Origin of the sequence: Microbacterium album, assembly GCF_014643695.1 — a bacterium.
Taxonomy (GTDB): Bacteria; Actinomycetota; Actinomycetes; order Actinomycetales; family Microbacteriaceae; genus Microbacterium; species Microbacterium album.
Genome location: NZ_BMJY01000019.1, coordinates 6,820 through 49,546 on the forward strand (window position 1 = coordinate 6,820; position 42,727 = coordinate 49,546).

Here is a 42,727-nt window from a genome sequence, read left to right on the forward strand (position 1 = left end):
CCAGCGCGTCAGCCAGCAGTGCGCGTTCTTCCTGGCCGCGCAGGGCACCCCGGGTGCGATCGTGGAGCACGGCGACACGGAGGCGATGTTCTCCGAGCCCCAGGACCAGCGCACGTACGACTACGTCAACGGCCGCTTCGGGTAACCGCGTGGGCACGCCCGTCGACCACACCGCGCGACGCGACGCCGGGGCCCGGCCTCGCGTCGCGCGGGTCGTCGCGGGCGCCCTCGCGCTGTCGTCCCTGCTCGGCGCCGCCGCGGCGACCACCGCGCCGACCGCGGTCGCCCACGTCACGCCCGTGCCGCCGGCGTACGTCGAATCCCTCGTGCCGCCGGAGTGGCTCGACTACGCGAGCACCCCCAGCGAGTGGACGCGCGTCATCGACACCGCGACCCGCGCCATCCCGAACTGGTACGAGGGCGTCGCCGTGCTGAACCCCGGGCAGACGATCGAGGTGCGCGCCAAGCTCGTCTTCCGCGATATGCCCCCGCTCGGGTCGACCCTGCGCACCACGCTCGTGCGCGTGGCCGACCTCGAGGGCGGCACGGGGCCGTGGGCGCCCGTCGATCTCGCCGCCCCCGAGTACAGCGAGCACGTCCGCGAGATGTGGACCGAGTACCGCGTGCCCGACGGCACCGGCGGGGGCTTCGTCCTGGCCCTCACCGCCGACCCGCTGGACGGCGGCCCGGGGTACTTCATCGCGATGGTGCCGCTGGTCGTGCTGCCGCCCCACACCGACCCCGCCGACGTGCCCGCCGAGATCGTGCCCGGCCCCGCGCTGACCGCGCTGCCCGCGCCGCCGCCCGCCGACCCGGGGCCGGGCGAGCCCGCGCCGGAGCCGCCGGCCCCGCCCCAGGCGCCGCCCGTCGACGACGCGCCCCCGCCGCCCGCCGACGCGTCGGCACCGCCCGCCCCGGCCGCTTCCGAGCCCGAGCGCAGCGGCGCCGGCGCCCCTGCCCCCGCGGCTGCCGGGGTGCGCGACGCGGCGGCGGAGCACCCCGCCTGGCTGCTGCCGGCGGCCGGTGTCGCCGTGGCCCTCGCGATCGCCGCCGCCGTGGCGCGGCGCACGGTCGCCGCGCTGCAGCGCCGCGCCAGCATCCGACGGCTCGCGGAGCGACCATGAAGCGGACATCGCCATGAGCGAGCACGCGGGGGAGCTGCTCGGCGGCCGGTTCTGGATCGGCGAACTGCTGGGCGTGGGTGGTTCGGCGTCGGTGTACGCGGCGGAGGACCTGGCCGAGCGGGGCGAGGGCGGGGCGCCGGTGCGGGTGGCGGTGAAGGTGCTGCACCCGCACCTGTGCTCGGACGACCGCGCGCGGGAGGCGTTCCTGCGGGAGGCGCGGGAGGCCGAGCGGTTGCGGCATCCGAACATCGCTGCGGTGCGGGGGTCGGGGCTGCACGATGCCGGCGGGGTGACGATGGCGTGGATCGCGCTGGACCTCGTGGATGGCGGCAGTGTCGCTGACCGCGTCGCGCGGACGGGGCCGCTGCCGCCGGCGGAGGCGGCCGCGGTGGTGTCGGGGCTGCTGGCGGGTCTGGCCGCTGCTCACGAGGTGGGGCTCGTGCACCGTGACGTGTCGCCGGCGAATGTGATGCTGCATGGGGCGGCCGAGGGGCGGCCGGTCGCCGAGGATCAGGTGCGGCTGGTGGACTTCGGGCTGGCGGATGCGACGGGGCGGGATGCGTTGGGGCGGGACATTCTGCGTGCCGAGCGTGGTGACGGTGGGCTGGTGCTGGGCAATGCGCATTACATGTCGCCGGAGCAGGCGCAGGGCCTGCCGGTGCGGGCCGCGGGGGATCTGTATCAGGCGGGGGCGTTGCTGTATTTCCTGTTGACGGGGCAGCCGCCGTTCCCGCGCGCGACGGTCGCGCATGTGCTGGAGGCGCACGTGTCGGCGCCGCCGCCAGTGCCGTCCGCCCTCGCGCCCGGGGCGCGGCCTCTGGACCGGGTCGTGACCCGGGCGATGACGAAGACGCCCGCGCGGCGGTTCCGTGACGCGGGCGAGTTCCGCTTCGCCCTGGCCGAGGCCGTGGCGGCGCTGATTCCCGCGGGTCCGGGCATCGCCCCGTCCGGGTCCGCGGGCCCCGGCGATCTCACCGAGGCGCTGCTCACGGCGCCGGGAGCGCCGGATCCGGCGACGAAGGTGCTGCCGCTCGGTGCGTCCGACGACCTGGGGTATCTGCATGCGGAGGCGGAGGTGCCTGAGCCGGCGTCGTCCCCGCGCGGTGGGGGTGTGCTCGCGGGCGCGATCGTCGCGGTCGTCGTGGTCGCGGTGGCCATCGGCGGTGCCCTCGGCGTCTCTGCGCTCGACGGGCCTCAGGCCGGTGGTCCGTCCCCGTCGGCCTCGGCGGCGCCGGAGCCGACGGAGTCGCCGTCCGAGTCCCCGAGCCCGCCGCCCACGACCCCGCCCCCGAGCGTCCCGGCGTCCGATCCGCCGTCCGAGCCTGACGAGCCGATCGAGCCGGAGGTCGTGACCGTGCCGGTGTTGCACGGCACCCTCGCGGACGCGCAGGCGGCGCTGGCGGCCCGCGGGCTGCGCCTGGGGCAGGTCACGCGCGCCGACTCCGCCGAGCCCGCCGACCGGGTGCTCGGCCAGGCGCCCGCGGGTGGCGCGAGCGTCGAGCCGGACACCGCGGTCGATGTGACCGTCGCCAGCGGACGCCACCAGGTGCCCGACGTCGCCGGGCTCACGCTCGCCGCGGCGCGCGCCCTGGTCGAGTCGGCCGGCTTCGCGGCCGAGGCCTCCCGCCCCGACGCGCGCCCCGACGAGGTGGTCCTCTCGGTCGAGCCGGGCGTGGGCACCGTGCTGCGCGTGGGCGTCACCGTCACACTCACCGTCCCCGACCCGCCGCCGGTGCCCGGCCCGACCCCCACGGAACCCACCCCCACGCCCGAGGCCCTGCCCGCCGCCTCCCGCGCCTCGACCGCAGCCCGGCGGAAGTCCGCCCCTCGCTCGTTGAGCGGAGCGAAGCGGAGTCGAAACGGGTTGAGCGAGCGGAGCGAGTCGAAACCGGGTTCTACCTCGGACCCGTTCGGCCCGGCGTCGGTTTCGACTCCGGCCGCTGACGCGGCCTCCGCTCAACCCGTTTCGACTCCGCGGCTGCGCCGCTCCGCTCAACGACCGGTGCCTTCCGGCTCCTCGAGCGGCGCGCCGGTGGAGTCCACCCCCGGCTCCTCGAGCGGCGCCCCGGTGGAGTCCACCCCTCGCTCGTCGACCGGCGCCCCGGTGGAGTCCACCCCCGGCTCGTCGACCGGCGCCCCGGTGGAGTCCACCCGTCGCTCGTTGAGCGGCGCGCCGGGGGAGTCTGCCTCTCGCTCGTTGAGCGGAGCGGAGCGGAGTCGAAACGGGTTGAGCGAGCGGAGCGAGTCGAAACCGGGTCTTACCCCGGACCCGTTCGCCCCGGTGTCGGTTTCGACTTCGGCCGCTGACGCGGCCTCCGCTCAACCCGTTTCGACTCCGCGGCTGCGCCGCTCCGCTCAACGACCGGTGTCTTCCGACTCCTCGAGCGGCGCCCGGGTGGAGTCCGCCCCTTGCTCGTTGAGCGGAGCGGAGCGGAGTCGAAACGGGTTGAGCGAGCGGAGCGAGTCGAAACCGAGTGCTACCCCGGACTCGTTCGGGCCGGCCTCCGGGCAGCGTTCGGGGCGTTTCGGTTTGTTCGCGGTGATCGCGGTGCTTGTGGTCGGTGCGGGGGTGCTGGTGCAGCACACGGGTCTGGATGTGCCCGAGCGTGCCGTGGCGGCGGTCGCGCCGGGCGCGCGGCTGCTGGACGGCGCGGTGCCCGGCGGCGTGGAGGTATCGCACGTGACCGGCACGACCACCGGCACCGGATCCGACCCTGCAGCCGGCGCTCCGGCGGCGGCGGGTTCGTCGGCGGTGTCGCGTATCGATCCGGAGTGGGCGGCGGGTGTGGCGGCGGCGACCGGGATCCCGGAGCGGGCGCTGGTGGCGTACGCGGCAGCCCACCTGACCGTGTCCGCCGAGGACCCCTCGTGCGGGATCGGGTGGAACACACTCGCGGGGATCGGGCGGATCGAGTCCGGTCACGGGTCTCACGGTGGTGCCGTGGTCGGGGAGGACGGGTGGGTGCTGCCCCGGATCCTCGGCGTCCCGTTGGACGGCAACGGGGTCATGGCGATCCGCGACACCGACGGCGGCGCATGGGACGGCGACACCGTGTGGGACCGCGCCGTGGGCCCGATGCAGTTCATCCCGGAGACGTGGTCGCGGTGGGGCGCGGACGGAGACGGCGACGGGATCGCGGACCCGAACCAGATCGATGATGCGGCGCTGGCGGCGGCGCGGTACCTCTGCGCGTCCGGTCCGATGACCTCGGTCGAGGGATGGCGGGCCGCGGTGTTCAGTTACAACCACCTGGAGGAGTACGTCGACGCGGTCGCCGCGGCGGCGAATGAGTATGCCGCGTGGGCTGAGGGATGGCGGTGATGGCCCGGGCAGGGGTGTCGGGCGGGACCGATCCGTTCGGCCCGTACCACCGGGCGCGGGCGGCGGCGGCCGCGGGGCGGGCGGTGGTGTTGTCCGTGCTCGCGGCGGGCCTGGTGGGGGCGATGATGGCGCCCGCGGTCGCGTCGGGCGGGGTGCCGGCCGTGGCGGCCGCGCCCGAGCGCGTCGCCGGGGCCGAGGCCAGCCCGGGGGACGCGGAAGCTGAGGCGCCGCCGTCCGGTGATCCCGGTGCGGGGGAGCCCGGTGCGGGCGAGTCTGCGGCTGGTAACGGGGCGGGCGATACGCTGCCCGCACCTGATCCAGCGGACGGGCTCGCGCAGCATCCCGCGCCCCCCGAGACCACCGCACCGCCCGAGAACGGCACCCCGCCCGCGGACGGCACCCCGCGCACGTCCCCGTCGGTGACCGATGGCACCGTCGAGCCGCGGCGCATCCGGATCGATATCGACGCGCTGGGTTATCAGGCCGAGATCGATCAGTGCCTGTGGGTGCGGATGGATTTCCAGGCGGTGAATGTGCCGATCGTCGGCGCGCACAACTACTGCGGCGGGGATGTGCTGCTCGATCTGCAGCCGGGCGACATCGTCGTCCTGACCGCGCACGGTCTGGACGGGGAGTACGTCGTCACCGGTGACCGTGAGGTGCGCACGGGCGAGTACGTATCGGTCGCGACCGCCGGCCTGACCGGCGATGTGATTCTGCAGACCTGTTATTGGGACACCGGCACGACACGGCTCGTGACGGCACAACTGAGGAAGGGAGGGGGACGATGAGCACCGAACCCGACGGGCTGTCCAGCCCCGAACTCGAACCGATCCGGCGTGAGCCGTTGCCCCCGGGGCCGAGCTCGGCGGTCCGTCTGCTGTTCAGCAGTGCTGCTGAGCATGCCGACAGGATGGCGGTGCGCGAGCGCGTGCTGCGCATGACCCCGGTCGAGGAGGACCATCGCGCGGTGGAGTTCCGTGCGCCGGGGGTCGCGCGCCGCGGCAGATCGCTCACGTGGAAGCTGGTGGGCCGCGACGGTGTGTGCCTGGCCGCGCGCGTGCGGGACTTCCGTCGCGGGGAACGCGCGGTCGCCGACGCGCAGACGCTCGTGGCCTCCGACCGGCTCGCCGCGGTGGTCGTGCGCGAGGCGGACACCGGGCGCCACTCGTTCTGGATCGTGCGGGGCAACGACATCGTCCTCACGGGCGCGAGCCTGGTCGGCCCCGCGGCCCGCGCGGCGGTGCTCGCCCGCAACGCGCTCCGCGCGCTCGCGGCGCGTCCGAACCTCCCAGCCGAGACCGGCGACCTGCTCGGCACCGCCTCCCCGCCCACCTTCCGCCTCCACCGCGAAGCCCGCGCCCCCCGCCGCGACCGCCGCGGCGCCCTCATCCCCGCCCCCGGCGCCTGACGGCGCCCCCGGCGGTATAGAGGTCGGTTTCGACTCGCTCCGCTCGCTCAACCCGTTTCGACTCCGCTTCGCTCCGCTCAACGACCGCGGGTCACGCCACGGATTCGGAGAAATGCACGGATGCGGATCGGAATCGTGGATCCGATCCGCATCCGTGCATTTCTCCGTCGCGGGTGCTGGCCGGGGTCAGAAGCGGTCGGGGGAGGGGGCGCCGGCGCCGTAGCGGACCGAGACGTCCGCGTGGCGGTCGAAGCGGTAGCCGACGCCGCGCACCGTGCGCACGATGTCCTGGAACGCGCCGAGCTTCGAGCGCAGGCGGCGCACGTGCACGTCGATCGTGCGCTCGCCCGGGGCGTCCTCGTCGGAGGCGTCCCACAGCGATGCCACCAGCTCCGCGCGCTCGATCGTGCGGCCCTCGCGCAGCACGAGGTACTGCAGCAGCTCGAACTCCTTGAACGTCAGGGCGGCCGACTCGCCGTCGATCACGACGCGCTTGCGCGAGATGTCGACGACCACGCCCTTGGCGGCCTCGGCCTGCTCCTCCGCCGCGGCCTTCGTGCGGGCCACCGCACCGGGCTCGTGCAGCGCGAGGCGCACGACGTCCACGTCGCGGCCGCCGGTCTGCTGCGGCGCGAGCGCCACGGCGGCGTACGTCTCGGCGCTCGGTGCGAGCTCCGCGAGCGTGCGGCGCAGGGCGTCGACCAGTACCGGCAGGCTCACGCCGTCGGCCGCGGCCTTCAGCTCGTCCAGGCCCACGTACAGGGCGAAGCCGCGCGGCGCCACGTTCGGCTTGGAGGACGAGGCCGCATCCGCCGGCTCGGCGACCGCGTCGGACCGCGGATCGACCAGCTGGGGCAGCGGACGGAGGTGACGCACCGGGCGGCCACCGGCATCCGCGGCCGACGGAGCGGTGGACGGACGGGCGGCGGGGCGGGCGGACGGACGGGCGGCGGGGCGGTCGAGGAGGGCGGAGGTGTTCGACATGGGGATGATCCTTCGGGGCGGCACCGCGGATCCGGATCCGGGTGCGTCTGTGCGTCGGGGGCGGCGTTCGCGCTCAGATGGCGAAGGCCTGTGCCGGGTGCCGGGGGCACCGTTCGGCGGGGCGAAGCGCGGGGATTCCGTCGCTTCGGGCTCCATCACCGCGGCATCCAGCGGCGGTGAGAGCCGGGTCCGTGAGGACGCGCAGCGAGTCTCTGCTCAGCGACACATTCGACAGCACATGCCAGCGCGACCGGGCATCATCATCCCGGCAGTCCCGTTCGCCTCCCGGGCGGACAGAAGCGTGGCGTGAGCAGGCATGGGCCCCATTGTGACCGGGCGTGTCGTCATATGTCAACCTGGCGGCCCGCTGTCGTGCCGCTGTGACGAAAGATGACAGGGTGCCGACATGAGGCTGTGGTCGCTGCACCCGGGCCTGCTGGACCGGCAGGGGCTGACCGCGTGCTGGCGCGAGGCGCTGCTGGCCCAGGCGGTACTGGGCGGCGGCACGCGCGGCTACACGGCACACCCGCAGCTGGTCCGGTTCCGGGAGCACGCGGATCCGCTCGCCGCGGTCGGCGCGTACCTCGCGGGCGTCCGCGAGGAGGCCCTGCGGCGCGGCTACCGCTTCGACGCGACCCGCATCGTGCGGATGCCCGGCACGCCGGTCGCGCGGATCCCGCTGCCGTCGGGGCAGCTCGAGTTCGAGTGGCGGCACCTCCAGGACAAGCTCGCGGCGCGGGCGCCCGAGGTCCACGCGCGCAACCGGCGGCACGGTGCGCCCCGCGCGCACCCGCTGTTCGTCGTCGTCCCCGGCCCGGTCGCGGCGTGGGAGCGCGCCGCCCCGCCGGCCGAACCGGCCCGTCCCGAACCGCCCCGTCCCGAGTCGCCCCGTCCCGAGTCACCCCGTCCGGAGCCACCCGCTCGCCCCGAGTCGCCCCCAGCCCGAGGAGCCGCATGAGCATCCCCCGCACCCGCCGCGAGGCGCGATCCGAGGCGCCGCCGGCGGCGCCGCCCGCCTGGCTGCGCGTGCTGCTGCCGTCCGTGCTGATCGTCGTGTGGTTCGCGGCCGCGGCGATCGGCGGTCCGTACTTCGGGCGGGTGGACGAGGTGTCGTCCAACGACCGCACGGCGTACCTGCCCGCGACGGCCGAGGCGACCGAGGTGCAGGAGCGGCTGTCGGGCTTCGCGGACGGCGACGCGATCCCCGCCGTGGTGGTCTTCGCCGCCGACGACGAGCTGACGCCGCAGGACCTCGAGGCCATCGCGACCGCGCTCGCCGACGCCGCCGACACGGCCGCCGTCGCGGGCGAGGTATCGCCGCCGATCCCGTCCGAGGACGGCCTCGCCGCGCAGGCGTTCGTGCCGCTGGACGGGGCGGCCGGCGTCGGCGAGGCGACCGCCGAGCTGCGCGAGACGCTGGCCGCGGGCGCGCCCGCCGGCGTGGCGGTGTTCGTGACCGGGCCGGCGGGCTTCACGAGCGACCTCACCTCGGCGTTCGCCGGCATCGACGGCCTGCTGCTGGGCGTCGCGCTCGCCGCGGTGCTGGTCATCCTCGTGCTCGTGTACCGGTCGCTGCTGCTGCCTGTCGCGGTGCTCGCCACGAGCATGTTCGCGCTGTGCGTCGCGCTGCTGACCGTCTGGTGGCTCGCCCACGCCGACGTCCTGCTGCTGAGCGGGCAGACCCAGGGCATCCTGTTCATCCTGGTGATCGGCGCCGCGACCGACTACGCGCTGCTGTACGTCGCCCGGTACCGGGACGAGCTCGTGCGCACCCCGCGCCCGTGGACGGCGACGCTGCGGGCACTGCGCGGATCGATCGAGCCGATCGCGGCATCGGGCGGCACCGTGATCGCCGGGCTGCTGTGCCTGCTGCTGAGCGACCTGCGCTCCAACAGCTCGCTCGGCCCGGTCGCCTCGATCGGCATCGTTTTCGCGATGCTGTCGGCGCTGACGCTGCTGCCGTCGATCCTGCTGCTGTGCGGGCGCGCGGCGTTCTGGCCGCGCCGGCCCGCCTACGACCCGCACGCCCCGGAGGCGGGCGGCACGGGCGTGTGGGCGCGCCTGGCCGCGTGGATCGCGCGGCGCCCCCGGCCGATCTGGATCGCCACGGCGGCCGTCCTGGCCCTCGGGTGCGTCGGCGTGACGCAGCTGCAGGCCTCCGGCGTGCCGCAGTCGGAGCTCGTGCTGGGTGCGTCCGAGGCGCGCGAGGGCCAGCGCGTGCTGGGCGAGCACTTCCCGGACGGATCCGGCAGCCCCGCGTCGGTGCTCGTGCCCGAGGACCGCATGGACGAGGCCGTGGCCGTGCTGCTCGCGGACGACGGGATCGCGGACGTCGCGGTCGCGGTGGACCGCAGCGGCCGGACCGCCCCCGTCACCGAGGACGGGATCGGCGCGTTCGGGCCGCCGGGCACGCCGGCGCCCGAGCCCGTCGTGTCGGACGGCGCGGTGCTGCTGCAGGCGACGCTGACCGACGCCGCGGACTCGGCCGCCGCGGAGGACACCGTCCGCGCGCTGCGCGCCGCGTTCGACGACACCGTGCCGGACGCCCTCGTCGGCGGCGTGACGGCGACGGACGTCGACACGAACGACGCGTCCATCCGCGACCGCACGCTGATCGTGCCGCTCGTGCTCGTGGTCATCCTGGCGATCCTGATGCTGCTGCTGCGGTCGGTGCTCGCGCCCGTGCTGCTCGTGGCGACCACGGTGCTGTCGTTCGGCACGGCGATGGGCGTCGCGGGCGTCGTGTTCACGCACGTGCTCGGGTTCCCCGGCGCCGACCCCGCCGTGCCGCTGTACGGCTTCGTGTTCCTCGTGGCGCTCGGGATCGACTACAACATCTTCCTGATGTCGCGCGTGCGGGAGGAGGCCCTCGCGCACGGCACGCGCGAGGGCGTGCTGCGCGGGCTGCGGCTCACCGGCGGCATCATCACGTCGGCGGGCCTCGTGCTCGCGGCGACGTTCACGGCGCTCGCGGTGATCCCCGTGCTGTTCCTGGTGCAGATCGCGTTCATCGTGGCGTTCGGGGTGCTGCTCGACACGTTCGTGGTGCGCTCGCTGCTCGTGCCCGCGCTCGCGACCGACATCGGCCGCGCGATCTGGTGGCCCTCGCGCCTCGCCCGCGCCCGCTGACCGATTGCGCCGGATCCGTCGTGGGGCGGATCCGCGCAGCGCCGGGAGGACGTACCCTGGCGTCGTGACTGAACTGACGTTCACCAACGACAAGGACGCCTCGCGCTACGAGCTGCGGCGGGGTGACGACCTCGTCAGCGTGCTCGACTACCGCGACAACGGACGCACGGTCGCGCTCACGCGGGCGTACACGATCCCGGCGTTCCGCGGGCACGGCTACGCGGGCGAGATCACCGAGCGGGCCGTCGCCGACCTCGAGGCGGCCGGCAACCGCACGGTGCTGCCGGTGTGCTGGTACGTCTCGGACTGGTTCGCCGAGCACCCCGAGCGCGCCGGCATCCTCGAGCAGCGCGCGGGCTGACCCCCGGGCGGCGGGCCCGCGTGCGCGGCGGGCTGCGGGCCCGTGTGCGCGACCCGCGCGGCGGGCGCCGGGCCCGTGTGCGCGACCCGCGCGGCGCCTGACGGGCAATGTCGGAGGCCGTCCTTACCGTGGGTGGTATGCGGATCCTGCACACCTCGGACTGGCACATCGGGCGGTCGTTCCACGGCCATCAGACCCTCGATGCGCTGCGCGGCGTGCTCGCCACGCTGACCGAGCAGGTGCGCGAGAACGCGGTGGACGTCGTCGTGATCGCGGGCGACGTGTTCGACTCCGCGACGCCCGCCGCGAGCTGCTACACCCTGCTGACGGACGTGCTGCGCGACCTGGGCGCCACGGGCGCGCAGATCGTGCTCACGAGCGGCAACCACGACAACGCCGCGCGGCTGGGCTTCCTGGCGCCGCTGCTGCGGGACGGGATCCACGTGATCACGGATCCCGCGACGGTCGGCACGCCCGTGACGCTCCACGACGAGCACGGGCCCGTGCACTTCTACGGCATCCCGTATCTGGAGCCGATCGTCGTGCGCTCGGTGTGGCAGACCGGCGGGCTGCGCACGCAGGAGCAGGCGCTCACGCACGCCATGGGCCTCGTCGCGGCCGACCGCGCGGCGCGCGGCGGACGGTCGGTCGTCGCGGCGCACTGCTTCGCGGCGGGCGTGGAGGCCAGCCCCGGGGTCGAGCGGGAGATCCGGCAGGACCTGCGGCAGGGATCGCTGGACGTCGTGCCGCTGTCGGCGTTCGAGGGTCCCGACTACGTGGCGCTCGGGCACATCCACGGGCGCTCGCGCCTGGCCGAGCACGTCCGCTACAGCGGCGCGCCGCTGCACTACAGCTTCAGCGAGGCCGGCAAGCCCCGCGGGTCCTGGCTCGTCGACCTGGACGCCGACGGGCTCGCGAGCGTCGAGTGGCTCGACCTGCCCGTGCCGCGCCCGCTCGTGACGCTCCGCGGCACGCTCGACGAGCTGCTGGCCGCCCCCGCGCACGAGGCGCACGTCGACGCGTGGGTGTGCGCCGTCCTGACCGACGCCACGCCCCAGCCCGAGCCGATGCGCCGCCTGCAGCAGCGGTTCCCCCACTGCGCGACCATCCAGCCGGATCCGCAGAACCGTCCCGAGGACGACGGGCTCAGCTACCGCGCGCGCGTCGCCGCATCCCGCTCCGACAACGAGCTCATCGAGACGTTCCTGGCGCACGTGCGCGAGGGCGAGGGCGCGACGGAGAGCGAGACCGCGGTCATCGCCGACGTGGTCTCGCGGCGCGCGGCGGAGGAGCGCGCCGACAGCCCGGCGGTGGTGGGCGCATGAGGATCCAGCGCATCGAGATCGAGGGGTTCGGGCCGTTCCGCGCCCGGCAGGAGATCGACCTCGACGCGTATGCCGGCGACGGCATCTTCCTCATCTCCGGGCGCACGGGCGCGGGCAAGTCGAGCATCCTCGACGCCGTCTGCTTCGCGCTCTACGGATCGGCGCCGCGATACGAGGAGGGTGAGAAGCGCCTCCGCAGCGACCACGCCGAGCCCGACGACCGCACGGAGGTCGCGCTCGAGTTCACCACCGGCGGGCGGACGTGGCGCATCGAGCGCAGCCCCGACTACCTGCGCCCCAAGAAGCGCGGCGACGGGATGACCCCCCAGGCCGCCACCGCCCGGATGTTCGAGCGCGTCGACGGCGCGTGGGAGGGGCGCGCCGCGCGCCCCGTGGACGTCGCCCACCTCGTCGACGAGGTCATCGGGCTCAGCCAGCAGCAGTTCCTCCAGGTGATCCTGCTCGCGCAGGGCCGCTTCGCGCGGTTCCTCCTCGCGCGCAACGACGAGCGCCAGGCGCTGCTGCGCACGCTGTTCGGCACGCAGCGCTTCGAGGACTACACGGCCGCGCTCGAGCAGCGCCGCAAGGACGCCGTCGCGCACGTCGAGCGGGGGAGCCAGGCGCTGATCGCCCGGATCGAGCAGGCCGAGCACACCGCGGCGGGCATCCTCGACGCGGGGATCGACGCGGGTATCGCGACGGGCGAAACCGAGGGTGGAGACGGCGCACGGGCGGAGGCGGCGGCCGCCGGGAGCGAGCCCGGGCTGGCCGAGCGCATCGCCCGGCTGGAGCGCGCCGCGCTGCGCGCGCGGCACGTCGCCGAGGAGGCGGACGCCGCCGAGCAGGAGACGGCCAAGGCCCATGCGGCCGCCGAGGCCGAGCACGGCGCCCGCACGGCGCGGCGGGACAAGCAGCGCCGGCGCGACACGGCGCGCGCGACCCTCGCCGGGCTCGACGCCGAGGCCACCGCGATCGACGCGCTCCGCGCCGAGCTCGATGCCGCCCAGCGCGCCGAGCCCGTGCGCGCCGCCCGCGACGGCGCGCTACGGGCGCTCGCCGCGCTGGAGGCCGCGAACGATGCCCTCGACGCTGCGCGCGCCGCGTGGGAGATGCGCGGCGAGGTCGAGGATGACGCGCCCTCGCCGGCCGACCCGGAGGCGCTGGACGCGTACGTCTCGGCCGCCCAGCAGCGCATCGGCGCCTGGCAGCCCGTGCGCGACGTGGAGGCCGGGCTCGACGACGCGGCCGCCGCGCTCGCCGACCTGCGGGAGCGCGCCGCGGACGCGGCCGCGCGGGCCGCGCGCATCGAGGAGCGCGCCGCCGCGCTGCCGGCCGAGCGGGAGCGGATCGAAGAGGCGCTCGACCGCGCCACGGCCACGGCCGCGACCGCCGAATCGCATCGGCAGGCCCTGGCGCTGCGGGAGGCGCAGCTCGACGCCGCACGCGCCGTCGCCGACCTCGCCGCGGCCTACGCCGCCGCCGTCGCGGCCGCGCAGGAGGCGAAGGCGCGCAAGGACGCCGCGGAGGCGCGGCTGGACGAGCTCCACCGCCGCCGCATCGCCGACATCGCCGGGGAGCTCGCCGAGCAGCTCGCCGACGGCGAGCCGTGCGCGGTGTGCGGGGCCACCGAGCACCCGTCGCCCGCGCCACGCCGCCACGACCCCGTCACGTCCGACGCGATCGACGCGGCCGAGCGGGACCGCGCCGACGCCGTGCAGGCCGAGGACGCCGCCGCCGGGGCGCGCCGCGCCGCCGAGCTCGCCCTGCGCGAGGCCGAGGGCCGCGCCGGCGGGCGCGCCGCCGCGGACCTCGAGGCCGAGATCGCAGCGGCGCGGGCCGGACTGACCGCCGCGGAGGACGCCGCCGCCGAGCGCGAGCGCCTCGCGGCCGAGCGCACGCGGCTGGAGACCGAGCGGCAGCAGCAGGACGACCGGCGCGCCGCGCTGATCGCCGAGCGCAGCGACCTGGACGCGCGGATCGCCGCCGGCGCCGAGGCGCTCGAGCGCGATCGCTCGGCGGTGGCCGCCGCGCGCGGCGCCTTCGCGTCGGTCGCCGCGCGCATCGACGTCGAGCACCGCCTCGTCGCGCTCGCCACGGCGTACGCCGAGGCACAGCGCGCGGCCGTGCGGGCCGAGGCGACCGCCGTGGACGCGCGCGACCGGCTGCAGGAGGCGGTCGAGGCGGCCGGCTTCGACAGCGCGGACGCCGCGCTCGCCGCGTTGCGCGATGCGGCCGAGCGCGCCGCGCTCGACGCGCGCATCCGCGAGCACGACGCCGCCCTCGCGGCCACCAAGGCCACGCTCATGGACCTCGAGCTGGAGATCCTGCCCGAGGAGCCCATCGACACGGTCGAGAGCGAGCTCGCCCTCGCGGCGGCCAAGGCCGCATGGGGCGACGCCGTCAAGGCGCACACCGAGGCCGCCCAACGCGCCCGCGCGCTCGAGGACGGCGTCGAGCGCATCCGCTCCGAGCACGAGAAGATCGCCGCCCTCGAGGAGGAGGCCGCCGCGATCCGCCGCCTCGCCGACACGGTCGCCGGGCGCGCCCCCAACGCCAAGCGCATGAAGCTCGAGACCTTCGTGCTCGCCGCCGAGCTCGAGGAGATCGTCGCTGCCGCGAACCTCCGCCTCGCCGAGATGTCCGGCGACCGCTACCTGCTGCAGCACACCGACGCGCTCGCCGCCCGCGGCGCCGCGTCCGGCCTCGGCCTCGAGGTCATGGACCGCTTCACCGGACGGGCGCGGCCCCCGCACTCCCTGTCCGGCGGCGAGACGTTCCTGGCCTCCCTCGCCCTCGCGCTGGGCCTGGCCGAGGTCGTCACCAGCCGCGCCGGCGGCATCCGCCTCGACACGCTCTTCATCGACGAGGGGTTCGGGTCGCTCGACGCCGAGACGCTCGACACCGCGATGCGCACGCTCGACGAGCTGCGCCAGGGCGGCCGCACCGTGGGCGTCATCAGCCACGTCGAGGCGATGAAGGAGCAGATCCCCGCGCAGCTGCGCGTCGAGCAGACGCCGCAGGGCTGGAGCGTCGTGACCCAGGACGCCGCGCTGACCGTCTGAACCGCGGGCGGCCATTCCGGCCCCGCCGACGCTCTACGCTGGAGGCATGAAGAACAGCTCGATCTGGACCGTCCTGGGCGTGATCGCCGCCGTGATGATCGCCTGGTTCGTGATCGAGGCGCTGTTCCGCCTCATGTTCTGGGTCGCCAAGCTCGGCGCGGTCGCGGTCGTCGCCGTCATCGTGTTCTTCGCCCTGCGGGCCCTGTTCAAGCGATCCGACCGCACCAGCTGACCCGCGCGACCCGGATCCCGGATCCGGGCTGAGCGATCGCGGCAAGGGGCTTCCCCTGTCGGCCGGCATCGGTCATACAGTGGGGCATGGCGAACACGACAGGAACCCCAGGAACCATCGTCAGCGTCGTCGGACCCGCCTCCGACCCCTCGGCGGCCGAGCGCGTGCTCGCGAACCTCGAAGGGCTCGAGGGCGTCGAGACGCTCTCGCTGCGAGACACGGAACCGGCGATCGCCGCGCACCGCATCGCGGCCGCCACGCGCCCGTGGATCGTCCACGACGCCGACCCCCTCCAGCACGTCGCCGCCGCCTGGGTCGAGCTCTTCGAGGAGCGATCCACGCTCGGCGTGCTCGAGGTCGAGATCGAGCAGGCGCTCGCGCACTTCGCGGGCGGCACCGCCCTCATGCCCGACTACTACATCGTGCTCGAGCCGGAGGACGCGCCCGACACGTGGCGGCACTGGTGGTGCGGCGCCCTCGGCCACCGCGCGCCGCGCCGCATCCTCCCCGCGCGCACACCCGACTCGCCCCTCGACGCCGCCGTGCGCGGGCTGCTCAAGGCGCTGCCCGCATCCCGCCCCTGGCCGGAGCCCGCGACGTGGCTGCCGGGCCTCGCCTTCGAGGTCCCGGACCGCATCGGCCTCCGCGACCGCGCCGAGCCCGGCGGCGACGCGGACGCCCCGTTGGGGTAGGGGTGGGGGTCGGTTTCGACTCGCTTCGCTCGCTCAACCCGTTTCGACTCCGCTTCGCTCCGCTCAACGAGCGGGGTAGGGGTGTGTTTCTTTTTTCTCCCACGCGTCGGGCCCCAAGGGGCCGCTCCGCGAGGGAGGCGCTTCGCTTTGCTTCGCGCGCCGGCGCTTCGCGCCTGGTTGGCGGGCGCACTCGCGCCCGCACGCTCGCTTCGCTCGCACCGGGTTCAGGTGGGTGGGTAAGGGTAGGGGGGTGGGGGTCGGTTTCGACTCGCTTCGCTCGCTCAACCCGTTTCGACTCCGCTTCGCTCCGCTCAACGAGCGGGTGCGCGCTCTCCCGCTCGTTGAGCGGAGCGGCGCAGCCGCGAAGTCGAAACGGGTTGAGCGGAGCCGCGCAGCGGCGGAGTCGAAACCGAGCCCGACACCGCGCGGCGCGCATAGCCTGAGCGCATGGACGGGTTCGCGGCTGTCGACTTCTGGGTCGCGCGCGAGGTGCTGCAGCGGGGCATCGCGGCGCTGTTCCTCATCGCGTTCGTCTCGACCCTGAACCAGTTCCGGCCGCTGCTGGGCGAGCGGGGGCTGCTGCCCGCGCCCGAGCTGCTGGCGTGGGCGCGGTCGTCCGACCGGGCGAAGCGCATGCTGCGGCCCACCCTGTTCCGGTACATCCGGTACACCGATCGCCGGCTGGTGGCGCTGTGCGCGGGCGGGATCGTCCTGGCCGGGCTGCTCGTGGCCGGCCTGCCGCAGCTCGGCCCGCCGTGGCTGCCCATGCTGTGCTTCCTCGCCCTCTGGCTGGGGTACATGTCGGTGGCGTCCATCGGGCAGACGTTCTACGGCTTCGGCTGGGAGATGCTGCTGCTCGAGGCGGGGTTCCTCGCCGCTTTCCTCGGGTCGCAGGACCAGCCCCCGCCGACGCACGTCATCGTGCTGTTCTGGTGGCTGCTGTTCCGGCTGGAGTTCGGCGCCGGGATGATCAAGATGCGCGGCGGTCGCGAGTGGCGCGACCTCACGGCGCTCACGTACCACCACGAGACCCAGCCGATGCCGGGCCCGTTCAGCCGTCAGGCGCACCTGCTGCCCCGCTGGGTGCACAAGGGCGAGGTGCTGGGCAACCACGTCGCGCAGCTGATCGTGCCCTGGTTCCTCTTCGCCCCGCTGCTGGGCCTGTGGCTGCCGGATGCCGTGCCGCAGCTGATCGGCACCGTCGCGGGGGCCATCGTGATCGCCTCGCAGCTGTGGCTCGTCGTGACCGGCAACTTCGCGTGGCTGAACTGGGCCACCATCGTGCTGGGCGCCTCCGCGATCGCCGTGCCGGCCGTGCCGGCGCCCACCGCCGACATCCCGCTGTGGTGGCTGATCGTCACGCTCGCCGTCACCGCGCTGTACGCGGTGCTGAGCTGGCGCCCGGCGCGCAACCTGTTCGCGCGTGATCAGCTCATGAACGCGAGCTTCAACCGCTGGAACCTCGCCAACGCCTACGGCGCGTTCGGCACGGTGACCAAGGAGCGGATCGAATGGATCGTCGAGGGCACGCCCGACGCGGATCCCGACACCGCGGACTGGCGCGAGTACGGCTTCAAGGGCAAGCCGGGCGACGAGCGCCGGCGCCCGCGGCAGTTCGCGCCGTATCACCTGCGGCTCGACTGGATGATGTGGTTCCTGCCGCTCGGGCGCTCGCTCGAGGACTGGTTCCGTGCGCTGCTCGTCCGGCTGCTGGAGGCCGACCGCCCCACGCTGCGGCTGCTCGCGCACGACCCGTTCGACGGGCGGCGGCCGCGATCCGTGCGCGTGGTGTCGTACCGCTACCGGTTCGCGACACGTGCCGAGCGGCGCGAGCACGGCGTGCACTGGATCCGCGACCGGCGCCGGGTGATCGTGCCTCCGGTCGGCCTGCCGGACGACTGAGCCCCGTCGCCCGGGTCGCGTCAGTCGACGAGGTCGGGCAGCGCGGCCTTCAGCTCCGCGAGCCACGCGCGGGCGTTGCCGTCGGAGGGGGCGCGCCAGTCGCCGCGCGGCGACAGCGAGCCCGACGGGGCGACCTTGGGCCCGTTGGGGATCGCCGAGCGCTTGAACTGCGCGAACCCGAAGAACCGCTTCAGGAACACCTGCTCCCACTTCACGATCGTCGCGAGGTCGTAGCCGTAGCGATCCTCGTCCGGGAACCCGGGCGGCCACGTGCCGGCCTCCGGATCCGACCAGGCGTGCATCGCGAGGAAGGCGATCTTCGACGGGCGGTACCCGAAGCGCAGGATGTGGTGCAGCGAGAAGTCGTGCAGCGCGTACGGGCCGATCGTGCTCTCGGTCGACTGGACCTCGCCGTCCTGGCCCGCGGGCACGAGCTCGGGGCTGATCTCGGTGTCGAGCACCGAGCGCAGCACCGTGGCCTGCTCGGGGGAGACGCCGTGCTCGGATCCGTGCGCGATGACCCAGCGGATGAGGTGCTGGATGAGCGTCTTCGGCACGCCCGAGTTGACGGCGTAATGGCTCATGTGGTCGCCCACGCCGTACGTGGCCCATCCGAGCGACAGCTCGGAGAGGTCGGACGTGCCGATCACGATGCCGCCGTGGTGATTGGCGAGGCGGAACAGGTAGTCGGTGCGCAGGCCGGCCTGCACGTTTTCGAACGTGACGTCGTACACGGCCTCGCCCGATCCGGCCGGGTGGCCCATCTGCCGCAGCATCTCGGTCGCGGCCGCGCGGATGTCGATCGTCTCGATCGAGGCGCCCACGGTCTCGGCGAGGCGGATCGCGTTCGACCTGGTGTGATCGCTGGTCGCGAAGCCGGGCATCGTGTACGCGAGGATGTCGCTGCGCGGGCGCCCCATGCGGTCCATCGCGCGCGCCACGACGAGCAGCGCGTGCGTGGAGTCGAGGCCACCGCTCAGCCCGATCACGGGCTTCGGGTCGCCGATCGCGCGCATCCGCTGCATGAGGCCCGACACCTGGATGTTGAACGCCTCGTAGCAGTCCTGCGCGAGGCGGGCGGGGTCGTCCGGCACGAACGGGAAGCGGTCGAGGTGGCGGCGCAGGCCCACGTCGCCCCGCGGCGGGTCGAGCCGGAACGGGATCGTGCGGAACCGCGGGCTCTCGTCCGCCCCGCCCAGGACCGTGCGGCGGTTGTCGTCGAACGTGCCCTGGCGGATCCGGTCCTGGCGCAGCCGGTCGAGATCGACGTCGGCGACCGAGCGGCGCGGCCCGTCCGGGAAGCGCTCGGTCTCGGCGAGCAGGTTGCCGCCCTCGTAGACCATGGTCTGGCCGTCCCATGACAGGTCGTTGGTCGACTCGCCCATGCCCGCGGCGGCATACACGTAGGCGGCGAGGCAGCGCAGCGACTGGGACTTGCACAGGTCTTTGCGGTCCTCGGCGCGCGCGACCGTGATCGGGCTGCTGGACAGGTTGGCCAGCACCGTGGCGCCCGCGAGCGCGGCGGCCGACGACGGCGGCACCGGCACCCAGACGTCCTCGCACACCTCGACGTGGAGCGTCAGGCCCTGCACGTCGACCGCGTCGAACAGCAGGTCGGGCCCGAACGGCACCTCGAACCCCGCGACCGAGATCGTGCCGCGCTCGTCGTCGCCCGCGGCGTACCAGCGGCGCTCGTAGAACTCGCGGTACGTGGGCAGGTAGGACTTCGGCGCGACGCCGAGCACGGCGCCCCGGTGGATGACGACGGCGCAGTTGTAGAGGCGGTTGCGGTGCGCGAGCGGCGCGCCGACGACGAGCACGGGCATGAGGCCGGCCGACGCGGCGGCGATGCGGGCGATCGCGTCCTGCACCGCGTCGAGCAGCGGATCCTGCATCACCAGGTCGTCGATCGCGTAGCCCGACAGGCACAGCTCGGGGAACACGGCCACGGCCACGGCCTCGTCGTGGCACGCGCGGGCGGATTCGAGCACGGCCTGCGCGTTGGCGGCCGGATCGGCGATGGCCAGCGGGACGGTGCACGCGGCGACGCGCGCGAATCCGTGCCGGTAGGCGCTGACGAAGTCGAGGTCGCTCACCCGTCCAGTCTGGCACGCACCCCCGCCGATCATCCGGGGCTTGCGCTAGGCGCGTGCGCCAGTCAGAGCAGGCGGCGGGCCGACGCCCACGCCGTGAGCTCGTGGCGCGAGGAGAGCTGGAGCTTGCGCAGCACGGCCGACACGTGGGACTCGACGGTCTTGACCGAGATGAACAGGTCGGCCGCGACCTCCTTGTACGCGTAGCCGCGGGCGATCAGGCGCATGACCTCCTGCTCGCGCGCGGACAGGCGATCCAGCTCGTCGTCCGAGGCCGCGGTCTCACCCGCCGCCGCGCCGAACGCGTCGATGACGAACCCGGCCAGGCGCGGGGAGAACACCGCGTCGCCGTCCGCGACCGCGTGCACGGCCTGCGACACCTCGCCGCCGGAGGCGCCCTTCGTGATGTAGCCGCGCGCCCCGGCGCGGATCACCCGCACGACGTCCTCGGCGGCGTCCGACACGCTCAGCGCCAGGAAGCGCGTGCCCGGCGACAGCGGCGCCGCCCGCCGCAGCACCTCCTCACCGCCCGTCGCCTCCCCGTCCGCGCGGACGTCGCGCGAGAACGGCAGGTGCACGTCGAGCAGCACCACGTCGGGCCGGCGCTCCGAGATCACCGCGACCGCCTCCAGCACGTCGGCGGCCTCGCCCACGACCTCGATCCGGCGGTCGAGGTCGTGCCGCAGCCCGGAGCGGAAGATGGAGTGGTCGTCGACGATCACGACCGACAGCGGCTCAGCCACGTGCGCCTCCCTGCGCCGGGGCCGCGGGGTAGCGGATGTGCACCTGCGTGCCCACCCCGCCCGGGCCGACGCCCACCGTCGCGGCCCCGCCGATCCGGCGCATCCGCCCCACGATCGACTCCCGCACCCCCAGACGGTCGGGCGGCACCGCCTGCGGGTCGAAGCCCGGGCCGCGGTCGCGCACGTAGACGTCGACGGCGCCGCCCGCCGCGTGCGCGGCGTGCGACCCCTCGATGTAGACCGAGACGTCCCCGCCCGCGTGGCGGGCAGCGTTGAGCATCGCCTCGCGGGCCGCCGCGGCCACCTCGCCGCTGGCGCGCTCGGTCGACGTGCCGGCGGAGACCACCGTGAACACGCACTCGTAGTCCAGCTCCAGCGCCGAGCCGTAGTCGCGCAGGTCGGTCGCGAGGTCGCTGTCGGCGGGCGTGTCGCCGTCGTACAGCCACGCCCGCAGCTCGCGCTCCTGCGCGCGGGCCAGCCGGCCGGCCTCGCTCGACGCGCCCGCGCGGTTCTGGATGAGGGCGAGCGTCTGCAGCACCGAGTCGTGCAGGTGCGCGGCCATCTCGGCGCGGTGCTCGTCGCGGATGCTCTTGACGCGCGCCGCCTGCAGCTCCCGCAGACGCGCGACCAGGACCGACGACCAGACGACCGCGACGCCGAGGACGGCCAGCAGCACGGTGGCGAGCAGCACGAGCGTGAGCTCGCCGGAGCTGCCCGCGGCGGCATCGAGCAGCATCGGGACCGTCGCGAGCAGCACGACCGTCGCGGCCGAGCGCGCGATCACGTCCTGGCGCGGCCCGCGCTCGGGATCGGCCCGATCCGCCAGGGCCGACCACAGGCCCGCAGCCACGGCCAGCGCGATCGCGAGGTACACCGGCAGGAGCGACGCCGGCGGCAGGCCGCCCACGGTCGTGTTGCCGTGATCGCGGCCGACGGCGGCCAGGTACGACACGGCCGCGGCGGCCAGGAGCCCCCACGCCACCGGCACGCGGCGCGTCACCCGCGCGGCGCCGCGCTCGAGCGGCGTGAACGCCCAGAGCCACACGTACAGCAGCGCGCCGGCGCCGAACACCGCCGAGCTCGCGACGAACAGCGCACGAGCGGCGTCCGGCCGCCAGCCCAGATGATCGGCCACGCCGCGCGCGACGCCGGAGACGACCATCGCGCGGGGTCGCACGAGGGGAGCGGCGGGGGCCGGGAACGCGGTCATGTCAGCATCCAACCACCCGCCACCGACACCGGGAGGGGGTTTCAGGGACGGATCAGGGAGGTCCCTCATGGCCGCGGCGCGATCCCCGGCCCAAGATCGAAGAGTGACCGATCAGACGATGCCGCTCCCCTCCGACGCCGCGGCGGCGGACGCCCGCCCGGGCGAGACCCCGCCCCGCGCCGAGGACGGCGCGCCCGCCGGTCCGGCCGCCGGCGCGCCCGCCGGCCCCGGCGCGTCCGCCCGCCGCGAGGGATCCTTCTTCCTGTGGGTGCGCTCGCTCGGAGTCGTGCGACATCACGGCTGGCTGGGCGGGGTGTGCGCCGGGATCGCCGACCGCGCGGGCGTGGACCCGCTGATCATCCGCGGCGTGTTCGTCGTCGCGGCGGTGCTCGGCTTTCCGGCGCTGTGGCTCTACGCGCTGGGCTGGGCGCTTCTGCCCGACGAGCGCGGCCGGATCCCCGTGCGCCTGCGCTCGGGCGCGGACCCGGCGTGGGTGGGCATCCTCGCGACCCTGGCGGTCGCGCTGCTCGTCACCGTCGCGGGACACTCCGTCCTCGGGACGTTCGCGTGGGCCGCGGCGCCCGGCAGGTTCCTGTCGAACCTGTTCGAGGCGCTGTTCTGGCTCGCCGTGGTGGGCGGGATCGCCACGGTCGTCATCTGGCTCGTGCGGGAGCGCCGCGCGGGCATCCAGCTCCCCCCTCGGGGGGATGACGGCGGGGTGTCGGGCACCGCCGTCGTCGGCGGGGCGGCGCTCGCCGTCGGGGCACAGAGCGCCTCCCCGCCCCCTTCCTCCGCGCCGGCTGGCCCCCTCGACGCCACGACGCCGCACGCCACGACGCCGCTGGCCCCGCCGCCGGGCGCGTTCGGCGAGCCGCCGCCGCAGCCGCCCGCGCCGCTCACGGAGACGGGCGACCTCGCCGCGTGGAAGGAGCAGCACGCCGCCTGGCGCGCGCAGCACGACGAGTGGCGGCGCCGCCAGGCCGACGCCGAGCGGCTCGCGCGCGAGGAGGAACGCGCCCGCCGCCACGCCGAGCGGGCCGCGTTCGCCCAGGAGGCCGCGCGCGTGCGGGCCGAGCGACGCGCCGAGCGCCCGCGGATCTCGGTCGCGTACGGCGCCATGGCGGTCGGCGCCGCGCTGATCGCGGCGGGCGCCACGGTCGCCGTGGGATGGCAGGCCGGGGGCCGCGGCGAGATCGTGATCGCCGCCCTGTGCGCCGCCGCCGCCGTGCTGTCGCTGGCGATGGTCGGCGCCGGCCTCGCGCGGCGGCGCAGCGGATTCCTCGCCGCGCTGATCGGCGTTCTGCTGATCGCGGCGGTGTCCGTGACGGGCGCGGCGGTCAGATCCGACGTGAGCTGGGGGTCGTACGGCACGGTGCCGGGCCCCGGCAGTCAGCGCCTGACGCACATCGCCGGCGACCTCGAGGTGGCGCTCTTCGCCGACGGCGGCGGCCGGGGCATTCTCCACCTCCGCAAGGGCGGAGGGACCACGTACATCACGGTCGGCGAGGACGTCGCCGCCGACGTGCGCGTCGAGACCACCGACGCGGACGTGAGCGTCGTCCGATACGACGCCTTCGGCAACGAGACGTGGGAGGGCGTCCGTCGTGGGGCCGACGGCGCGTACCACTGGCGGCAGAGCGGCGGCGCCGAGCCCGCCGCTGAGCGGACGGTGCGGCTCGAGCAGCGCGCGGGCGCCGTGGTGATCCAGAGGATCGAGGGGATGCGATGAACGACGCGACGCGCGAGGCCGGCCGGGATCCGCAGACGGAGGACGGCGGCGCGGCGCCGCCCCTGGAACCGACCGCCGCGCCCACGGAGACGCCGCGGGGCGGAGCATCCGACGGCCCGCGCGTCCGGTGGGGAGCCGTGGCCGGGGGCGCCGCGGTGCTCGTCCTCTCGCTGGCCGGATGGTGGTGGACGATCGATCCGGACCGGTTTGCGGCCGGGATCGCGGCGATCACGGAGGCACTGCTCGCCGCCGACGAGGTCACCGTGGGCGTGGGCGCGCTCGTCCTGCTCGGGGCGGTCCTCGTCGTCGTCGGACTCGTCGGGCTCACGGGCCGCGCCCGGCCGAGATCATACGATGTCGGGGGTCGCGGCTAGCCTCAAGGCGTGCGATACATCGAGTCCGAGCAGCGCGTCGTCTGGAGCGCGAGCGACCTCAAGGTTGCCGCCGAGTGCGAGTTCGCGTGGCTGCGGGCGCTCGACGCCAAGCTCGGGCGGATCGCGGCGGTGGAGGAGCCCGAGGACGAGATGCTCGAGCGCGCCGCGCGGCTGGGCGACGCACACGAGCTGCGCGTGCTCGCCGCGTACCGCGCCGAGTTCGGCCCCGGTCTCGTGGAGATCGCCGCGACGCGCTCGGGCGACGCGGCCGGGATGACCGCGGCGGTGGACGCGACGCTCGCCGCGCTGACGGATCCGGGGGCGCGCGCGGTGTTCCAGGCGGCGTTCGCGACGGACGAGTTCGTGGGCTTCGCGGACTTCCTGGTGCGCGATCCCGACGGGCGCTGGCGCGTGCAGGACTCCAAGCTCGCGCGCCGGGCCAAGGTGACCGCGCTCATGCAGCTCGCCGCCTACGCCGATCAGCTCGACCGGTTGGGCGTGCCGCGGTCGGACGAGGTGGACCTGCTGCTGGGCGACGGCACGACGAGCACCCACGCCGTGTCCGACCTGCTGCCGCTGTTCCGGGTGCGACGGGCGCGCCTGCGGGCGCTCGTCGCGGACCGCCGTCTCGAGCTGGGCGCGGCGGGCGAGCCGATCGCATGGAGCGATCCGCGCGGCGAGCTCGGCGTCGTGGCGTGCGGCCGGTGCGCGACGTGCGAGCAGGAGGCGGTCGCCGCGCGCGACGTGCTGCTCGTGGCCGGCATCCGGCCCGTGCAGCGCGAGCGGCTGCGCGCGGCCGGCATCCGCACGATCGACGAGCTCGCCGCCGCCGCGGCGCCGCCGCCCGCGATGAACCCCGACACGTTCGAGGGGCTGCGCACGCAGGCGCGGCTGCAGGTCGCCAGTCCGGCGGGCGTGCCCGACCCCGCGCGCGAGCCCGACCCGCGCGACGCCCCGCTGTACGAGGTCGTGCAGCCGGAGGCGCTCGCCACCCTGCCGCGCCCCGACCTCGGCGACATCTTCTTCGACTTCGAGGGCGACCCGCTCTACAGCGAGCCCGGCGCGACCGGCGCGCGGGACCGCTGGGGCATCGACTACCTGTTCGGCTGGGTGGACCTGAAGGAGCAGTACACCGCGCTGTGGGCGCACACGTTCGCCGAGGAGCGCGCGGCGCTGGAGCGCTTCTGCGACTTCGTCGCCGCGCGCCGCGCCGCGCACCCCGGCATGCACATCTACCACTACGCGCCGTACGAGCCCACGCACCTGGCGGCGATGGCCGCGCGCCACGGGGTGCGCGAGGCCGACGTCGACCGCATGCTGCGCGACGAGCTGTTCGTCGACCTGTACCCGGTCGTGCGCCGTGCCCTGCGCGTGGGCTCGCGCTCCTACTCGATCAAGAAGCTCGAGCCGCTCTACATGGGGGAGGAGGTGCGCACGCAGGACGTGCAGCAGGGCGGCGACTCGATCCTGCGCTACGTCGAGGCGCGTGAGCTGCTCGATGCCGGGGACGAGGCCGCCGCGCGCCTCATCCTCGACGACCTCGCCGACTACAACCGGTACGACTGCGTCTCCACCCGGCGCCTGCGGGACTGGCTCGTCGACCGCGCGCGCGAGGCCCGCGTGCTGCCCGCACCGCCCGACGACCAGGAGGGCCTGGCGTACGAGCCGTCCCCGCTCGCGGTCGCGCTGTCGGCGCGCGCGTCCGCGGCGGGTCCCGCCGATGCCGAGACACTCGATCCGGCCGATCCCGACCGGGCCGCGCTGCGCCTCGCCGCCGCCGCGATCGACTACTACCCCCGCGAGGCAAAGAGCTTCTGGCACGCGCACTTCCAGCGGCTGCGCGAACCACTGTCCCTGTGGAGCGACACGCGCGACGTGATCGCGGTGGACGCCTCGCGCAGCCGGGTGCTGAGCGGATGGCACGTGCCCGAGGGCAGCCGGGCCGTCCGGCGCATCGTCGAGCTGCGCGGCGACCTCGCGCCCGGTACCCGGCTCAAGGAGGGCGCGGACCCCTTCGTGCTGTACGCCCGCCCCGCCCCGTTCGACAGCGAGACGTCGTCGCGGTGGATCCACGTGCCCCGCAGCGTGCGGGTCGTCGCCGAGCTCGAGGACGGGGTCGTCGTCGAGGAGACCTCCGTCGGCGGGCAGGAGTGGGACGCGCTGCCCCTCGCCGTCACGCCCTCCGCGCCGCCGCGCGCGGGCAACCAGCAGCGCGCCATCGACGCGTGGGCCGAGGCGGTGCTGGACGCCGCACCGGGCTTCCCGCTCGACCCCGCCAGCGACATCCTGCGCCGCCGCGCGCCCCGCACGCTCTCGGGAGCGCTGCCCCCGTCCGTCGGCGACGACGTCGGCGCGATCGTCGCCGCCGTGCGCGACCTCGACCGCAGCTACCTGGCCGTGCAGGGGCCGCCCGGCACCGGCAAGACGTACGTCGGGTCGCACGTCGTCGCACGGCTGGTGCGCGAGCACGGCTTCACGATCGGCGTGGTCGCCCAGTCCCACGCCGTGGTCGAGCACATGCTCGAGCGGATCGTCGCGGCCGGCGTCGAGCCGCGCCGCGTCGGCAAGGCGCTCAAGTCGGGCGCGAGCGGTGCCGAGCCGGCCTTCACGGTCATCCCCAAGAACGGCGTCGCCGCCTTCCGGGCGGAGCACCCCGACGGGCACGTCATCGGGGGCACCGCGTGGGACTTCTCACACGAGGCGCGCGTGCCCCGCGGTAGCCTCGACCTGCTCGTCATCGACGAGGCCGGCCAGTTCTCGCTCGCCTCGACCATCGCCGTCTCGCTCGCGGCGCCGCGCCTGCTCCTGCTCGGCGACCCGCAGCAGCTGCCGCAGGTCAGCCAGGGCACGCACCCCGAGCCGGTCGACACGTCGGCCCTCGGGTGGGTCATGGACGGCGAGCAGGTCATCCCCGCCACGCACGGCTACTTCCTCGCCCGCTCGCGCCGCATGCACCCGCGCGTCGCCCGCGCCGTGTCCGACCTGTCGTACGCGGGGCGGCTCGCCGCGTACGAGCCCGCCGGCCACCGCGCCATCGCGGGGATCGATCCGGGCGTCCACGTCGTGCCGGTGCGCCACCACGGCAACGCGACCGACTCGCCCGAGGAGGCCGCCGAGGTCGTGCGGATCGTGCGGGACGTCCTCGGGCGCGCCTTCACCGACATCGTGATGCACGAGGACGGCACGGCGACGCGCTGCCCGGACCGCCCGCTCACGCAGGCCGACGTGATCGTCGTGACGCCGTACAACGCCCAGCAGCAGCGCGTCGAGCAGGCGCTCGGCGCGGCCGGCTGCCCCGACGTGCGCGTCGGCACGGTCGACCGGTTCCAGGGCCAGGAGGCCGCCGTGTCGATCGTGACGCTCGCCGCCTCCAGCGGAAGGGACGCCCCGCGCGGCAGCGACTTCCTGCTGCTGGAGAACCGCCTCAACGTCGCGGTCTCCCGCGCGATGGTCGCCGCCTACCTCGTCCACTCCCCGGCGCTGCTCGACGACCTGCCGCGCACGCCCGAGGGCGTGGCGCGCATGAGCGCGTTCGCGCGGCTCGTGGGGGCGGGGGAGGCCGTGCTTCAGACGGTGCCGTAGAGGCGGTCGCCGGCGTCGCCCAGGCCGGGCACGATGTAGCCCTTCTCGTTCAGGCGCTCGTCCAGGGCGCCGAGCACGAGCGTGACATCCCGGCCGTCGACCTGCCGCTCGATGGCCGCGACGCCCTCCGGCGCCCCGAGCAGGCACACCGCCGTGACGTCCTGCGCCCCGCGCGAGAACAGGAAGTCGATCGCCGCGCCGAGCGAACCGCCCGTGGCGAGCATCGGATCCAGCACGAAGCACTGCCGGTCGCTCAGGTCGTCCGGGAGACGCTCGGCGTAGGTGGCCGGCTCGAGCGTCTCCTCGTTGCGGACCATGCCGAGAAACCCGACCTCCGCGGTCGGCACCAGCTTCACCATGCCCTCGAGCATGCCCAGGCCCGCGCGCAGGATGGGCACGACGAGCGGGCGCGGGTCGCTGATCTTCACGCCCGTCGTGCGGGTCACGGGCGTGTCGATCTCGCACGGCGCCACCCGCACGTTGCGCGTGGCCTCGTAGGCCAGCAGCGTCACGAGCTCCTCCGTCAGCTGCCGGAACACGGGCGAGGAGGTGCGCTTGTCGCGGAGCACCGTGAGCTTGTGGGTGATGAGCGGGTGGTCGGCGACGTGCAAGCGCATGACGACAGGGTAGCCGCTGGCGCCCGCAGGGCCGCTGAGCGCGGCGCGGCCCCGCGTGCGCGGACGCGTCGGGCGCGGCCCGTAGGCTCGGAGCCGTGACCCCGGATCAGCGCGACGTCGACGCCATGCGGCGCGCGCTCGCGCTCGCGGCGGAGGCGGCGCGCGCGGGCGAGGTGCCGGTCGGCGCCGTCGTGCTCGACGGCGCGGGCGCCGCCGTGGGGGAGGGCCGCAACCGTCGCGAGACCGACGCGGACCCGTCCGCGCACGCGGAGATCGTCGCGATGCGCGCCGCTGCGCGGGCGCGCGGGCGCTGGAACCTCGAGGACTGCACGCTCGTCGTCACGCTCGAGCCGTGCCTGATGTGCGCCGGCGCGCTCCTGCAGGCGCGCATCGGGCGGCTCGTCTTCGGAGCGTGGGACGACAAGGCGGGCGCCGCCGGATCGCTGTACGACGTCGTGCGCGACCGTCGGCTGCCGTACCGCGCCGAGGTCGTCGGCGGCGTCGCGGAGGACGAGTCGCGGGCGCTGCTGCGCTCCTTCTTCGAGGAGCGCCGATGACCCGCGGCGCGCCGATCGCGGTGGTCGCGGGCGCCAGCGGGTTCGTGGGCACCGCGGTGCGGGCCGAGCTCGCGGCGGACGGATACCGGATCCGCACGATCGGGCGCGCCGCCGAGAACGACGCCACGTGGGGCGACGCCGCCGCGATCGCCTCGGCGGTCGACGGCGCCGAAGTGCTGATCAACCTGGCCGGCAAGTCCGTCGACTGCCGCTACACCGACGCCAACCGGAACGAGATCCTGCGCTCGCGCGTCGAGACCACCCGGGCGCTGCGCGAGGCCATCGCGGCCGCCGCCGCGCCGCCGCGCGTGTGGCTCAACGCCAGCACCGCGACGATCTACCGGCACGCCATGGACCGCCCCCAGACCGAGAGCGCGGGCGAGCTCGGCACGGGCTTCTCGGTCGACGTCGCGCGCACCTGGGAGCGCGAGCTGTTCGCCGGCGACCTGCCGGGCACGCGGCGCGTGGCGCTGCGGATGGCGATCGTGCTGGGCGACGGCCCGGCGACGAGCATGCTGTTCCGGCTCGCGCGTCTCGGGCTCGGCGGGCCGCACATCGACGGCCCCTGGTTCCCGCACCGCCGCCACCGCGGCATCGGCCCCGATCCCTCGGGTGACGGCCGCGCGCCCCGCCACAGGACGCGCGGCAGGCAACGGTTCAGCTGGATCCACCTCGACGACGCGCTCGGGGCGATCCGCTTCCTCATCGACCGCGACGACATCGCCGGGCCGGTCAACCTCGCCGCTCCCCACCCGGAGGACAACCGGCGGCTGATGGCGGCGCTGCGCAGGACGGTCGGCATGCCCTTCGGGCTTCCCGCGTGGCGCTTCATGCTGGAGCCGGCGATGTGGGTGCTGCGCACGGAGCCGGAGCTCGTGCTCAAGAGCCGCTGGGTGGTGCCCGAGCGCCTCACGGCAGCCGGCTACCGCTTCCGCTGGCCCGACCTGGCTCCCGCCCTCCGCGACGTCGCCCGCCGCTCCCGCTGAGACGCCGCGCCGGCGCGGTCAGTCGTCGCTCGCGGCGAGGCCGCGGCGGGTTGACAGCAGCGTGATCTCGGGGCGCTCGGCGACGAGGCGCTCGGCGCGGTCGAGCACGTCGCGCACGTGCGCCGCGTCGGCGCCCACGGTCGAGACGCCCAGCGACGCGCGGCGGTGCAGATCGTGCGCGCCGACCTCCGCGGCGGCGGCCTCGGTCCGGCGGCTCAGGTCCGCGAGGATCGGGCGGATCACCGAGCGCTTCTCCTTGAGGGAGTGCACGTCGCCCAGCAGCAGGTCGAACTCGATCCAGCCGATCCACATGGCATCGTTCCGCCCGGCCGTCACCGCAGCTGCGGGAGGACCTCCTCGCCGAGGTAGGCGAGCTGATCCAGGTCCGTCATGTCCATGAGCTGGAAGTACACCCGCTCGGCACCCAGCTCGGCCAGGCGTCCGACCTTGTCGACGATCTCCGTGGCCGAGCCGCAGATGTTGGTGTCGCCCCGGAAGGTCGCCAGGTCCTGGCCGATCGCGGCCGCGCGACGCGCGAGCTCGGCGTCCGTCGGGCCGGCGAGCGTCGGCAGCGCCACCGAGAGCTTGAGCGTGGCGGGGTCGCGCTCGATGCGCTCCGCCGCCGCGAGCACGCCCGCGAACCGGTCGGCGATCACCTCTTCGGGCTGGAAGCCGATGTTGAACTCGGTCGCGTACTGCGCCGCCAGCGCGGGGGTGCGGCGCGGGCCGCGACCGCCGACGATCAGCGGGATGCGCTCCTGCGTCGGCTTGGGCAGGGCGGGCGAGTCGGTCAGGTCGTAGTGCCGGCCGTGGAAGGAGAACGTCTGCCCGAGCGGCGTCGACCACAGGCCGGTCACGATCGCGAGCTGCTCCTCCAGCAGGTCGAAGCGGCGCTCGGGGAACGGGATCCCGTACGCACGGTGCTCGGCCTCGTACCAGCCCGTGCCGAGGCCGAGCTCGATGCGTCCGCCCGACATCTCGTCCACCTGGGCGACCTGGATCGCGAGCAGCCCGGGCAGCCGGTACGTGGCGGAGGAGACGAGCGTGCCGAGCCGCAGCCGCTCGGTCTCGCGGGCCAGACCCGCGAGGGTCGTCCACGCGTCGGTCGGCCCGGGCAGGCCGTCGCGCCCGCCCATGACGAGGTAGTGGTCCGAGCGGAAGAACCCGTCGAATCCGAGGCGCTCGGCGCTCTGCGCGAACACCCGCTGAGTGTCGTAGGTGGCTCCCTGCTGGGGCTCGGTGAAGACGCAGTACTCCATGCGCCCAGTCTGTCAGCCGGAGGCGCCGTTCAGTCGGCCGATTTCAGGATGATCGCATCCGTCTCCGGCTGCGCGCGATGCGCGGGGCGGTAGACATCCGGTTCCAGGTAGATGATCCGCGCGGCGGGCACGGCCGCCCGGATGCGCGCCTCGACGCTGTTGATGTCGGAGGAGGCGTCCGCGACGAGCTTGTCCTGGGGAAGTCCGATCTTCGCGGCCACGAGCAGCTCCTCCGGGCCGACGTAGAGGGTCTTGATGTGGATGAGCTTCTCGACCTCCGGGCCCTTCTCGATCGCCGCGACGATCTTGTCGAAGTCGCTCTCGGACGCGCCCTCGCCCACGAGCAGGCTCTTCGTCTCGATGCCCAGTACGATCGCGACGAGGATCAGCAGCGTGCCGATCATGAGGGTGCCGAGCGCGTCGAAGAACGAGTTGCCCGTGATGGCGGTGAGCGAGACGCCGAACAGCGCGAACACGAGGCCTGTGAGGGCGGCGATGTCCTCGAGCAGCACGACCGGCAGCTCGGGTGCCTTCGCGTGCCGCACGAACGACGTCCACGACTGGCCCTTCGTCCGCACGAGGTTGCTCTCGCGCACGGCGGTGCGCAGCGAGAACAGCTCCAGCACGATCGCGACCACCAGGATCACGATCGGCAGCCAGACGTTCTCGAGCTCGTGCGGATGGCGGATCTTGTCGACGCCCTCGTAGATCGAGAACACGCCGCCGACCGAGAACAGGATGATCGCCACGACGAACGCGTACACGTAGCGCTCGCGCCCGTGCCCGAACGGGTGCTCGCGGTCCGCGGCGCGACGGGCCTTGCGGCCGCCCAGCATCAGGAGCACCTGGTTGCCGGCGTCCGCGACCGAGTGGACCGCCTCGGCGAGCATCGATGCCGAGCCCGAGATGAGCCAGCCGATGAACTTCGCGATCGCGATGCCGAGGTTGGCGAGGAATGCCGCCAGGATCGCCTTGCCGCCGCCGTGTGCGCTCATGGCACGAGTTTAGGCCCAGCCTCCGACGCGTCGAAGGCAGGTGCGGGACGGTGCCGGGGACCCGGATCCTAGGATGGGCGTATGCCTGAATCCCTTCCCTCGCTCGCGTTCCTGGGTGCCGGTTCGATGGGCGGCGCCATCCTGCGCGGCGTGGTCGCGGCCGGGATCCCCGTCGACGGCGGCATCGTCGCGACGAACCGCACGGCCGCCCGCGCGGCCGAGCTCGACGGGCTGGACGGCGTGCGTAGCGTGGCGCTCGAGCGCGAGCCGGACGGCAACGCGCGCGCGGCTGCCGAGGCGCGCGTGCTGCTCGTGGGCGTCAAGCCCGGCATGGTGCCCGCGCTGCTGCGCGAGATCGCGCCGCACGTGCGCGAGGACGCGATCGTGATCAGCCTCGCCGCGGGTGTGACGATCGACACGTTCTCGTCGATCCTGGGCGACCGCGTCGCGGTGCTGCGCTCGATGCCCAACACGCCCTCGCACGTGGGCAAGGGCGTCACGGGGCTCGCGGCGGGCCCCGCCGCCGGACCGGAGGAGCTCGGCATCGCGCGCCGCCTGTTCGAGACGGTCGGCACCGTGATCGAGGTGCCGGAGGAGAGGATCGACGCCCTCTCGACGATCTCCGGATCGGGCCCGGCGTATGTCTACCTGCTGATCGAGGAGCTCACCCGGGCCGCCATGGACCAGGGCTTCGACGAGGCCGACGCGCGCCGGATGACCGAGGGCACGTTCATCGGCGCCGCCGCCCTGCTGGAGGCCATGGGGGAAGACCCGGCGGAGCTGCGCCGCCGCGTCACCAGCCCCAAGGGCACGACCGAGCGCGCCATCGCGGTGCTGCAGGCGGCCGGCCTCCAGGGGATCTTCCGCGACGCGACCTCCGCGGCCCTCGCCCGCGCGCGCGAGCTCGCCGCCGAGAGCGCAGCCTCCCCCGACCCCGCCTGACCCGCACGTCCGCCCGGGGGCGTCCGCCCGGGCAACCGCCGGATGTCCCACTTCCCGCCGCTTTGGTGCTCCGCATGTCCCACTTCCTGCCGCAATAGGAGGCGGATTCCGGCATCAAGTGGGACATCAAACCGGGGACCGGGTGCCGGGCCCGGTTTGGCTCCGGCGTCGCTTGCTGCCCCGATGTCCCACTTCCCGCCGCTTTGGTGCTCCGGATGTCCCACTTCCTGCCGCAATAGGAGGCGGATTCCGGCGTCAAGTGGGACATCCAACCGGGCGGGCGGGGTGCGTGGCTGCGGGCGGCGTGCGTCCGGACGGGGTCAGGCTGCGGTGGGGCCAGCTGCCCCGATGTCCCACTTCCTGTCGCTCTGCTGCTCCGCATGTCCCACTTCCTGCCGCAATAGGGGTCGGATTCCGGCGCCAAGTGGGACATCCCAACTCGGTGGTGGCTCGCCGGGGTCGGCTCCGGCGTCGCTCTGCTGCTCCGGATGTCCCACTTCCTGTCGCTTTGGTGCTCCGCATGTCCCACTTCCCGCCGCTTTGCTGCTCCGCATGTCCCACTTCTCGCCGGAATAGGGGTCGGATTCCGGCACGAAGTGGGACATCCGAACCTGGGTCGGAGGTCAGGCTGCGGACGGTCCGGACGGCGCGGGAGCGGCGTCGCTCTGTTGCTCCGGGTGTCCCACTTCCCGCCGCTTTGCTGCTCCGGATGTCCCAGTTCGTGCCGCAATAGGGGTCGCTTTCCGGCAGGAAGTGGGACATCCCGCCCCGGGGGACGTCCAACCCGGAGGGGACGTCGGACCCGGGGCCGCGCGCGGGGTCAGCGGTCGAGGGCGGCGAAGCGCTCGACGTCCTGGTTGGAGCCCGAGACGATGATGAGGTCGTGGTTGGTGACGACCGTGTTGGCCTCCGCGTAACGGAACGGCTTGCCGGGGCTTTTCACGCCCACCACGGTGACGTTGTACTTGGTGCGCACGCCCGACTCGTTCAGGCCCACGCCGCGCACGAAGCGCGGCGGGTACATCTTCGCGAGCACGAAGTCGTCGTCGAAGCGGATGAAGTCGAGCATGCGTCCGCTCACCAGATGCGCGACGCGCTCGCCGGCCTCGCGCTCCGGGTAGATCACGTGGTTGGCGCCCACGCGGGCGAGGATCTTGCCGTGCGACTGCGAGACGGCCTTCGCCCAGATCTGCGGCACCTTGAGATCCACGAGGTTCGCGGTGATGAGCACGGACGCCTCGATGCTGGAGCCCACGGCGACGACCGCGACCTGGAAGTCCTGCGCGCCGATCTGCTTGAGCGCCTCCATGTTGCGCGCGTCGGCCTGCACCGTGTGGGTGACGCGCTCGGACCACTTCTGCACGAGCCCGAGGTCCTCGTCGATCGCGAGCACGTCCCGGTCGAGGCGGTCGAGCTCGCCGGCACAGGCGGCTCCGAAGCGTCCCAGCCCGATGACGAGCACCGGTGCGTCGCTGCGGATCTGCTCAACCAACGATCGGCCTTTCGACGGGCAGCGAGTAGTGCTGCGAGCGGGACGTCGCCGCGACCGCGGCGGCGAGTGTCACTGTACCAACCCGGCCCATGACGATCGTGACCGCGAGCACGTACACGGCCGGGTCGGGCAGCCGCTCCGTGAGCCCCGTCGACAGGCCCACGGTGCCGAAGCCCGAGATCACGTCGAACAGCACCTCGGCGATCGGCGCCTTCGTGATCTGCGCGATCGTGATGGTCGCCAGCGCGCAGATCGTCGCGCCCCAGGCGAGAACCGCGACCGCGACGCGCTGGACGTCGCTCGGGATGCGGCGGCCGAACGCCTCCACGCTCGTGCGGCCCTTCGCCTCCGACCAGACGGCGAGGGCGAGCACCGCGAGCGTCGTGACCTTGATCCCGCCCGCTGTGGACGCCGATCCGCCGCCCACGAACATCAGCATCGAGCCGACGACCATGGACGATCCGTTCAGCTCGCCGATGTCGATCACCGAGAAGCCGCCCGAGCGGGTCATGGCCGACAGGAAGAAGGCCTGGAACGTCGTGTCCCACGCGTCGCGGGTGCCGAACGTGCCGGGGTTCTCGTACTCGAGCGCCAGGAACGCGCCGGCGCCGACCACGAACAGGATCACCGTGGTGACGAGCGTGAGCTTGACGTGCAGCGCCCAGCGGCGGGGTACGAGCAGCTGCTTCGAGAGCGCGTAGATGACGGGGAAGCCGATGCTGCCGAGGAAGACGCTCGCCATGATGACCGTCATGAAGAAGTAGTCGTACTGGAACGGCTCGAGCCCGCCCTCGTTGAGCGTGAAGCCCGTGTTCGTGAACGACATGGCGGCGTACTCGGGCGCGATCCACAGCGCGTCCAGCCAGCTGTACCCGGCGCGCATGATGGGCACGTACAGCAGCACCGCGACCGCGGCCTCGATGATGATCGTGGACAGCGCGACGGTGCGCAGCAGCTGGCCGACCTCGCCCAGCCGCACGGTCTGGCTCTCGCTCACGGGGCCGCCGTGCGAGCGCAGGGGGTTGGTGTCGCCGGCCGCGAGGAGCTTGGCGCGCAGCCCCAGCCGCTTCGAGACGATCAGGCCCAGCATGGACGCGAGCGTCAGCGCCCCCATCCCGCCGATGTTGACGCCGACGAAGATGACGGCCTTGCCGAACGCCGACCAGTGCGTCGCCATGTCGACCGTGACGAGCCCCGTCACGCACACGGTCGAGACCGCCGTGAACAGCGCGTCGGCGAGGCGCGTGCCGCGCCCGTCCGCCGACGCGATCGGCAGCGACAGCAGCGCCGTGAAGATCAGGATGAGGCTGACGAACACCAGGATCGCGAAGCGCGCCGGCGACGAGATGGCGAAGTCGCGGAAGAATCCGCCGATCGCCCGCCACGTGCGATTCCATGCCGCGCGCGGCACGGAGCCTGCGGACGGCGCCATCGATTCCCCTTTCGTGCTCGGCAGCGTACCGCCGAGGTCATGCGACGCGCCCGCCGAGGATGGATCCGCGCCCGCCCGGTCAGAGACCCGGGCCGGTGACATGGTACTCCGGCGGGGTCGCGGCTAGCCTATGCACCATGGCGGACATCTTCGACGTGATCGCGGACGGCACGAGGCGCGAGATCCTGCAGCTGCTGCTGAGGCGTTCGTCGGAGACCGACACCGGCACGAGTGTCTCGCAGATCGTCGCCGCGCTCGGAGTGAGCCAGCCGACGGTCTCGAAGCACCTCAAGGTGCTGCGCGAGGCGGAGCTCGTCTCGGTGCGCGAGGAAGGGCAGCACCGGTTCTACAGCCTGTCGCCCGAGCCGCTCGAGCAGGTGGACGACTGGCTCGTGCCCTTCTTCGTGGAGGAGGGCGACTTCGAGGACGTCGCCGCGCAGCTCGAGCCGGTGCAGCTTCCGGAGCCCGCCGCGCGCGCCGCGGAGGCGGTCGGCCGCGCGGCCGCGTCGGCCAAGAACGTCGTGCAGTCGGCGCTCAAGCGGCTCGGCGCCTAGGCCACCTCTCCGCCGCGTTCGCCTCGGCGCCCCGGCTCGCCACCGCCCGGGCGCGATGCGAGGCGTCCCCGCGGCGTCGTCACAGGGGTTGACAAGGGTCACTCAGGTTTACATCGGACCCGGAATGGCCCTAAGGTGAACGACAGTAGAAGAGGGGGAGGCCCGTGGCCGAGATGCCGGATGTGCGGTTTCTGACCGTGGCGGAAGTCGCAGACATCATGCGGGTGTCGAAGATGACCGTGTACCGGCTCGTGCACTCGGGCGACCTCCCTGCCGTGCGGTTCGGGCGCAGCTACCGCGTCCCGGAGTCCGCCGTCACCGCCGTGCTGCAGCGCCCGGTGTCGGAGGAGCCGCCCGTCGCCGACGCCGGCTGACGAACGCCGGAGTCGTCCCGCGCCGGATGCGCCGGGTCGCATACGGTAGAATGTCCCGAAGGCCGGCTTTCCGCTGTGCCCGTTCCCGGATTCCCGTGCCGCGTCGCGCGAGGTCTCCAGCCCCTGACATTGTGAGGTTTCCGTGGGTTCTGTCATCAAGAAGCGCCGCAAGCGCATGGCGAAGAAGAAGCACCGCAAGCTGCTTCGCAAGACTCGCCACCAGCGCCGCAACAAGAAGTAAGCGGCTGCCCCACGAACGCCGGTCCCGCACGGGTCCGGCGTTTCTGGTTCCCGCGCCCGCGCGGGCGCGCGGCCGGGACCCATCCCCGCGGCGCTCCCGGATGCCCGTGGGGGATGCCTCGCGGGGGATACTGAGAGCATGAACGAGATCAGCGTGCAGGAGCTGCGGGCGCGAGACGGCGTGCCCCTCGTCGACGTGCGCGAGCCGCACGAGTTCGAGGCCGGGCACGTGCCGGGCGCGGTCAACATCCCGTTGTCGGAGATCGGCGAGCGGATCGGCGACCTGCCGGACGAGCCGTTCGACGTGATCTGCGAGGTCGGCGGACGATCCGGGCGCGTGGTCGAGGCCCTCAGCCAGCGCGGCTACGAGGTCACGAACGTCGCCGGCGGCACGAGCGCCTGGCGCGAGGCCGGCTACGAGATCGAGCGGTGACCGCTCTCACGCTCATCGGCAAGCCCGACTGCCACCTCTGCGACGTCGCGCGCGAGGTCGTCGACCGGGTCGTCGCCGAGCTGCCGGATGCCGTCGCCGACCGGATCGAGGTGCGCGAGGTCTCCATCCAGGACGATCCCGCCCTGCACGAGCAGTGGTGGGAGAAGATCCCCGTCGTGCTGATCGACGACCGGTTGCACGGCCACTGGCGCGTCTCGCCCGACCGCCTGCGCGCCGCCCTCCTCGACGCCGTCGCCCCCACGGCCTGACCGCCGCCCGCCCGAACGACCGGAGACCCGCATGATCCGCCACATCGTGATGTTCCAGCTCGCCTCGAGCGATCCCGCCGAGAAGGACGCGCAGGTCGCGCGCGCCAAGACCGAGCTCGAGGCCCTCGTCGGGGTCGTGCCGGGCCTGCGGTCGATGGAGGTGACCCGCAACGGCGCCTACGAGGGCGCGAACATGGACTTCATGCTCGTCGCCGACTTCGACGACCTCGCGGCTCTCGAGGCCTATCAGGTGCACCCGGAGCACGAGAAGGTCGCGGCATACATCGGGACGATCCGCAGCGGCCGCGCGGCCATCGACTTCGAGGTCTGACGCCGCTCACCCGCGCCGGGGCGCGTCGTCGCCGCGGTCGACGATCGGCGTCGACTGCGTGAACAGGCTCGCGCGCTCCTCGGCCTCCTCGCTGCCGCTGAACCATCCCGCGCCGGTCGGCGCGACATGCTCGCCCGGCGCGGCGGGAGAGGGCTCGCCCTCGGCGGGCTCCGTCAGCATCACGCGCTGCACGGGCAGCGCCGCCGGGTTCTGCTCCTGCACCCACGCGACCATCGCCTCCCGCACGACGCAGCGCAGGTCGAACAGCGTGGGCGCGTCCCGGGCCGTGACCAGGATCCGCACGCGCACGAGCCCTCCCGTCGCCTCCGTGACCTGCAGCACCGATGCGCGGCCGTCCCACAGCGGCGTGTCGGCCAGGACCGCGTCCAGGTGCTCGCGCATCCGCTGCGTCGAGACCCGCCAGTCGACGTCGAGCTCCACGGATCCCAGCAGCTCGGATCCGCGCCGCGTCCAGTTCTGGAACGGGTTGGTCGTGAAGTACGTGCACGGCAGCACGAGGCGGCGGTCGTCCCACAGGTCCAGCACGACGTAGCTCAGGGTGATCTCGCCCACGCGGCCCCACTCGCCTTCGACCACGATTACGTCGTCGACGCGGAGCGCGTCGCTGAAGACGAGCTGGATCCCGGCGAACATGTTCGCGAGCACCGACTGCGCGGCCAGGCCCGCGATCACCGACAGGATGCCGGCCGAGGCCAGCAGGCTGGTGCCGACCACGCGCACGGCCGGGAACGTCAGCAGCACGGCGCCGATCGCGATGACGACCACGACGGCGATCCCGAGCCGTCTCAGGATGAGGGTCTGGGTGCGGATCCGCCGGGCGATCCGGTTGTCCGGCACATCGATCGGGTAGTACCCGAGCGCGAGATCCGTCGCGAACATCACGAGCGCGGCGAGCAGCCACGCCGACAGGAGGATCACGGCGATCGTCATGATCTGGTTCACGAGCCCCGCCGCCTCCGCCGCGGGGAACTCGAGGACGAACGCGATCCACACCGCGATGAGGATCAGCAGCAGGCGGAAGGGCACGCGCGCCCGGCGCATGAGCAGGTGAGGCCACTCCCTGCGCCGCGCCGCGAGCCGGATCGCCAGGGCGATGAGCGCCGTCACCAGGACGGCGCCGAGGATCCACGCGGCGAAGACGAGCGCGAACTCGAGCCACGGATCGAGCATGGGCCTCCCTCTGCGGTGGGACAGCCACGGTACCGACGCGGCGGGGGTGCGCCGCAAGCACCTTGCGACGCGCCCCCGCGGCGCGGTATCCGGCGCTCGCCGGTGCGGGTCAGCCGCCCTCTGGAAGGGTCACGCCGCGGCGCAGGTCAGGCGCGCTCGGCGTCCTCCGGGACGAAGTCCACGCCGGCCTCAGCGCGCTGCTCGGGCGTGATGGGCGCGGGCGCCGACGTCAGCGGATCGAAGCCGTTGCCGGTCTTCGGGAACGCGATGACCTCGCGGATGGAGGGGGCGCCCGCCAGCAGCGACACCACGCGGTCCCAGCCGAACGCGATGCCGCCGTGCGGCGGGGCGCCGAACGCGAACGCGTCGAGCAGGAAGCCGAACTTCTCCTGCGCCTCCTCCGGTCCGATCCCCATGACGTCGAAGACGCGCTCCTGCACGTCGCGACGGTGGATGCGGATCGAGCCGCCGCCGATCTCGTTGCCGTTGCACACGATGTCGTAGGCGTAGGCGAGGGCGTTGCCGGGGTCTTCCTCGAACCGGTCGACCCACTCGGGCTTGGGCGAGGTGAACGCGTGGTGCACGGCCGTCCAGGCGGAGTTGCCGAGGTCGACGTCGTCGTCCTCGCCCGTGGGCTTGAACAGCGGGGCGTCGACGACCCACACGAACGACCATGCGTTCTCGTCGATCTGGCCCGTGCGCTTGGCGATCTCCACGCGCGCCGCGCCGAGCAGCGCGCGCGCCTCGCTCGTCTTGCCGGCCGCGAAGAACACGGCGTCGCCCGGCTTCGCGCCGGTGACCTCGGCGAGACCGTCGCGCTCCGCGTCGGTGAGGTTCTTGGCGACGGGGCCGCCGAGCGTCCCGTCCTCGCCGAACGTGACGTACGCGAGGCCCTTGGCGCCGCGCGACTTGGCCCAGTCCTGCCACGCGTCGAACTGGCGGCGGGGGAGCGAGGCGCCGCCCGGCATGACGACCGAGCCGACGTACTCCTGCTGGAAGACGCGGAACGTCGTGTTCGCGAAGTACTCGCCCAGCTCGACGATCGCGTTGCCGAAGCGCAGGTCGGGCTTGTCCGACCCGTACAGGCGCATGGCGTCGGCGAACGTGATCCGCTCGATCGGGGTCGGGACCTCGACATCGATGAGGCGCCAGAGGGCCTTGACGATCTCCTCGCCGAGGGCGATGACGTCCTCCTGGTCGACGAAGCTCATCTCGATGTCGAGCTGCGTGAACTCCGGCTGGCGGTCGGCGCGGAAGTCCTCGTCGCGGTAGCTGCGGGCGAGCTGGTAGTAGCGCTCCATGCCCGCGACCATGAGCAGCTGCTTGAACAGCTGCGGCGACTGGGGGAGCGCGTACCAGGTGCCCGGGTTCAGGCGGGCCGGCACGAGGAAGTCGCGCGCGCCCTCGGGCGTCGAGCGCGTGAGCGTCGGGGTCTCGATCTCGACGAAGTCGTGACCGGCGAGGACCTCGCGGGCCGCGGCGTTCGCCTTCGAGCGCAGCCGCAGCGCGGCGGCCGGACCCGGGCGGCGCAGGTCGAGATAGCGGTACGTGAAGCGCACGTCCTCGCCCACCGTCTCCGTGTCGGCGATGGCCGTGGAGACCTGGAACGGCAGCGCGGTGGACTCGTTGAGCACCTCGACCTCGGCGGCGATGACCTCGATCTCGCCCGTGGGGAGGTTCGGGTTCTCGTTGCCGTCGGGGCGGCGCGACACCTCGCCCGTCACCTTCAGCACGAACTCGTTGCGCAGCGGATGCGCGATCTCCTCGTCCCGGATCACGACCTGGGCGATCCCGGAGGCGTCGCGGAGGTCGATGAACGCCACGCCGCCGTGGTCGCGACGGCGGTCGACCCAGCCCGTGAGGGTGACGGTCTGGCCGATGTGCTCGGCGCGCAGCGAGCCGGCGGTGTGGGTGCGAAGCACTTGTGGACCCTCCTGGAGGGGAGACGGGGAGGCCCCGGTCGGGGGCAGGGAACCCGTACAGTCTACGGGCGGCGGATCGTCCGCCACGGGCGTGCTCCCAGGCGCGGGCGGCGGTGCGTGGGTAACGTCTTCTGCATGACGACCGGCCTCGTGGAGTCCCCTCACCGCTTCCGCCCCGTGCGGGTGGCGCTCAACGCCGTCCGCGGCGCGCTCATCGGCCTCGCCGAGCTGATCCCGGGCGTCTCGGGCGGCACGGTCGCGCTCATCACGGGCGTGTACGAGCAGCTCATCGAGGCCGCGTCCCACGTGGTGTCGGCGTTCAAGCGGCTGATCTTCGGCCCCGATCGCATCGCGGGCTTCCGCACGGAGATCCGGCGCACCGACTGGTGGCTCGTCGGTCCCGTCGTGCTCGGCATGGCCGCGGCCGTGCTGACGATCGCGGGGCTGGTCGAGGGCCTCGTCGCGGCGAACCCGGAGAACGCCCGCGGCCTGTTCTTCGGTCTCGTCGCCGTCAGCATCATCGTGCCCCTGCAGCTGCTGCCGCGGCTGTCCTCGCGCGCGCCCGCGCGCGTCGTCGGGGAGGTCGTGCTGTTCCTGGCCGCGGCCGCGGTCGCGTTCCTGCTGATCGGGTTCGCGGACGGCGGCCTGGTCGCCGATCCGCCGCTGTGGGCGGTGTTCCTGGCGGCGATGGTCGCCATCTGCGCGCTGGTCGTGCCCGGCGTCTCCGGTTCCTTCTTCCTCCTGGCGATCGGCCTCTACTCGCCGACGCTGCAGGCAGTCCACGCGCGCGACCTCGGCTACATCGCCGTGTTCGCGCTCGGCGCGGCGGTCGGGCTCGTGTCGATCGTGAAGGTCGTGCGCTGGCTGCTGACCCGCCACCGGCGCATCACACTGATCGCCATGGCCGGGCTCATGCTGGGATCGCTGCGCGCCCTGTGGCCGTGGCAGACGTCGAGCTCGGGCGAGACCGACGGCGTGGGCGTGCTGCTGCCGCCTGGCGACCCGCTCGCGGGCCCGGTCCTGCTCGCGCTCCTGGGCGCCGCGATCGTCGCCGTGCTGCTGGTCGTGGAGTCGCGGCTCCAGCGCTCAACGGCGCGCCCGCCGGTCTCCGCCTCGGCGGAGTCATGAGCACCGCGGCCGCGTCGGGCGGCGGGTGGCTGTCCTCCCTCGTCGACGCGGTCGTCGCGCTCATGGACGTGATCGGCCCCTACGGCGCCGGCATCGCCATCGCCGCGGAGAACGTCTTCCCGCCGCTGCCGAGCGAGGCGATCCTGCCGATGGCCGGCCTGGCGGCCCAGCGCGGCTCGTTCGCGCTGTGGGAGGCGATCCTCTGGACCACCGTGGGGTCGCTGACCGGCGCTCTGCTCCTGTACGGGATCGGCGCGTGGTTCGGGCTCGAGCGGCTGCGTCGCATCGCCGACCGGATGCCGCTGGTGAAGGTGCAGGACGTGGATCGCACGGTCGCGTGGTTCGACCGGCACGGCGGCAAGGCGGTGTTCTTCGGACGCTTCATCCCGATCTTCCGCAGCCTCATCTCGATCCCCGCCGGCGTCGTCCGGATGCCGCTGTGGCGCTTCGCGCTGCTGACGACGCTCGGCAGCCTCATCTGGAACACCGCCTTCGTGCTCGTCGGCTGGTACCTCGGCGAGTCCTGGCACATCGTCGCGCCGTACATGGACACGTTCCAGAACGTCGTCCTCGTGGCGGTCGCGGCCGCCGTCGCGGTGTTCCTCTTCATCCGGATCCGCGCCCACCTCCGCACCCGGCGTAACGGCTCCGTTGACTAGCTGTGATGTCCAGGGACGTTGTTTCCCGACACGGGGCTGAGCTTGTGCTGGGGTGAGGGCCTCCGGTTGTG

Annotated in this window: 37 protein-coding genes and 1 pseudogene; 26 read left to right on the plus strand and 12 right to left on the minus strand. The window is 73.9% G+C overall.

Annotation, left to right across the window (positions count from 1 at the left end; translation table 11 throughout):
* Positions 1-149: 149 nt before the first annotated feature.
* The 4 genes from IEX37_RS14270 to IEX37_RS14285 are packed head-to-tail and all read left to right on the plus strand — an operon-like array spanning position 150 to position 5,857.
* Positions 150-1,124, plus strand: coding sequence for a hypothetical protein (locus IEX37_RS14270; protein WP_188756998.1), 975 nt, complete (start codon positions 150-152; stop codon positions 1,122-1,124).
* Positions 1,125-1,137: 13 nt separating this feature from the next.
* The gene (locus IEX37_RS14275; RefSeq protein WP_188756999.1) at positions 1,138-4,446 is read left to right on the plus strand and encodes a protein kinase domain-containing protein; all 3,309 of its coding nucleotides are present in this window, start codon (positions 1,138-1,140) and stop codon (positions 4,444-4,446) included.
* Complete coding sequence (locus IEX37_RS16080) at positions 4,437-5,237, plus strand: sortase family protein (RefSeq protein ID WP_188757001.1); 801 nt, start codon at positions 4,437-4,439, stop codon at positions 5,235-5,237. Before IEX37_RS14275 ends, IEX37_RS16080 begins: the two co-directional genes overlap by 10 nt.
* The gene (locus IEX37_RS14285) at positions 5,234-5,857 is read left to right on the plus strand and encodes a hypothetical protein (protein ID WP_188757002.1); all 624 of its coding nucleotides are present in this window, start codon (positions 5,234-5,236) and stop codon (positions 5,855-5,857) included. Before IEX37_RS16080 ends, IEX37_RS14285 begins: the two co-directional genes overlap by 4 nt.
* A 186-nt stretch (positions 5,858-6,043) precedes the next feature.
* Here IEX37_RS14285 and IEX37_RS14290 read toward each other — a convergent pair whose 3' ends face one another.
* Positions 6,044-6,841, minus strand: coding sequence for a winged helix-turn-helix domain-containing protein (locus tag IEX37_RS14290; RefSeq protein WP_188757005.1), 798 nt, complete (start codon positions 6,839-6,841; stop codon positions 6,044-6,046).
* 406 nt (positions 6,842-7,247) lie between these two features.
* On the opposite strand from IEX37_RS14290, the pseudogene IEX37_RS14295 reads away from it, so the two are divergent.
* From IEX37_RS14295 to IEX37_RS14330, 8 genes and pseudogenes are all read left to right on the plus strand, one after another.
* Positions 7,248-7,679, plus strand: a pseudogene (locus tag IEX37_RS14295) (pyrimidine dimer DNA glycosylase/endonuclease V); the annotation flags it as partial.
* A 116-nt stretch (positions 7,680-7,795) separates the two neighbouring features.
* Positions 7,796-9,970, plus strand: coding sequence for an MMPL family transporter (locus tag IEX37_RS14300; RefSeq protein WP_188757006.1), 2,175 nt, complete (start codon positions 7,796-7,798; stop codon positions 9,968-9,970).
* 64 nt (positions 9,971-10,034) lie between these two features.
* On the plus strand, positions 10,035-10,331 hold the full coding sequence (locus IEX37_RS14305; RefSeq protein WP_188757008.1) for a GNAT family N-acetyltransferase: 297 nt from the start codon (positions 10,035-10,037) through the stop codon (positions 10,329-10,331).
* Between the two features lie 137 nt (positions 10,332-10,468).
* Complete coding sequence (locus IEX37_RS14310) at positions 10,469-11,656, plus strand: exonuclease SbcCD subunit D (protein WP_188757010.1); 1,188 nt, start codon at positions 10,469-10,471, stop codon at positions 11,654-11,656.
* Positions 11,653-14,718, plus strand: coding sequence for an AAA family ATPase (locus IEX37_RS14315; RefSeq protein WP_188757011.1), 3,066 nt, complete (start codon positions 11,653-11,655; stop codon positions 14,716-14,718). Before IEX37_RS14310 ends, IEX37_RS14315 begins: the two co-directional genes overlap by 4 nt.
* Before the next feature lie 46 nt (positions 14,719-14,764).
* Positions 14,765-14,950, plus strand: a complete 186-nt coding sequence (locus IEX37_RS14320; RefSeq protein ID WP_188757013.1) for a hypothetical protein — start codon at positions 14,765-14,767, stop codon at positions 14,948-14,950.
* 86 nt (positions 14,951-15,036) lie between these two features.
* Positions 15,037-15,642 carry a hypothetical protein gene (locus IEX37_RS14325; protein WP_188757014.1) on the plus strand — a complete coding sequence of 202 codons (606 nt, stop codon included), beginning with the start codon at positions 15,037-15,039 and terminating at the stop codon, positions 15,640-15,642.
* A 447-nt stretch (positions 15,643-16,089) separates the two neighbouring features.
* On the plus strand, positions 16,090-17,544 hold the full coding sequence (locus IEX37_RS14330; protein WP_188757016.1) for a lipase maturation factor family protein: 1,455 nt from the start codon (positions 16,090-16,092) through the stop codon (positions 17,542-17,544).
* 20 nt (positions 17,545-17,564) lie between these two features.
* On the opposite strand, the gene IEX37_RS14335 is transcribed toward IEX37_RS14330, so the two are convergent.
* From IEX37_RS14335 to IEX37_RS14345, 3 genes are all read right to left on the minus strand, one after another.
* On the minus strand, positions 17,565-19,640 hold the full coding sequence (locus tag IEX37_RS14335; RefSeq protein WP_229663296.1) for an NAD(+) synthase: 2,076 nt from the start codon (positions 19,638-19,640) through the stop codon (positions 17,565-17,567).
* 62 nt (positions 19,641-19,702) lie between these two features.
* Positions 19,703-20,380, minus strand: a complete 678-nt coding sequence (locus IEX37_RS14340; RefSeq protein ID WP_188757019.1) for a LuxR C-terminal-related transcriptional regulator — start codon at positions 20,378-20,380, stop codon at positions 19,703-19,705.
* A complete protein-coding gene (locus tag IEX37_RS14345; protein WP_188757021.1) occupies positions 20,373-21,590 on the minus strand; it encodes an ATP-binding protein in 1,218 nt (405 codons plus the stop codon). Before IEX37_RS14345 ends, IEX37_RS14340 begins: the two co-directional genes overlap by 8 nt.
* A 103-nt stretch (positions 21,591-21,693) precedes the next feature.
* On the opposite strand from IEX37_RS14345, the gene IEX37_RS14350 reads away from it, so the two are divergent.
* Genes IEX37_RS14350 through IEX37_RS14360 form a run of 3 tightly spaced genes read left to right on the plus strand, consistent with a single transcriptional unit; the run spans position 21,694 to position 27,275 of the window.
* Positions 21,694-23,319, plus strand: coding sequence for a PspC domain-containing protein (locus IEX37_RS14350; protein WP_188757022.1), 1,626 nt, complete (start codon positions 21,694-21,696; stop codon positions 23,317-23,319).
* The gene (locus IEX37_RS14355) at positions 23,316-23,693 is read left to right on the plus strand and encodes a hypothetical protein (RefSeq protein WP_188757024.1); all 378 of its coding nucleotides are present in this window, start codon (positions 23,316-23,318) and stop codon (positions 23,691-23,693) included. Before IEX37_RS14350 ends, IEX37_RS14355 begins: the two co-directional genes overlap by 4 nt.
* Before the next feature lie 9 nt (positions 23,694-23,702).
* The gene (locus IEX37_RS14360) at positions 23,703-27,275 is read left to right on the plus strand and encodes a TM0106 family RecB-like putative nuclease (protein ID WP_188757026.1); all 3,573 of its coding nucleotides are present in this window, start codon (positions 23,703-23,705) and stop codon (positions 27,273-27,275) included.
* Here IEX37_RS14360 and upp read toward each other — a convergent pair.
* Entirely contained in the window at positions 27,260-27,892 is a 633-nt protein-coding gene (upp, locus tag IEX37_RS14365; RefSeq protein WP_188757028.1) for a uracil phosphoribosyltransferase, read from the minus strand. The two genes, IEX37_RS14360 and upp, sit on opposite strands and share 16 nt — an antisense overlap.
* 95 nt (positions 27,893-27,987) lie before the next feature.
* On the opposite strand from upp, the gene IEX37_RS14370 reads away from it, so the two are divergent.
* On the plus strand, positions 27,988-28,449 hold the full coding sequence (locus IEX37_RS14370; protein WP_373286270.1) for a nucleoside deaminase: 462 nt from the start codon (positions 27,988-27,990) through the stop codon (positions 28,447-28,449).
* Positions 28,446-29,435, plus strand: coding sequence for an epimerase (locus IEX37_RS14375; protein ID WP_188757030.1), 990 nt, complete (start codon positions 28,446-28,448; stop codon positions 29,433-29,435). The genes IEX37_RS14370 and IEX37_RS14375 overlap by 4 nt, the downstream gene beginning before the upstream one ends.
* A gap of 18 nt (positions 29,436-29,453) precedes the next feature.
* Here the strand turns inward: IEX37_RS14375 and IEX37_RS14380 are convergent, their stop codons facing one another.
* The 3 genes from IEX37_RS14380 to IEX37_RS14390 are packed head-to-tail and all read right to left on the minus strand — an operon-like array spanning position 29,454 to position 31,689.
* On the minus strand, positions 29,454-29,747 hold the full coding sequence (locus IEX37_RS14380) for a DUF503 domain-containing protein (protein WP_188757033.1): 294 nt from the start codon (positions 29,745-29,747) through the stop codon (positions 29,454-29,456).
* Positions 29,748-29,767: 20 nt separating this feature from the next.
* Positions 29,768-30,694 (minus strand): LLM class F420-dependent oxidoreductase, encoded by a 927-nt coding sequence (locus tag IEX37_RS14385; protein ID WP_188757035.1) that lies wholly within the window; start codon positions 30,692-30,694, stop codon positions 29,768-29,770.
* Positions 30,695-30,723: 29 nt separating this feature from the next.
* Positions 30,724-31,689 carry a cation diffusion facilitator family transporter gene (locus IEX37_RS14390; RefSeq protein WP_188757037.1) on the minus strand — a complete coding sequence of 322 codons (966 nt, stop codon included), beginning with the start codon at positions 31,687-31,689 and terminating at the stop codon, positions 30,724-30,726.
* A gap of 81 nt (positions 31,690-31,770) precedes the next feature.
* Here IEX37_RS14390 and proC point away from each other — a divergent pair, with 81 nt between their 5' ends.
* Positions 31,771-32,631 carry a pyrroline-5-carboxylate reductase gene (proC, locus tag IEX37_RS14395; RefSeq protein WP_188757039.1) on the plus strand — a complete coding sequence of 287 codons (861 nt, stop codon included), beginning with the start codon at positions 31,771-31,773 and terminating at the stop codon, positions 32,629-32,631.
* An 820-nt stretch (positions 32,632-33,451) separates the two neighbouring features.
* On the opposite strand, the gene IEX37_RS14400 is transcribed toward proC, so the two are convergent.
* Complete coding sequence (locus IEX37_RS14400; RefSeq protein WP_188757041.1) at positions 33,452-34,123, minus strand: potassium channel family protein; 672 nt, start codon at positions 34,121-34,123, stop codon at positions 33,452-33,454.
* Positions 34,116-35,555 (minus strand): TrkH family potassium uptake protein, encoded by a 1,440-nt coding sequence (locus tag IEX37_RS14405; protein WP_188757042.1) that lies wholly within the window; start codon positions 35,553-35,555, stop codon positions 34,116-34,118. Before IEX37_RS14405 ends, IEX37_RS14400 begins: the two co-directional genes overlap by 8 nt.
* A gap of 137 nt (positions 35,556-35,692) precedes the next feature.
* On the opposite strand from IEX37_RS14405, the gene IEX37_RS14410 reads away from it, so the two are divergent.
* From IEX37_RS14410 to IEX37_RS14435, 6 genes are all read left to right on the plus strand, one after another.
* Entirely contained in the window at positions 35,693-36,109 is a 417-nt protein-coding gene (locus IEX37_RS14410) for an ArsR/SmtB family transcription factor (protein ID WP_188757044.1), read from the plus strand.
* A gap of 173 nt (positions 36,110-36,282) precedes the next feature.
* Positions 36,283-36,483 (plus strand): helix-turn-helix domain-containing protein, encoded by a 201-nt coding sequence (locus IEX37_RS14415; RefSeq protein WP_268236546.1) that lies wholly within the window; start codon positions 36,283-36,285, stop codon positions 36,481-36,483.
* Between the two features lie 142 nt (positions 36,484-36,625).
* On the plus strand, positions 36,626-36,724 hold the full coding sequence (locus IEX37_RS14420; protein ID WP_003792170.1) for a 30S ribosomal protein bS22: 99 nt from the start codon (positions 36,626-36,628) through the stop codon (positions 36,722-36,724).
* A 138-nt stretch (positions 36,725-36,862) separates the two neighbouring features.
* Complete coding sequence (locus IEX37_RS14425) at positions 36,863-37,156, plus strand: rhodanese-like domain-containing protein (protein WP_188757048.1); 294 nt, start codon at positions 36,863-36,865, stop codon at positions 37,154-37,156.
* Positions 37,153-37,425 (plus strand): glutaredoxin family protein, encoded by a 273-nt coding sequence (locus IEX37_RS14430; protein WP_188757049.1) that lies wholly within the window; start codon positions 37,153-37,155, stop codon positions 37,423-37,425. Before IEX37_RS14425 ends, IEX37_RS14430 begins: the two co-directional genes overlap by 4 nt.
* A 31-nt stretch (positions 37,426-37,456) precedes the next feature.
* Positions 37,457-37,756, plus strand: coding sequence for a Dabb family protein (locus IEX37_RS14435; RefSeq protein ID WP_188757051.1), 300 nt, complete (start codon positions 37,457-37,459; stop codon positions 37,754-37,756).
* 6 nt (positions 37,757-37,762) lie between these two features.
* On the opposite strand, the gene IEX37_RS14440 is transcribed toward IEX37_RS14435, so the two are convergent.
* Together IEX37_RS14440 and aspS are read right to left on the minus strand one after the other, a co-directional pair.
* Positions 37,763-38,947 (minus strand): mechanosensitive ion channel family protein, encoded by a 1,185-nt coding sequence (locus IEX37_RS14440; protein ID WP_188757053.1) that lies wholly within the window; start codon positions 38,945-38,947, stop codon positions 37,763-37,765.
* 146 nt (positions 38,948-39,093) lie between these two features.
* Positions 39,094-40,869: an aspartate--tRNA ligase gene (gene aspS, locus IEX37_RS14445; RefSeq protein WP_188757055.1), complete on the minus strand. Its 1,776-nt coding sequence runs from the start codon at positions 40,867-40,869 to the stop codon at positions 39,094-39,096.
* A 135-nt stretch (positions 40,870-41,004) separates the two neighbouring features.
* Between aspS and IEX37_RS14450 the strand changes: the two genes are divergently transcribed.
* A complete protein-coding gene (locus IEX37_RS14450; RefSeq protein ID WP_188757057.1) occupies positions 41,005-41,997 on the plus strand; it encodes a DUF368 domain-containing protein in 993 nt (330 codons plus the stop codon).
* Positions 41,994-42,656, plus strand: coding sequence for a DedA family protein (locus tag IEX37_RS14455; RefSeq protein WP_188757059.1), 663 nt, complete (start codon positions 41,994-41,996; stop codon positions 42,654-42,656). Before IEX37_RS14450 ends, IEX37_RS14455 begins: the two co-directional genes overlap by 4 nt.
* Positions 42,657-42,727 lie beyond the last annotated feature (71 nt).

Excerpts from the sequence above, each read along its gene's own strand:
- IEX37_RS14345 (WP_188757021.1), bottom strand. The coding sequence starts at position 21,590 with ATGACCGCGTTCCCGGCCCCCGCCGCTCCCCTCGTGCGACCCCGCGCG.
- IEX37_RS14410 (WP_188757044.1), top strand. The coding sequence starts at position 35,693 with ATGGCGGACATCTTCGACGTGATCGCGGACGGCACGAGGCGCGAGATC.
- IEX37_RS14440 (WP_188757053.1), bottom strand. The coding sequence starts at position 38,947 with ATGCTCGATCCGTGGCTCGAGTTCGCGCTCGTCTTCGCCGCGTGGATC.
- proC (WP_188757039.1), top strand. The coding sequence starts at position 31,771 with ATGCCTGAATCCCTTCCCTCGCTCGCGTTCCTGGGTGCCGGTTCGATG.
- IEX37_RS14315 (WP_188757011.1), top strand. The coding sequence starts at position 11,653 with ATGAGGATCCAGCGCATCGAGATCGAGGGGTTCGGGCCGTTCCGCGCC.
- IEX37_RS14425 (WP_188757048.1), top strand. The coding sequence starts at position 36,863 with ATGAACGAGATCAGCGTGCAGGAGCTGCGGGCGCGAGACGGCGTGCCC.
- IEX37_RS14435 (WP_188757051.1), top strand. The coding sequence starts at position 37,457 with ATGATCCGCCACATCGTGATGTTCCAGCTCGCCTCGAGCGATCCCGCC.
- IEX37_RS14310 (WP_188757010.1), top strand. The coding sequence starts at position 10,469 with ATGCGGATCCTGCACACCTCGGACTGGCACATCGGGCGGTCGTTCCAC.
- IEX37_RS14290 (WP_188757005.1), bottom strand. The coding sequence starts at position 6,841 with ATGTCGAACACCTCCGCCCTCCTCGACCGCCCCGCCGCCCGTCCGTCC.
- IEX37_RS14285 (WP_188757002.1), top strand. The coding sequence starts at position 5,234 with ATGAGCACCGAACCCGACGGGCTGTCCAGCCCCGAACTCGAACCGATC.
- IEX37_RS14355 (WP_188757024.1), top strand. The coding sequence starts at position 23,316 with ATGAACGACGCGACGCGCGAGGCCGGCCGGGATCCGCAGACGGAGGAC.
- IEX37_RS14415 (WP_268236546.1), top strand. The coding sequence starts at position 36,283 with ATGCCGGATGTGCGGTTTCTGACCGTGGCGGAAGTCGCAGACATCATG.
- IEX37_RS16080 (WP_188757001.1), top strand. The coding sequence starts at position 4,437 with ATGGCGGTGATGGCCCGGGCAGGGGTGTCGGGCGGGACCGATCCGTTC.
- IEX37_RS14330 (WP_188757016.1), top strand. The coding sequence starts at position 16,090 with ATGGACGGGTTCGCGGCTGTCGACTTCTGGGTCGCGCGCGAGGTGCTG.
- IEX37_RS14300 (WP_188757006.1), top strand. The coding sequence starts at position 7,796 with ATGAGCATCCCCCGCACCCGCCGCGAGGCGCGATCCGAGGCGCCGCCG.
- IEX37_RS14390 (WP_188757037.1), bottom strand. The coding sequence starts at position 31,689 with ATGAGCGCACACGGCGGCGGCAAGGCGATCCTGGCGGCATTCCTCGCC.
- upp (WP_188757028.1), bottom strand. The coding sequence starts at position 27,892 with ATGCGCTTGCACGTCGCCGACCACCCGCTCATCACCCACAAGCTCACG.
- IEX37_RS14385 (WP_188757035.1), bottom strand. The coding sequence starts at position 30,694 with ATGGAGTACTGCGTCTTCACCGAGCCCCAGCAGGGAGCCACCTACGAC.
- IEX37_RS14325 (WP_188757014.1), top strand. The coding sequence starts at position 15,037 with ATGGCGAACACGACAGGAACCCCAGGAACCATCGTCAGCGTCGTCGGA.
- IEX37_RS14455 (WP_188757059.1), top strand. The coding sequence starts at position 41,994 with ATGAGCACCGCGGCCGCGTCGGGCGGCGGGTGGCTGTCCTCCCTCGTC.
- IEX37_RS14450 (WP_188757057.1), top strand. The coding sequence starts at position 41,005 with ATGACGACCGGCCTCGTGGAGTCCCCTCACCGCTTCCGCCCCGTGCGG.
- IEX37_RS14380 (WP_188757033.1), bottom strand. The coding sequence starts at position 29,747 with ATGTGGATCGGCTGGATCGAGTTCGACCTGCTGCTGGGCGACGTGCAC.
- IEX37_RS14405 (WP_188757042.1), bottom strand. The coding sequence starts at position 35,555 with ATGGCGCCGTCCGCAGGCTCCGTGCCGCGCGCGGCATGGAATCGCACG.
- IEX37_RS14375 (WP_188757030.1), top strand. The coding sequence starts at position 28,446 with ATGACCCGCGGCGCGCCGATCGCGGTGGTCGCGGGCGCCAGCGGGTTC.
- IEX37_RS14320 (WP_188757013.1), top strand. The coding sequence starts at position 14,765 with ATGAAGAACAGCTCGATCTGGACCGTCCTGGGCGTGATCGCCGCCGTG.
- IEX37_RS14275 (WP_188756999.1), top strand. The coding sequence starts at position 1,138 with ATGAGCGAGCACGCGGGGGAGCTGCTCGGCGGCCGGTTCTGGATCGGC.